Below are 57,671 nucleotides of genomic sequence, written 5' to 3'. Positions count from 1 at the left end.
AGGCTCTTCCATATCTAAAGGAACATCAACAAGAGATAACTGACCGCATTTATCGTGGAAAGTATACTCCGTCTCCAGTAAGACGAGTTGAAATTCCCAAACCAGATGGTGGTGTGCGAAAGCTTGGCATACCAACAGTGATAGACCGTACACTTCAACAGGCAATAACCCAACAGTTAGTGCCAATCTATGAACCGCTGTTTGCAGATGGTAGCTATGGCTATCGTCCGAACAGAAGTGCAAAAGATGCAATACTTAAGGTTAAGGAGTATGCAGAACAAGGCTATACATTCGCTGTAGTCCTTGACTTGTCAAAGTACTTCGATACTCTTAATCACGAAATTCTCATCAATCTTCTACGAAAGAATGTAAAAGATGAACGTGTAGTACAGTTGATAAAGCGCTATCTGAAAAGCGGTGTAATGGAAAACGGAGTGGTCATTGACACAGAGGAAGGCTCACCACAAGGTGGAAATCTATCACCATTGCTGGCAAACATCTACCTCAATGAGTTCGACCAGGAATACCTGAAAAGAGGTGTTCCATGCATAAGATATGCAGATGACATCGTGCTTCTTGCAAAGAGCAAGCGAGCATCAGAGAGACTCTTGGAAAGCAGTACAAAATATCTTGAGGAGAGGCTGAAACTTACAGTCAACCGAGAAAAGAGCCGTACAGTCAGCGTGTTTGCAATCCGAAATTTTAAATTCCTTGGCTTTGCATTGGGAAGGAACGGAAAAGGCATATATGTCCGAGTTCATCCGAAGTCATGGAAGAAGTTTAAGTCCAGACTGAAGGAGTTATCTTCCCGTAAGCGATGTCAGTCAATCAAGCCAAGCCTTGAGAAAATCAAAGTATATGCAAGGGGATGGCTTAACTACTACGGAATTGCAAGTATGAAGAGCAACATAGATGACATCAACGGATGGCTCTATCACAGAATACGCATGTGTATATGGAAACAGTGGAAGAAACCTAGAACGAAATATAAAAATCTAGTCAAACTTGGAATCCCAGAACACTATGCGTCAACAATAGCAAACAGTCGCAGAAAGTATTGGTATATCAGCAATAACAAAGCTGTGATTTGGGCGCTGAATAAAGAAAGACTGATAAACAGTGGCTTTTACGATTTAGCCACAGCCTATCAGTCTGTGCACGTCAACTATTGAAAGCGCCGTATACCGAACGGTACGTACGGTGCTGTGAGAGGACGGCGGTTAGTCACCGCCTCCTACTCGATTCATGGGCATAATTTCTACAGTATCTAAGCCACTTCGCTATTCGTGCCTCGGGAGAGTGCGTGTGCACCCCGGTGCCCGGGGCTTACGCCCTTACGTTGTGGTTCTCTCAATGTACGAATATGAGTACACTTGCGGATTTTGCTTGATTTATTGGGGAGTGCGTATTATATTAAATATAATGACTATTCAGAACCACTGAGAACAAAAAAAGGTGATGCGTCATGCTTGCATGTAAGCAGCAGGTTTTCTTGTTCTCAAGGGGCTCGAATAGAGCCACCCCCACACATATGAGCAAAATTAGCTGCGTAGCAGCGGGAAAGCACGAGCATCGTGCGTTTTTGCGAATGTGCGTGGTTTGGTTCTGAATAGTTACATTATTCCTAGATTTATTTATAAAAACACAACAGGGGAGCTGGTGTTTAGCCGGCTGAGAGTAGACTGGTAGTGTCTTGACCCATAACCTGATTTGGATAATGCCAACGTAGGATAATATCGCACGATTTTTAGGCGGATATACTCATTGGCGGTATATCCGCTTTTTGAATGTGTGGGTGATTATGAATAGTTGTAAAGAGATACAGATGAATAATTTTATAGAAAAGCTTAAGTCACGCAGTCCTTTGATTCACAACATCACAAATATGGTTACTATCAATGATGTGGCCAATATTGAGCTGGCATGTGGGGCCAGGCCTATTATGGCTATGGCACCGCAGGAGATGGATGAGGTCACGGGTATCTGCGATGGGCTGAATCTGAATATAGGCACTCCCTCTGAGGAGCGCTTTGAGGCGATGCGCATTGCTGCGAGGATGGCAGCGAAAAAGAACATTCCTATTGTGCTTGATCTGGTTGGTGTGGGCGTGAGCCGCTTCAGGATGGATTTTGTGATGAGCCTGCTTGACGAGGTGCGTGTGGATGTGATTAAGGGCAATTTGTCTGAGGTCAAGGCTGTTATGGAGCATGGCAGGTGCGATGGCGGCGTGGAAGTGACCGATACGGCAGATGAGTCTGATGCAAAGGCGCTTGCGTGCAGGGCGGCCCTGCGATATGGCAGCATCTGTGTGATTACAGGTGAGACCGATTATGTGGCAGAATTATGTGATGAAGCTGATTGCTATGACAATAATGAAAGAAGTGTGATGTGCATCACAGGCGGCCATCCTATGATGAAGCGGGTGACAGGCACCGGATGTATGCTTTCAGGGCTCATTTGTGCATTTGTTGCGGCTGATTGCGATGATAAATACGGTGCAGTCACGGCAGCACTTAGCTGCATGAAGAGTGCAGGCGGGCTTGCTGCCTCTGATATGGCAGAGCACGGCAGAGAGACTAACAGCTGTTATTTCATTAAGCCCGGAAATGCTGCATACCGGGACAGGCTGATTGATGCAGTATATCATATATGCGATGGTGATTATGAACTGATGTGAATATCGCTGTATGACAGACAATTGGTATGCAGGTCATGAGTCTTATATTTGGAAAACAACAGGATAAGAGGTGAAAGGTATATATGAACGAAACTGATTTAAAGCTCTACGCTATAACAGACAGGCAGTGGCTGCACGGAGCTAGGCTTTCTGAGCATGTGAAGCTTGCGATAGAGGGCGGTGCCACTATGATTCAGATCCGTGACAAGGATATTCTGAGTACGGATTCTGATGCAGGGCTTAAGGATGAGTATAGTGAGGCTCTTGAGATAAAGAGAATCTGTCATGAGCACAAGGTGCCGCTCATCATCAATGATAACGTGCAGTTTGCAATTGATATAGCTGCCGATGGAGTACATCTGGGACAGGATGACATGAATCCGGCGGAGGCCAGGAAGCTTCTTGGAACTGACAAGATAATAGGAGTCACGGCAAAGACCGTGGAGCAGGCAAAGAGGGCAGAAGCTGATGGCGCTGACTATCTGGGAAGCGGAGCTGTGTTTGGCTCTACCACAAAGCTCAATGCAAAGCCTATGACAAAGGAGCTTCTGCGTGAAATCACGGCGGCTGTCGATATACCGGTTGTTGCAATCGGAGGCATAAATGCAGACAATGCGGTCACGCTAAAGGGCACAGGGATTGCAGGAATCGCAGTGGTAGGAGCGATATTTGCAAGCGCAGATATAAAGGCTGCAGCCAAGGAACTCGCAGGAATATGCGACAAAATTCTGTAATCACAGTATGACATACTGCTATAACTACAGTAATTAAACAATATTTTGAAGATACTGAACAGTTACGAGAAATCACAACATTCAGTAGAAAGGAGCGTAAATATGCATACAGCACTTACAATTGCGGGAAGCGATTCAAGCGGTGGCGCAGGCGTGCAGGCCGATTTAAAGACCATGCTTGCAAACGGTGTGTTTGGCGAGAGTGTCATCACGGCACTCACGGCACAAAACACCATGGGAGTTGACGCGGTGATGAATGTACCGGCTGATTTTATCGAGGCACAGATGAAGGCTGTTTTTTCGGATATTTTTCCGGATGCGGTGAAAATCGGTATGACATCATCGGTAGATACGATTGAGGCGATTGCCGCAGGTCTTGTAAAATATAAGGCAAAAAACATAGTTCTGGACCCGGTGATGGTCGCTACAAGCGGAAGCAGGCTGCTTGAGGAAAATGCAGCAAACACTCTGATGGAGAAGCTGTTTCCACTGGCTGACATCATCACGCCAAATATCCCTGAGCTTGAGGTGATATCAGGCAGACAGATTGAAAGCACAGATGACATCATAGAGGCATCAAAGGCTGTTTATGATAAATACGGCTGTCCGGTTTTAAGCAAGGGAGGTCATTTCACAGACACAGCATGTGTGTGTGACTATTTGTGGGATGGAAAGCAAATCATCACATTTGAGACCAAAAGAGTGGATAATCCAAACTCACACGGCACAGGCTGCACGCTTTCATCAGCGATAGCCAGCGGTCTGGCAAAGGGTCAGTCGCTCGAGCAGGCTGTGGATAACGGCAAGAGATATGTCACAGCATGTTTAAAAGCCATGCTTGACCTGGGACACGGCAGCGGTCCTATGAATCATGGAGCGTTGTTCATACAATGAAATAAGCACATGTTAAATAATTAATAGCAGTAATAATAAGAATAGTAATAACTACTAATTAACAGTAATAAAATAAAGAACAGGAGAGTACAATGAGTAATTACACAACACAGATGGATGCCGCAAGAAAGGGCATCGTAACACCTGAAATTGAAAAGGTAGCAAAGAAAGAGAAGATGGATGTAGACAAGCTGATGGAGCTTGTTGCAAGCGGAAAGGTAGCTATTCCTGCTAACAAGCATCACAAGTCACTTGATGCAGAGGGCGTTGGAAGCATGCTTCGCACAAAAATCAATGTAAACCTCGGTGTGTCAAGAGACTGCAAGGACTATGATGTGGAGATGCAGAAGGTCATGAGCGCTGTAAAGCTTGGAGCAGAGGCTATCATGGATCTTTCAAGCCATGGCAACACACAGCCATTCAGACAGAAGCTTACAAGCGAATGTCCTGCAATGATAGGAACAGTGCCTGTTTATGACAGTGTTATCCACTATCAGCGTGATCTTGCAACACTTACAGCACAGGATTTTGTCGATGTAGTCAGACTCCATGCAGAGGATGGAGTGGACTTTGTCACACTTCACTGTGGAATCACAAGAAAAACGATAGACCAGATTAAAAAGCACAAGCGTAAGATGAATATCGTAAGCCGTGGAGGCAGCCTTGTATTTGCATGGATGTGCATGACAGGAGAGGAAAATCCTTTCTACGAGCACTATGATGAGATACTTGAAATCTGTGAGGAGCACGATGTGACAATCTCGCTTGGAGATGCCTGCAGACCGGGATGCCTGGCAGATGCAACAGATGTATGCCAGATAGAGGAGCTTGTAAGACTTGGAGAGCTCACAAAGCGTGCATGGGATCACAACGTACAGGTCATGGTAGAGGGACCGGGACATGTGCCGCTTGATCAGGTAGCAGCAAACATGAAGGTACAGCAGTCAATCTGTATGGGAGCACCATTCTATGTACTTGGACCTCTCGTAACAGATATCGCACCGGGCTATGACCACATCACAGCAGCAATCGGTGGAGCAGTGGCAGCAATGAACGGCGCAGCTTTCCTTTGTTACGTGACACCTGCGGAGCATCTTGCTCTTCCAAATGTGGAGGATACAAAGCAGGGAATTATTGCGTCAAAGATTGCGGCTCATGCAGCTGATATTGCGAAGGGAATACCGGGAGCCAGAGATATAGATGATAAGATGGCAGATGCCAGACGTGTGCTCGACTGGGATGCACAGTTTGCATGTGCACTTGATCCGGAGACAGCTAAGGCTATCAGGGATGACCGTCTGCCTGAGGATGACCACAGCGAGGCATGCAGTATGTGCGGTAAGTTCTGTGCAGTGCGAAGCATGAACAAGGCACTTGCAGGAGAGTATATTGATATACTATAACTATTCAGTACAGAAACGACTCGCAACTGTGAAGGTACTGAACAGTTACGATATACTTTAAGGTGAGGTAATAATGGAAAGTAAAAAGAACACTAAAAAAAGAACTCTTTCAATCAGAAAGATTGCCATGGCAGGAGTGCTTGTGGCAGTTGCCGTAGCAGGAAGCTTAATAAGCTTCCCTGTTGCCGGCAGCAAATGTGCACCTGTACAGCACATGGTAAATATATGCGCAGCAGTATTTTTAGGACCTGCATGGGGTGTCGGTGTGGCATTTTGTGCGAGTATCATCAGAAACCTGACAGGACTGGGAAGTCTCATGGCATTCCCAGGAAGCATGGTAGGTGCTCTGTGCTGTGGACTGATGTACAGATTCAGCAAAAAAATCATACCGACATGTATTGCAGAGGCGCTTGGCACTGGCATACTCGGAGGTCTGGCAGCGTATCCTCTTGCAAAATACGTGATGCTTATTCAGCCTGAAGGCATGTTTATATACATAGTGCCATTCCTTATCTCTACAGTGGCCGGAAGCATAGTGGCAGCAATTGTCATGCTGATTTTAAAGAAAAATGGCGCACTGACAGTATTTAAGGAAAATCTTGAGTAATATCCAGGGCTATGGCTTTATAAGAAGCTTCATAAGCTCATCCTGACAGATAGACCTAGAGTAGTGATAGCCCTGAAACCAGGTGACGTCGAACTGCCTGAGATAGCTCTCAAGGTTATCATTTTCTATGCCTTCAATACATATCTTTAAGTCTGCGGCATTGGCAAAATTAATCATTCCGATTACAAGTGCCTGCTTCTTTTTCTCCTCGAGAATGTCTTTAACAAAGAACATATCTATCTTGATACCCTCTACAGGAAGCTCAAGCATCATCTGAGATGAAGAGCTTCCTGTGCCATAGTCATCCATAGTGATGTGGATTCCGGCTTCCCTGAATGCAGTGACGGTTTTCTTTATCATAGATATAGGCAGATCTCTGCATCGCTCTGTAATCTCTATCCACAGCTGTGAAGGTGGAAAATCATACTCTTTAAGAATTGCCAGAGTATCTTTTACAAAGTTTTCCTTTTCAAGCTGCTCTGAGGATGCATTTACATTGATGAAAAAGCCCGGTTTTATCTTTGCAAATTCACTGGCTGCGCTTATTGCAGTTCTCATGATATAATTTCCTAGCTCATACATAGCCGGGGTATCCTCAAGCCAGTCGATAAACAGTCCGGGTGGCACCGTGCCAAAAGGCTCCTTTTTCCAGCGTACCAGAGCTTCAGCACCCATTATTTCACCATTGCAAGCCTTTACAATGGGCTGAAACTCTACAAAAAACCCATCACAGCTATTGATAACCGACTGATGAATGATTTTCATGATATCTATATGCGAGCTGCCATTGAACCTGACCATATCATTGAAAAATAACAAATCAGAGCTGTGAAGCTCCTTCGCACGGTCTAGAGTATACTCTACCTTGCTGATGACAGTTGAGGTATCACCATCATAATCCTTGAGAATCAGACACGCAGCATATATATCAAACTCAAATTTAAAGCATTTAAAGAAATACATGGACTTTATTGTATCGGCAATTTTCTGATAGAAGGACTCGGCCAAGGCACGGTCTGCTTCCTTTACCACAAATACAAACTTGCAATTATTCATATAGTAGGTAGCGGTGCTGCCATCCATCATGTAGATGAACTTGAGCGCAAGCTCACGCTGGATTGCAGTGTTGAAATTGGAACCATAAAGTATATTGAACTCATCTATATGACCTATCTCCACCTCGATTATGGCTACAGACCTGTTTTCCATGATATAGCCGTTGATGTCTCTTTCAAACTTTGACTGACCATAAAGATATGTATATGGGTCGATATCCGGAAGGGTATTTTCGTTTCTGAGCACGAGGACATGGTAGCGGTGTCCGTCATCACCGGTAAAAATATCAGAATAAAATCCCATCATATATTCTTTGGTATGCTTTCCCATGCGGACATAAAATATATCATCCGGTTTTTCACCATTTAAGCGATAGCGGATTTCCCGCTTATATTCCGGCAGGTCAACGTCGTTGACACAAGAGCTCAGCTGTTCAAAGAAGCATGTATGCTCGCCGGCTTCAAAGCCGAAAAAATCAGCTGTCTTGTCCGGTACGTAAGATAAGTCATTATCCAGGTCGGTGATGATAGGATATATCCCGTCTGATAATTCTGAAATTTTATCAATAAATTCCTTGTATATCGTGTTTTCTATCATAAATTAAAACTCCATATGTGTATAATGCACAAAATTCTTTTATTATTATAGCATATGTATGCATTATATACAATAAGTTAGTTGGACTCTGAAAATGATATTTAGGTATGAAGCATTAATATAAATTAATGATTTTAGTGTGTCATTTATATATTTGAAGGTATACTGATGACTGAAATATACCATCAGCTGCTTCAAATGCAACGTCACCATCATATTTGCCGGCAACAGAGCGGATGGATGACAGACCTATACCATAGTCGTCCCTCTTAGAAGAACGGTATTTTCCGTTTTGGATGGTAACATGTCCGTCAAAGCTGTTGTCCATAGTAATAATAAGTGTCTTATAGTGTACGTGGGCATGCAGTCGGATAAAACGTGATGGTGTTTCGTCTGAAGAATCCAGAGTATCCATGCGTCTGCAGGCTTCTATAGCGTTTTCTATCAGATTTCCAAATACCAGGCACAGGTCATTGTCCAAGGCCGCATCATCGGTTTCCGGAACAATAAGCTTTGTCTCAAGAGCGATATTTTCATTTCTGCATATGGCACTATAGTATGACAGAATGGAATTGACTACCCTGTTTTCGCAATAGCTTGCAGGCGCAGATGGTATGCTGTGGATCAGGGAATCCAGGTATTCATTCAGCTGTTTATTTTCAGTGTTTGCGAGGCCTTTTATTGCAACAAGCTGGTGACGCAGATCGTGGCGCTGCTTCTTAAAAAGCTGTTCGTTTGTTGTGATGAGCGAATTATATTTCTTCTGCTCCAACAGGGAATGCTCAAGGAGATTCATATCGAATATGAGCCTTTCATTCTCACGTTTTATACTGAGCATATCGCTTATATTAAGCCCCATTACAATTCCCATGATTATAATGAAAAGCAGTGTTCCAATCTGGTACAGCAATGACAATGAGGCCACAAATTTTAAATGATAGTTGATTATCTCGGCACATGAAGCAAGTGCCAGTATGAATACCGGAACCATCAGCCGTTTTGCCCTGCTGTTTTGGCTGCGAACAGCCTCAAGGATGATGTATGCAGTCAGGAAGCAAAGTATGAGAGGCAGAATGACATGGAACACGTACATGCTCTGAGATAGTGCCACCGTACCGCTAAGCTGTAAGACACAAGCGACAAGGTCAAGCACGGTGAGGAGCTTCGCGATAACTATAATTGGCTTGTCATTCTTAAAACCAACTGCAAGCCTGCAGAAATACAGCAGCGGAATCATCTGCGAGAAAAGCCCTATAAAAGCACACAGATAAAGCAGTGTAGGGTTTTTGATTATGACACCTGTGTAGTTGCACTCGCCGATAGACCACATGCCGGCCATGAGTGAGAAGAATCCAAAATGAAATATCATCTTGCAAACCTCTTTATCGTAGTATAAAAGCATCAGCGAGATAAATATAAACAAAACACCTGCGGCAAGCTCAAGCAGTGCTATAAAGAATGACCATTTATTCAGCTTTAACAGAGTGAAAAATAAGGATTTGTATGCTCCGTAGATAGGAGAATATACCGTAAGCGAGCTTCTGGTAACAGGAGACAGATACTCTATGCGAAGCTCTGTATCACCCGAATGACCGTCAGTGCCTATCAGGTACCCCTCGGTTGCGGGATCCTTCATATAGGATGGATAGTTTTCGGCCAGGCCAAACTCATATATGAGTTCATCGTCCAGATAGACCTTCGCAGGGGAATAGACAGTTTTTATGTAGATAGGATCATCCTTGTTCAGGTTGATATGTGTTGTGACGGTGACATGTGTGCGCGGCGAAAGGTGCTTAAAGGTATGTGGAAATGTGATTTCTTCTTTATCTGAATCCGAGCCTTCCACCACAGCATAGGCAGAGCTTACGATAGTGGCTTCAGGATAGCTCGCCTGGCTCATAATCATGTTTTTTGAGGAAAGAAGCAGTATGCAAATCAGTGTAAGCAGTATAATTGTCAGATAGGGAATATTTCGTATAGCGCTAATTTTTTTCATAATCCGGGCTCCTTGCAGTGTATTACTTTTGACAGTCTAGCTCATATCAAATCAATAGGAAAGTGCCTTATTTAAGCCCTCTGGTGTGCTCAAAGTAGTATCTCTCCAGAGCTTTTTTGGCTTTGCCGGAGAGCTCTCTCTTGATAGGGATATTTGTGTCATCGGCCATCACGAAGCATTTGAGTGAAGTATCAATGCGTGTGACATACGACAGGTTTACCGCGTAGCTTTTGTGCGGCAGAAAAAACAGCTCAGCGGGCAGCTGATCTGAAAGCTCTGAAAGCTTCTCATAGCAGCTGATTTCCTCATTTTCTTTTAAATGTATGAAAATCTGCCTGGCTCTCTGCTCTATGTACATGATATCAGAAAGGGCAAGCCTCTCCATACTCTTGTTTCTCTTCACATAAAGAGATGGGGCATCGGATTTCTTCAGCATGGCAAGGTGAAGAATGTTACTTAGCTCAGCTGCAGAAACCGGCTTTTCGATATAGCCGATGGCAGACAGCCTGTAGCTTTCCAAGGCATGCTCCGTGCTTGTTGTGATGAAAGCAACCGGGATATCGGCATCTGTCTCGCGGATTATGGAGACTGCCTCGATGCCGGTCATGGAATCTTTCATGTATATATCCATGAGCAGCAGGTCATACTTTCCGTACTCATATGAGGCAAGAAAAGAATCTGCATCAGTAAAGACAGTGTATGTATTTTGGATATCGCTGTGGTTGAGAATATCACAAAGCAGCAAGGTCTCTGCAGCTTCGTCCTCGCATACAGCTATATTAAGTGTTTGTGGCATGTTTATTCCTCTGTAGAATGTGAATGATTATAAATAATCATAATATAATATGGAATAAATATCAAATAAATATTGCTATTAAATATCCGAAATGCTAATATAGTTATCAGCAGTTTATTAATTATTTTAAGGAGGTTTCAGTTATGAAATACTGTACAAATTGTGGCAGGCAGTTAGCTGATGATGAGGTATGCACATGTCGTCAGCAGGCACAGCCACAGACACCAAATCAGACACAGGACAACAATGCACAGGCAGATAATGCAGCACAGCAGGGACAGTTTAACGGACAGCCACAGGGCAGTGCACAGGGACAGTTCAACGGACAGCCACAGGGACAGTTCAATGGACAGCCACAGGGCAGCGCACAGTCGCAGGCGTTTGATAACTTCACACAGCAGGTGGGTGCAGCAGGACAGCAGCTGCAGAATGACAAGAATGTGGCATCTATCATCACATTCTACAAGGGTCTTGTTAAGAAGCCGGCACAGGCTGCAGCAGACTTTGTAAAGAATGCAAATATGGCATCAGGCTTTATATTTATTGGCTTATTTGCCATAGTAGAAGTAGTGCTGTCTGTAGTATATCTGTTATCAAGTGTAATTGGCAGCATAGGCGGCTTTGGATTCTCATTTTACCCGGCGAGCTTCTTTGAGGGAATCTTCTCAGGAATCGTAGGAGAGGCAGTAAAAGTACTCATCCTGGCAGCAGTCATTCTGGTTGTATTAAACGCAGTGCAGAAGGATAAAAAGGTGACATTTGCACAGACACTTTCAGCAGCATGTCTGTATGATGCAGTATACCTTCCGATTATCCTGGTGGCAGCAATCATTGACATAATCCCGTTCCAGTTCTTTGGCAATGTGAGCAGCTGGCTGCATACATTTGCGGGAGTAGTAGGATATGTAAGCATATTCTTTGGAGTAAGGGCAATAGAAGAGGATGACAACAAGCTTCCACTCGTGTGTGGACTGGCATTCCTTGCAACAGCCATTGGTTCAACAATTGTAAATGCTATTTTCTAATTTAATATATCTGAAAAGCCGGATCCTGTGAGATTTTCTTGCAGGATCTTTTTTTATTTCTGGCTTTGAATAGCTATCATATATCTTACGATTTGTCAAGTACGAGTTTTGACACTTTTTGTGTAAATTGTCGTTGTTATTGCCATGCGCGGAATTGATGTATAATGATAATTAGATTAATTTGTTTAGTTAAAAACTAGCTGAATATATGAGTCAATGATAATATGAATTCTATAATAAGCAGGTTTATAAAACTCGGGAAGAGAGGCACCTATGACGCATAAAATCAAGGTACAGATGTTTGGCAATTTCAGAATGGACTATAACGGAGCACCATTTGTGGCGGAAAAAATGCATAAGGAAAGCCAGTTCAATCGCATGATGCAGGCTTTGATACACTATTCTGACTGCGGAATAGCAAAGGATAAGCTCGAGGAAATAGTAATCGGTGAGCGTGATATAGATGCACCTCACACAGCACTAAGAGTTATTGTATACAAGACAAAGCAAAAGCTCGCACAGCTCGGACTGCCGGGAAAGAACCTTATATATTTGGAGGGAGGCATATATTACTGGACTCCGGATATAGAGATAGAAGAGGATGCAGCAGAGTTTGAGAAGCTCTATAATGAGGCCTGTGCACTGGAAAAGCAGATGCCACAGGAGCCGGAGAGTGCAGAGACAGTGTGTGATGAGCGGATAAAGGAAATAGAAGACAATATGCTTGAGCTGTACGTAAAAGCACTATATCTGTACAAGGGTGAATTTCTGGCGGCATATACAGGAGAGACGTGGATAGCACAGGAGGCCAGACGCTATCACACCATGTTTGAGAAAATCATAAATGAAGCCGCGTACATACTGCGAAAGAGAAAACAATTCAAGGGGCTGGAGAAGCTCGGAGTATATGCGGCAAAGGTCGACCCGTTCAATGAGTGGGAGGAGCTTATCATGGAGGCGATGGTAGAGACCAGGCGCTATGAGGAGGCGGAAGAGCTATACACGGATGTCGTGGACTATTATCTCAGGGAGTGCGGTATTTATCCATCTTCAAGACTCTTGGAAATCCTTGAGAAATACAATAATCAGATGAATCATGCACATGAGATACTGGAAAACATCCAGGAGGGCATGAACGAGCAGGAGGAAACGGAAAGAGGCGGATATTTCTGCAGCTATCCGGTATTCAAGGGAATATACCAGGCGTCCATCCGTATTATGAAGCGCACAAGGGTACCTGTATATCTCATGCTCTGTACTCTGGAGGACGAGGAAGGTAGACAGGTACAGGGCGAGACAAAGATGAACAAGTATTCAAGGCAGCTCAAGAAGTGCGTCGGTGAATCAATCCGCTACAGTGACATATATACCTCGTATGGAAAGGTGCAGTTTCTTATCATGCTCATCGGAATCAAGCGTGAGGACTGCGAGATAGTGAAAAAGAGAATCAACCGCCAGTTCGCAAAGAAAAATCCGAGAGCCGCAGAGAAATGTCATGTGAACAGTATAGTTTGTGAGTTGTAAAGGGAATAGTACAAATTAGTTGGAAAAGCTGCAAGGTGCTGTTACATAATTAGAGGAAGATTTAATTTGATTATTTTATATATTATGGAGAAAATGTTATGAATGGTAAAGACAAGATATCAGTAATTATTCCATGCTACAATGTGCAAAAATATATTATGAGATGCTTCGATTCAATTTACAGCCAGACATATGGCTTTGAAAATCTCGAAGTGATACTCATAGATGATTTATCGACAGACAATACATGGTCTATATTAGAATCCTTACAAAGACAATACCCGGAGAATGTTATATCTCTTAAAATACAGAAAAAAGGAAAGTGTGGCGGTGCACGTAATCTGGGAATGGATATCTGCACCGGCAAATATATCACATTTGTGGATGCGGACGATTATGTGCATCCGGATATGCTTAGGGTGTTGCATGATAGAATGACAGAGGATGATTATGATGTGGCACAGTGTGGTGTATCGTGTTTTAAAGCAGATAAGCCAAATGTATTAGAAGTAAATGATTTTGAAATTCAAAGGCTTGATTTGGATAATGTTGATAATAGGAAAAATCTCATTATAGGTCTGACCGGATTTACTAATGTAACAGCATGGGCAAAGCTATACTCGACCAAATTTATAATAGAACATAATCTAAGATTTATAGAAGATGTATATTATGAGGATACATATTTTTCCATGCTTTGTGTGTTACTTGCAAAGAAATATTGTAAGGTGCAATCGACATTATACTATTACTTTGAGAATACAGAGGGCATTATACGTTCTGAAATTAGCAATGCAAAGATCCGGGATGCTAAGATTATTATGGATCATATAAGGCAGGCTATTCAAAGTAGAAAAGCAGAACTGAGAAATGTAATTGAGCAGTGTCACTGTGAGATACAGTCATTTTTGTTATGGCATCAATATCTTGAGTCATACAATAGAATAGAAAATTTCCTAAAAAAAGAATTGGATATTTGCAAAGAAGAGTTCTTAAAGAGTGAACCGGATATATTTAATAATCCATATGTGAGGGCTTTTTCAGATGATGCGGTATTGAAAAGAATGTCAAAGCTGAGGGTAACTGCGAAAAAAATGGATAATGTATGGTTTTTAGATAATGCAATACATATCTGTCTTGGTATACATGATAAGGATGGAAATTACAGTGTCTGGGCTGGAACAACGATGCAATCCATTGTTGAAAATACAAAAGCACCAATAGTTTTTCATATATTACATGATGACACATTGAATGAAATGAATAAAAATAAGCTGAGTCTTATTGCTGATAATAGTGGAAACGGCATAGAATTTCATCACTTTAATCCAGACATTTTTGGCTCATTGGCTGATTCAATGAATAGATTTACAATTGGAACAATGTTCAGAATTATGTTGCCCGATATTATGCCGGATTTAAAAAAAATAATATATTTGGACTCTGATTTATTTGTAAATACAGATATTGAAGAATTATGGAACCTAAATATAGATAATTACTGTCTGGCGGCTGCTCAGGATTGTTCGACAATAAGAAATTGGGGAACTCCATACGCTGTAGCAGCAGGGCAGACAAGCCGAGACAGATATTTTAATGCAGGTGTTCTTTGCATGAATCTTGACAATATCAGGAAAAATGGAAGCCTGTTTCAACAGGTTATGGATTATCTGAGCGATAATCCACGAACATGGCTTCCTGATCAGGATGCTTTAAATGCCATATTCAGCGGAAAAACCTTATTGATAGATGAAAAATGGAATTATTTTATTGATGAGGCAAGAAAAAATAATGAGAAAGCAGAGAAAAAAATATATCATTATGCTGCAACCCTGTTGATGCTGCATACAAATAATGAAATTGACAGAGCATACTATTTTACAATACTGAGAACCCCATGGGGAGAGCAGATGGAGGATGGCTTATTGTGTAATTCTATGGGCAGAATTGTAGATAGAACAGGTATGCTGGAGAAGTTGCTAAAAAAAGCTACTCAAAACAATATACGATTCGTATTCTATGGTGGAGAGAATAGCTCTATAAGGAAGGCAATGAGGCTATTAAACAGAAATTTCGATAGCTGTGAATGGCATGAGCATTTAGAAGAGAATGAGATTATCTGTGATGATAATACGGTCTATATAGTTTCAGCGGATGCGGACGATAGTAATGGACTGGAAATACTTGCAAATGCCGGATTAGAAAATGGTAAGAATTATTTTATAACACAGAGGTTTTTACATTATACAGAGGGTGGGTTTGCCCTATAGTTTTTAATATTGAAAAATGGAGATAATATGATTATATTGGCAAAAGAATATACGGATTTTATAAAAAGAATAAAGAACACCATCAATAATACGGGAAAGAGCTGTTCGGTGTGCACACTTTTGGCAATGACAAATCATAATATCAATGATGTGTTTGGGTTTTATGATTGTTATATTGATGAAAATAGAAAAGGCGAGCAAACAAAAGAATTATATTATGCATTTATCGAATTACCTAAATGGTGGGCTGTTCGAGCAGATGGGGTTGATGGAGCTGTATATGATAATAATATAAAAAAGGCATCCATATATTTTAATGAACCAATTGAAAAGCGTAATGTTAAATTAGTTGAATGGCATGATGAAGAAAATAGAGTTTATAGAAAAGATTATTATAATAAAATGGGTTACAAATATTGTACGGAAAATGTGCGAAACAATAAAATTATATTACGTGAATTTTTTGACAGTGAAGGTAATCTTGTACTTTTAGAACAGGTAATGTCGCAAATATATACTGTTTTTGAAAAAAACGATATAAAAAAAGTGTGTACATCATTTGCGGAACTGTTTACAGATATTATGATCAAAGCTGAAATAAGTGATAAAAATATAGTTGTTTTTGATGTTGAAGAATTGGAAAAAATATATGGGCTGCGTGAAAAATATTCAGTTACATTTTTTTTGAATGATGATAAACAGTATGAAAAATTTCAAAAAGGCGAATTTGTAGATAAATTAAGAATATTATGTAATGATAAAAATAAAAGAGATTGGATCGCCAAGCACACAAATTGTGTGTGTAAAAGCTTTTATTTATATGATAAAAGAAAGAAAAATAAATTTGGAATAAAAAAAGCTTTGATTTTTACCGATTCTGACCAGCTGGAAATGATTGACACGTTGATCACAGAAATACCGGATCTGGACTTTTATGTTGCAGCATGGACACTTATGTCAGATAAGTTACTTCAATTGGAAAAGTATGAAAATGTTTATTTGTATCCAGTGGTTTCGGAAGAAAAAATAAAGGAATTGTTTGATTTATGCGATATATATCTTGATATAAATTATTATAATGAAGTTTATAGTTCGACAAATGTAGCAGTTAATAATAGCATGGTAATATTTGCATTTGAAAATACAGTTCACAGAAGAGATATTTGTTTGAAAAATAATATTTTTGAAATAACGGATTGTGATAGAATGATTGGCAGAATAAAAGAAACAATGTATGAAGAATCAATATATCGAGAGTTGATAGAAGAACAATATAAAAAATTATATACAGCTGTAACGGAAATGTTTGAGGAATAAGTATGAGAATATTCGATTTTACATTAATGAATGGCTACGAGTTTTCCGGGGTAGATGTAGCGCAGGGATTCCGTGCAAAGTTATTTAAAAAAAATAATATTGATATAAAATATTGTTTTATGAATCTGCCGACGCAGAGAGATTTAGATCTATATATTAATCAGGGAATCGATAGAGAACAGATAATCTCGAAAGAAATATATCTTACCGGACGTATGGATATGAGATTAAGCTTAAAAAAAGATATATTGCTCTCGAAAGAAATAATTGATCATGACGATATCATAGAGAAGGATAATATTACATATCTTATTGAAAACAATAAAAAAAAGTGTGAAATAATTTGTGACGATGAAAATAATATTATAAGTGCTTCATATTATAAGGATGAACGTATTATTTTTACTAGTTTTTATTTTGATAGTCTGGCATACACGGAATTATATGGAACATCTGATTGTGAAATTGGAGAAAGCCAGCTTGAGAGGCGTTTGTTCTGGGACACGAACGGAAAGCTTGTATTTGAGCAGGTATTTGATGCTGATAAAATAAAGTATGTGTTTAGTAATGGACAGGTAATGGACAATCAGGAATTATTGATATATTTCATTAAGCAATTAGCACTCAATGAAAATGATATATGCATTTTGGATAGAGGGGGGTATTTAGATTATTTAAGACCATTGTTTGAATTTGGAAATAGAGCGAAATTTATTTGTGTTCTGCATTCTGACCAATATTATGAATTGAATGAGAATATAGGTTCATTATATATGAACTATGAGTATTATTATTGGTTTAAATATTCACAGGCTATAGATACTTTTATTGTAGCGACTGAGGAACAGCGGAAAGCATTAATAAATAAGCTTAAAGAACATGATTGCTATATACCATCAGTCAGTGTAATACCCCCCGGAGCAATTGAAACACAAAAATGTATTATAGAAAACAGAAAAAAATATAGTATTATATCAGCTTCCAGAATCGAAGAAACAAAAGGTATTGATTTATTGATAGCAGCTGTTATTGAGGCGCACAAGTACAATCAATATATAAATTTAGATATCTATGGAGAAGGATCGGATGAGTATATATTGCATTTGAATAATATTGTATCTTCCAATAATGCTAGTGATTATATTCATTTTATGGGGAGGCAGAATGTTAAATTGCTCTATCGGAATTATGAAGTGTACGCATCCTTTTCACAATTTGAATCATTTGGACTTTCATTAATGGAAGCAACGGGTAATGGCTTGGCTATGATAGGACTAGACACAAGGTATGGTAATAGGTTGTTTATTAAAAATGAACAGAATGGATATCTGATAGATGGGAAGTTGATGAATAAAAAAGTTTTAGCTAAGAAAATTGGAATGGCAATTGTAAAAATCTTTGAAAATGAAGATAGGTTAAAGCTTTTTCATGAGAATTCATATAAAATTGCAAGTGGTTTTACAGAGGCAAGTGTAGAAAAAAAGTGGATGAGGTTATTAAGATACAAATGATGGAAACCTCAATGAAACTACGAGCTTGTAGACAGGAGTATTAATGAAAACACACATTACCACACTAAACAATATGGCAGGGACTGCCAGTCTGGCACATAGAAGAGTATTAAAGGTGGCTCAGAGTATTGGCTGTCATGAAATGGGCTTGTCTTTTTATCCTTTAAAGCCAGATTATGCAAAGGAGATAGACAAACGCCTTGATGGGATAATTGCGCCTCTTAACTATGGGGATATTGTGATTTTTCAGTATCCAAGCTGGATTGGGGTGAATTATGATGAGAGTTTTGTAAACAAGATAAAGTCATACCGGGATACAAAGCTGATAATTTTTGTTCAGGATATACAAAAGCTTATGTTTGATTCTGAACAGGCAATTCTCGATATGGAAATTAAAACTCTCAATAAGGCGGATTTACTTATTTTGCCATCAAAGAAGATGCATCGCTATCTGAAAGAAAATGGGCTTGATGAGAAACCTGTTATCTATCAGACTATCTGGGATATGCCATCAGACATTTGCTTTGTAGATCATGCTGTAACAAGATGCTTTCACTTTGCCGGGAATTATAATCGTTTTCCGTTTCTGGCAGAGTATCATGGCAAGACTCCGATTTATCAATATGATGCAAATAAGCCGGACAGAGAAAATGATGACAGCTTTTGCTGGAAAGGGTATTTTGAGCAGGAAAAGCTAATGCATGAGCTTTCCAAAGGAGGCTTTGGGCTTGTTTGGAGTGATGATGAATATTTTGACAGATATTATTCGATGAATCAGCCGTACAAACTCGGTACAAATCTGGCAGCAGGAATACCTGTTATAGTAAAAAGAGGCTGTGTTCATGATAAATTTGTCGAAAGAAACGGTCTGGGATATGCAGTTGATACGTTGGATGAAGCTGATAAACTGGTTCAGAGTATTACGGATGCAGAGTATATAGAGCTTTATCGTAATGTAAAGAATATTCAAAAGCTGATATTAGATGGCGCATATACCAGAAAAATACTTCAGGATGCAATAATTGAGGTATTGGAAAATGCCTGTACACCGGTTGAAAACAGATATCAAGATCATATATAGATTTAGCAGACAAATTAACAGTGACAGGATATAGTATTTGACCATGATCAGGTGTATGAATCACAGATAGTTGCTACAGTGGAATAATAGGGAAGAGATTATGAGCGTACATATTACAAAAACTTATAACATAGGCGGATTGATTGGTCTCCGTCAAAATGCGGTGAAAAACGCTGGTGAAACACTTGGCTTTAAAGAAATGAGTTTATTTAAATTTCCTGATACATATGATAGTGATGATGAGTTGCATGTTAGGATGGATGGCATAATTGCATCACTTTGTCCGGAGGATATAGTGATTTTTCAGCATCCAAGCGGTGAGAGTCCCAGATACGATGGATTTTTATTTGAGCATTTAAGAAGATATCATGGAACGAAAATTGTTGCGTTTATACAGGAAATAGCATCAGATAGAGATGACAGCGAGTATTCTTTGAGTGATGAAATCACGCTGCTTAACCGGGCCGATATGTTTATTTTTGCCTCGGCTGCGCTGCGGGATTACTATATCGCAAATGGATTAAAAGAAAAACCTTATCTGATTCAGAATATACCGGATTATATGACAGACATTTGCGCAAATGAGCATAAAAATAAAAAACTATATATTATGGCGGAAACGAGTCAAAATGAATATCCATTGAACAATTTGAATATAGAGGTGGTGCAATATGATGAGTACCACGTCACTGAATCTATACTTAGATTATCAGACGGAGGCTTTGGCTTAATATGGGATACTGACGAGCAGGCACTCGGACTTTATATGGCTGCCGGAATCCCAGTGATAGTTAAAAAGGGGCTGAGCTGTGAAAAGTATGTGACAGATAATGAAATAGGAGCAGCAGCGACAGATTTTGAAGATGTATACCGGATAGCTGTATCAGAATCGGAAGATAAATTGAGTCAATACTACGCAAATGTAAAAAAACTGCAAGATTTGTTCATAAATGGAATATATACCAGAAAATTATTGCTGGATACCTTGATTTTGTGTAGAGAAAGGCTATAATTTGGCGGTATATAAATGTTTTTATACGATTTTAGATACACCGTGGAGTTTATATTTATAGTGTAAAAGAGGAAAACTATAGTTATGTCCGGATGAAAGAGGATTAGGAAACAGATAATCCAAGTATCCGGATTCGTGTGAATAAGGAGAGACTATATGAATAAGAAGAAGGTTGACAGTATTTTAAAAGGTATAACCGCAGCGGGAATTGCCATGGGTGGAGTCAGCTCTATCCAGGGTGCTGATATGGTTATGGCTGCAATTAATGAATCGGCAGCAGATTCCAATTCGTTAGCTGACGCAGGCTCTTTATCTGAGAGCGAGAGGACAGAGTATAGCGAGAGTACAACACAGAGCATGAGTGAAAGTGCATCAGAGAGTACTAGCGAAAGCGTGAGTGTAAGTGAAAGTACCAGTGATAGTTCAAGCGCCAGCGAAAGTGCTAAGCAGAGTGATGCAGAACAGCAGAGTGGTGATAATGTTGTAGCGGCTGCATATACAGATGATGCAGAACAGGATATGGCTGTTTATGCTCGAATGAGTGGAATGCCGCAGCTTGCAAGTAATGATACATATAGAGATGGTTGTGTATCAAAAAAGGTACATCATGTCACTAAGATTACGGCAAATAATTTTAAAGATTTAGCTGGGAATGATATTGAAGTTAGAAATGGAAAATGGTACCAGTTTTGGGAGGATGAATCATGCCAGTATAGAGTAAAGAATTCATATACAGGTAATTGGGAATATTTTAATGACTTTGATTCAGTGAAATTTAATTGGACAACAGGGTATGCTTGGAATGCGAAAAAATATTCTCAAACAGGCGGATTGTATATATGTGATGGAAATGCGTTTGTATTAAAAGTGTCTGATAATGAATGGGTAGAATTTAGAAGTAGTAGTACAGGTGGAGTACATACGTATAAATACGCATATAAGCATGGGGATTCCATTGATTTATTGGATAATGCAGATCCAAACTATGAGAAGAGTGAATCAGTAAGAATATCAGAGAGTTTGAGTGTTGAAGCAAGTACGAGTGCCTCAACAAGCGCAAGCACATCGGCAAGCACTAGTGCATCGACAAGTGCAAGTACAAGTGCCTCAACTAGTGCAAGCACCTCAGCAAGTATAAGTGCCTCAACAAGCGCAAGCACATCAGCAAGCACAAGTGCCTCAACAAGTGCAAGCACCAGCGCCTCAACGAGTGCAAGTACATCAGCAAGCACCAGCGCCTCAACGAGTGCAAGTACATCAGCAAGCACCAGCGCCTCAACGAGTGCAAGTACATCAGCAAGCACAAGCGCATCAACGAGTGCAAGTACCTCAGCTAGTACCAGTGCATCGACAAGCGCAAGTACAAGTGCCTCAACAAGTGCAAGTACATCAGCAAGCACGAGCGCCTCAACAAGCGCAAGTACAAGTGCAAGTACATCAGCAAGCACGAGCGCTTCAACCAGCGCAAGCACCTCAGCAAGTACAAGTGCATCGACTAGCGCAAGTACATCGGCAAGCACTAGTGCAAGTACGTCAGCAAGTACAAGTGCTTCAACAAGTGCATCAACAAGCGCAAGTATCTCAGCAAGTACAAGTGCATCAACGAGTGCAAGTACATCGGCTAGCACAAGTGCATCGACAAGTGCAAGTACCTCAGCAAGCACCAGTGCATCAACAAGCGCAAGCACCTCAGCAAGTACCAGTGCATCGACTAGTGCAAGCACCTCAGCAAGTACAAGTGCATCGACTAGTGCAAGCACATCAGCAAGCACCAGTGCATCAACTAGTGCAAGTACATCGGCAAGTACCAGTGCATCAACAAGTGCAAGTACATCGGCTAGCACAAGTGCATCGACAAGTGCAAGTACCTCAGCGAGCACCAGTGCATCGACTAGTGCAAGCACATCAGCAAGCACCAGTGCATCAACAAGTGCAAGTACATCGGCAAGTACAAGTGCATCAACAAGTGCAAGTACATCGGCTAGCACAAGTGCATCGACAAGTGCAAGTACCTCAGCGAGCACCAGTGCATCAACAAGTGCAAGTACCTCAGCAAGCACCAGTGCATCGACTAGCGCAAGTACATCGGCAAGTACAAGTGCATCAACAAGTGCAAGCACATCAGCAAGTACGAGTGCATCAACAAGTGCAAGTACAAGTGCATCAACAAGTGCAAGTACCTCAGCAAGCACGAGCGCATCAACAAGCGCAAGTACAAGTGCAAGTACATCAGCAAGCACAAGTGCATCAACAAGTGCAAGTACATCAGCAAGCACAAGTGCATCAACAAGTGCAAGTACATCAGCAAGCACAAGTGCATCAACAAGTGCAAGTACATCAGCAAGCACAAGTGCATCAACAAGTGCAAGTACATCGGCAAGTACAAGTGCATCAACAAGTGCAAGTACATCAGCAAGCACAAGCGCATCAACAAGCGCAAGTACAAGTGCAAGTACATCAGCAAGCACAAGTGCATCAACAAGTGCAAGCACCTCAGCAAGCACAAGTGCATCAACAAGTGCAAGTACATCAGCAAGCACAAGTGCATCAACAAGTGCAAGTACATCGGCAAGCACAAGCGCATCAACAAGCGCAAGCACCTCAGCAAGCACAAGTGCATCAACAAGTGCAAGCACCTCAGCAAGTACGAGTGCATCAACCAGCGCAAGTACCTCAGCAAGTACAAGTGCATCGATTAGTGCAAGTACATCAGCAAGTACATCAGCAAGCACCAGTGCAAGTACAAGTGCTTCAACCAGCGCAAGTACATCGGCAAGTACCAGTGCATCAACTAGCGCAAGTACAAGTGCTTCAACAAGTGCAAGTACCTCAGCAAGCACAAGTGCATCAACAAGTGCAAGTACCTCAGCAAGCACAAGTGCCTCAACCAGCGCAAGCACCTCAGCTAGCATAAGCGCATCAACAAGCGCAAGCACCTCAGCAAGCACCAGCGCATCAACAAGTGCAAGTACCTCGGCAAGTACCAGTGCATCGACTAGTGCAAGTACATCAGCAAGCACCAGTGCATCGACTAGCGCAAGTACCAGTGCTTCAACTAGTGCAAGCACCTCAGCAAGTACAAGTGCATCGACTAGCGCAAGTACATCAGCAAGTACCAGCGCCTCAATCAGCGCAAGCACAAGTGCATCAACCAGCGCAAGCACCTCAGCGAGCACAAGTGCCTCAATAAGTGCAAGTACATCGGCTAGCACAAGCGCATCAACAAGCGCAAGCACCTCAGCAAGTACAAGTGCCTCAACCAGCGCAAGTACATCGGCTAGCACCAGTGCTTCAACAAGTGCAAGTACATCGGCTAGCACAAGTGCATCGACAAGTGCAAGTACCTCAGCCAGCACAAGTGCCTCAACCAGCGCAAGCACCTCAGCAAGTACAAGCGCATCGACAAGTGCAAGTACCTCAGCTAGCACCAGTGCTTCAACAAGTGCAAGTACATCGGCTAGCACAAGTGCTTCAACAAGTGCAAGTACCTCAGCAAGCACCAGTGCTTCAACAAGTGCAAGTACATCAGCAAGCGCAAGTGAATCAGCAAGCGCAAGTGAGTCAGCAAGTGCAAGCGAATCAGCAAGTGCAAGTGAGTCAGCAAGTGCAAGTGAGTCAGCAAGTGCAAGCGAATCAGCAAGCACAAGTGAGTCACTCAGCACAAGCGAGAGCATCAGCACAAGCACGAGTCAGAGTCAGTCAACTGCAAATGTAGTACCGACACCGGCTCCAACTCCTGCACCGGCAGTAGATAATGCACCTGCACCGGCAGCAACTATCACACCGGCTGCTACACCTCTTGCAGCAGCTACACCGGTAGCTCCGGCAGCGCCAGTAGCTCCGGCAACTCCTGTGGCACCGAATACACCAATTCAGGATGCACAGGTTCCTCTTGCAGTAAATGAGGATGAAGATAATCTTCAGAACATCGAGGATGAGGATACACCTCTTGCAGCAGTCGGAACAGCCAAGGACGGTATCAAAACATGGTGGTGGTGGATTGCAGCAGCAGTTGCAGCTATCACAGGAAAGGGTGTTTATGATAACCGCAGAAGAAAACCGGCAAAGAGTGATGACTCTGAGGATAATTCTGATGAGAAATAAATAATCAATAGCAATACTAAGAATATTGTTTTATAATGTTAGTGACCATCTGTTATGGATGGTCACTAATACTATTCAAAGGAAGAGGAAATCATTGAAAGAGAAGAGACAAAAAGAACATGTATTATTGTATAAGATATTGTATTCTCTAATGATAATGCTTGTATATATGATTGGAAGAAATATCCCATTATATGGAATAGATCTGAAAGCATATGAGGATGTGAGTGTTGATGCACAATCTATTTTGCTTCAGGCATTATCAGGAGATATGAAAAACTGTTCATTGTTTATTCTGGGATTGTGGCCATATATGATTGCTTCAATACTTGCAGTGCTACTGGTAGCAATAATATCTTTAGACAGTTCCCGAAAGATATCTCCAAGAAAACTTAATATATGGACACTTTTTTTTATGATGGTAATTGCATTTATCCAGGCATATCAGAAGGTTCAGACATTTGTGTACAAGGATATGGATGCGCAGATGCTGTTGATTACAAAGATAATTGTGTTTATACAGCTTATAGCAGGCATGCTTATAGTAGTGTATATGTGTGATAGAACCACGAAATACGGTATTGGTGGTCGAATGAGTGTATTCATGATAAATATTGTGGATGGAATGATGAATATGTTTGCAGGACAGAAAGCAGACAGACTGATTTTGCCTGTAATTATCGGTGTTGTTGAGATTGCTATTATGGTTATAATAGAAACAACTGAAAAGAGAATAGCAGTACAGAGAGTTTCCATAAACAATATTTATGCAGATAAGAATTACCTGGCATATAAGTTAAATCCTGTGGGTGCAATGCCGCTTATGTTCACCTCAGCGGTATTTATGCTGCCACAGTTTGTCTGTTCGGGCTTATATTATCTGCACCCGGATAATCAAAAGCTTGCATGGCTTGTTGATAATCTTAGGCTCACGGCTGTTTTTGGAATTATAGTATATTTGGCAATTATTGTATTGCTTACTATTTTATTTTCTGTGATAATGCTCACACCGGGCAAGGAAGCCGAGAATCTGTTGAAATCAGGGGATTCTATTCTGGATATATATGCAGGCAAGCCGACTCGCAGATATCTTGTGGGTACGGTAATCAGATTTTCTATATACAGCTCGATAATTATATGTATATGTCAGGGAGTTCCGCTATTTCTTCAATTTGGAGGATATATTGATTCAACACTGGCTATGTTACCATGCTCTATAATGATGTCGACAGGCATTTGGATATCGTTATATAGAGAGGCTGAGGTTTATAGAAATATGGACAGATATCATCCATTTATATAGTATAAGGAGATTTTTAATGTTATATTTTGTACCGGCATGGTATAAGGAAAACTCATGGATTGAAAATGAACAGCAATGGTACATGAGGAGAATGAAATCAGAGTTTGACGAAACAATTAAACAGATTACACTATTTCACAGAAATGTGGATGTGAAGTATCGGATAGTTTTACTTGGTTATTCACCAAATTTCAGGCATTTCTCTCATAGACAGGGCATGTATCGTTCGCCGTACTGGTCTTGTTTTGATGCAATTGCACAGATTAAGAGGACTAAGATGGCTGTGTTGTCATATCATGATATTAAGTGGCCGGAGGGCGTGGAGTTTGTATATTCACCATTCTCAATTGTTGCCTTGTATAATGGACAGAAATATGCTCAGGTTGAGTTTGGCGAGGATGGGAACCCTATAATTATAGATATGTACGAGGAAGGGCAGATTTGCCGAAGGAATTATTACGATGACAGAGGCTTTGTATCTTCAACGATTATATATGAAAACGGACAAATGAAATATCAGGATTACCTGATGGAAAACACTATTTGGAAGCTCAGAGTAAATGCATCAGATGGAAGTGTAATGGTCAATCCTTCTTATCCGATGTATGATACTAAAACAGGAGAAAAGCAATTTTGTAAGCTGTCATATGACTCACTTGATGAGGTGATACAGGAGGTACTATCTGATTTTGTTAATGAAACCGGGGCAAAGGATACTTTTTTCGTGGCAGTTCATAGTTTGCATATGAAGGTTTTAGGTGATGTGCTCCGAGAAAGAAAGGTAGTTTATACTTTTTTTGAAGAAAGATATGATTATTCGAAAATTCATAGCATCAAAGGCTATCTGAAGTCCTCGGAATATATTATTACAGATTCAAAAAATACGACAAAAATTATAAAGGATAATTTGTCAGATTCAAGTCTGCGTATAATGGATATTCCGCCGTATGATACGCGTATGGATTTTGGTATAAGTCAGCAGTTAAAGGTTCAGAATATTTTGATTCCTATAGATGGGTTGGAAAAGGATGCATATAGAGCAATTATCCGTGAGGTGTCAGAGTATTTGTGTATTAACGATCTTGCAAGGGTACACATTTTTACAAGAAATGCACAGTGGGGACATGAAGATAATATTCGTAACGAGCTTGTCGGTATGCTCAGGGAATATGGACATGATATACGATGGGCATGTAAAGCTGACTCTATTGATGAGGACGAAGAAAAGGTTGAACAGAGATTTTTTATCGATGTGTGTGTGGATGAGAGAACCATCAGCAAATGTATCAATGAGCAAAGGATCATATTGGATTTGCGGGGAGTGGTTGATGTTTTCCTTTATATAACGGCAATAAGTAAAGGTGTTCCGCGTATTAGTTTTTCAGAGGATCAGTTCCTGCATGATGGCAAAAACGGTAGAATCATAGATGATTATAATCAGATAGGCAGAAGTCTGGCATTTTATCTGGATAGTCTTGAGAATTGGAATGCAGCTCTTGTTGCGTGTTATGAAGCAGGAAAGGACTATAAAACAGAAGTATTACTTGATAAATGGCGAAAGGTGTTAGGTATAGTTGAATAGTATTCAGATTTTGTATATTGGAAATGAGGATTGGACAACCAAATATAACATTCCCGATTTCGTTGAGTGGGAGAATTATGAAGACACAGGAATTTTTCCACCTAAACAGGTAGATATCGTTATTTTAGACAGAGATATAACCAATAAGGAAAAACAGATACTGGCTAAGATTACAAGAGCGTACAGTCTTTTTGCTACAGAGAATATAAAGATGCAAAACAGTGTTACTCATGATTATTTTGAGGAGCGATCAGGTCTTTATCTCTATTCAGGGGATGTGCAGGTTTTTCTGGATCAGGAGGCAGCAAAGTATTACAGACAGCCATACGGTGAAAAGTTTAAGCCGGAGCATATATCTGTTAGTCAGTTTTTTAGAGGTTCAGTCAGATGTAAGGGAAACTATGACATGCTATTAGAAGGAAATTTTGGAGACACATTTTCTCAGATAGTGTTCTGGAAATCAAATATTCCGGTGTTTGACAGACAAAATATTGATTTATACTTTGAACACAGAAGGACAGGTTCTGTAGAGGTAAAGTTGCATGTATATAAATTCTATAATGGTTCTGTCGGTGATATCCAAAGGGTATGGGAATTCAGCCAGGATGAATTAGATGGGATTGTGACTATTGACAATGACGAGCTTGAAGGACCGCTGTTTGTTTCTGTTTTGGCAAAAGGACAGGGAACACTCGAAGTTATATCGTTGCATGACAGATATTCAAGGCAGAATATAGGTTATTTTCTTCCTGGTGGAGAGAGGATTATTTCATCACAGGGAGAAGAGATATTTACATATCTGGATAAAGGAGATTGTAAACCACCTCTTGCTATTTATTTTTCGGGATATCGTAAGCAGGAAGGATTTGAGGGCTATAATATGATGAGAAAGCTCGGATGTCCTTTTATGCTTATTACTGATCCAAGACTTGAGGGTGGTGCTTTTTATATAGATAATGCTGATTTAGAGGAAAAGCTGTTTAATAATATTGAAAAAACGATTAATGAAATGAGGTTTAAGAAATCGGATGTTATTATTTCCGGAATGTCGATGGGTACTTTTGGTTCCCTTTATTTTGGCTCTAAATTGAGTCCCCATGCACTGATTTTAGCAAAGCCACTTACAGAGCTTGGCGTTGTTGCAGAAAACGAAAGGCTTCTTAGACCGGGAGTTTTTCCGACATCACTTGATTTGTTATTGAAAAATTATGGTTCATTATCGAAAAAGAGTGTAGAAGAATTTGATAAAAGAATGTGGGAAAGATTTGATAAAGCAGACTGGTCTCATACTAAATTTATAGCTTCATATTTGTATGAGGATGATTATGATACAGATGGATATAAAAATATACTGGAACATTTGAAATCAGAAGGTGTAGAAGTATATGGAAAAGGTTCCCATGGACATCATAATGATAATCACGAGAGTGTTGTGGGATGGTTTTTGAGTCAATACAGGCTGATTCTTGAAGAAGATTTTAATCGAAAGTGATGTAGATATATGGTAAATGATACTTGGACAGTATATTGGGAAGAGGTTATGTCTGATTCATATGGGTATGGGTCAGAGGTGGAATTTAATAAAGACAAATCAGTAAGATATTCTAACAGGCTTATGCCACCGGGAACTGTGGTTCACAGATGGTATTCAAAGACGAATTATCAGATGCACAGGCTAGAACCAACATTGCCGCTTATTGATGGCGAGAGCACATATTTTATCGGGCTGAACATTGATTATAACAGTGTGGAAAGCGAGGCTCTGATTCTTCGTATCATATTTTACGACAGGTACGATAACGAGACGAAAAGCACTATTGTGAGAGATAATAAAGCATATTTTTTACCACCAATCACGACATACAGTTATTCAATAGAATTGATTAATGGCGGAAATGCGGATTTCACGTTTAAGTCACTTATAATAAAAGAGGTTTCAAAGGAAGAGTTTGATGAAGACCAGAAGAGAATTGAAAAGCTTAAAAAGATTGCTAGCAAAGGTCAAAAAAAGCGAAGAAAAAATAAAAAATCTAAGTGATAATGAATTAAAACATCTTACAGTTGAGTTTAAGGACAGATACCAGAGTGGTGAATCACTGGATTCGTTATTGCCGGATGCATTTGCAGCTATTGTTGAGGCTGATGAAAGAGTTCTTGGAAAAAGACCATATGATGTTCAGATTCTTGCAGGAGCAGCCTTACACAAGGGATATCTTGCCGAGATGAATACAGGTGAAGGTAAAACTCTGGCAGCTACGATGCCTTTATATCTGAATGCCTTGACAGGTAAAAGCTGTATGCTTGTCACGACAAATGACTATCTTGCTTCACGTGATGGTGAGGAGATGGGTGAAGTATATTCTTTTATGGGACTGACATGCTCATATCCTGATGGTAATGATTCTAATACTAATAAGAGAACGGATGATGAACGTAAAATATTTTATTCAGCGGATATCATATATACCACAAACGGTACATTGGGTTTTGACTATCTGTTTGATAATCTTGTTAAGAATAAGTCAGATAGGTTTTTGTGTGATTTCAATTATGTAATTATTGATGAGGCTGACTCGGTGCTTTTGGATGCCGCTATTATGCCGCTTGTTATATCAGGAGTTCCGCGTGTGCAGTCAAATCTTTATAATCTGTGTGATTTCTTTGTTACGACACTGGTTGAGGATATTGACTATATTGAAGAGGACAAGGCTGTCTGGCTTACTCCAAAGGGAGTTAAATTTGCAGAGAGCTTTTTTGGTATTCCTAACTTTTATGGCAAGGAATATTTTGAAATCAACAGGCATGTTACGCTGGCATTGAGAGCTCATAAATTGCTCGAAAATAAAAAAGATTATGTAATCAGCCCGGATGGAGAGGTGGAACTGTTTGACGGAGCGACAGGACGTCTCATGCATGGTGTAAAGCTGCGTGGCGGTCAGCATCAGGCTATAGAGGCAAAGGAAAAGGTAGAGATATCGCAGGAATACAGAACTGTGGCATCTGTTACCTTTCAAAATCTGTTCATGCTGTTTGACAAGATGGCCGGCATGAGCGGTACACTCATGGATGCAAAGGATGAGCTTTTTGAGGTATATCACAAGAGGGTTGTTAAAATACCGACAAACAAGCCAATGATTAGGAAAGACCATAAAGATAAATATTTTAGAAATGCAAGAGATCAGTTTCACACTGCAGCAAATGATGTTATTGAATTGCATAAAACAGGACAGCCTGTGCTCGTAGTTTTAAACTCTGTTACAGATACCGATTTGTTTTCGAGATTGATGATTCAGTACAATATCCCGCATAACGTACTAAATGCCAGTAATGCTTTTTGGGAAGCGCAGATTATCGCAGGAGCAGGTCAGCTGAATGCGGTCACGGTTGCTACAACTATGGCAGGAAGAGGAACAGATATAAAGCTTGGAGAAGGTGTGAAGGAGCTTGGAGGTCTGGCTGTTATAGGTGTGGGAAGGATGGAAAACAGAAGGTCTGAAAGGCAGGCAAGAGGCCGCGCCGGCAGACAGGGGGACCCGGGCTTCAGCCAGTACTATGTGAGCCTCGAGGATGACATAGTAGGTGCTGAGGATGATGAAAAGCTTGAAAAGTACATTGATGGAAAGCGATGGATAAGCAGGAGCCGGATAAGACGTATTGTAAATCAAAGCCAGCGATTAAATAATGAGATGGCAGAGATGAATCGTAAGAGATCTGTGCAGTACGACCAGGTCCTCCAGCGTCAGCGTGACTTAATCTACGCAACCAGAAAGAACCTGCTCGACGGCGCAAGCGTCGAGGAGGAGAAGATAGTAGAGATTGCGAAGGAGAATATTTCAGATTTCGTTAATCATTTTGACTGCATACAGAGTAATAATAAGCATGGCAGGCGCCGTGGCAGAAAGAAAGATAGCGATAAAAATACCAATACACAGCAATACACATCCATGCTTAACAGATACATTCTTGACAATATCTCCTACAAGCTGGACGCCGGTCTGTCAAAGTCTGACATGCAAAGCGCCGCCACTGTTAGCGATTACCTGATGCTTCGCGTGTATCAGGGGCTTTCAAGACAGCGTGAGCGCATAGGCGATGAGGAGGCTTACGAGCAGTTTGTCCGCGAGGCAACTCTAAAGGCGGTGGATGATGGCTGGGTTGAGCTGATTGACTACCTTGAGCAGCTCAAGTATGCGGTAGCGGGAAGAGCATCCGCTCAGAGAAATGTTATGTTTGAATACCAAAATGAGGCTTTCGAGTCGTTTTTGGATACAGAAAAAGCGGTAAAATGTAATATCATAAGGAATATTTTGCTTAGTGATGTGAAAATCGGCAAGGATGGCAGGCTGCAGGTCATCTACCCTTAAAGGTTATTATAATATAAATAGTTTGACAGATACGAGGAGAATCATATGGTATATAACTTCAATCTCGGAATAGGCTGGGCTTCAAGCGGTGTGGAGTACGCACAGAGCTACAGGGCTAATCTGCTCCGCAGGGCGCACATTCCGGCAAGGTTTGTTTTCACAGATATGTTTCCAACAGAAAATATAGAGCACATGACAAGAAATATCGGCTTTTTGGATGAGGAAGTGATATGGCTATACACATTTTTTACAGATGTGAGGACATCGCCTGTCACCTTTACTCTAAAGCAGCTTGAGGCTTCGATGGCAGAGGAGGATTATACCTTTTCCAGAGAGGGCAAGACGTGCAGGTATCAGTTTAAGGAGAGCGGCAGGTTCTACACCTGCTACATGGTTGATGATACAAGTGATCTAGTGCACAGAGTCGAGATTGTTTCAAACGGATGCCTGATCAGGAAGGATTATTACACTTATTGCAGGACCTTCAGCGAGTACTATGCTCCGCTTGACGGCAAGGCTCATCTGTACGGCAGGACATTTTTCAATGAGGATGGCTCAGTGTGCTACGAGGAGGTCATAGAGGATGACAGCACCTTTTACAGGATTGGAGCGCAGGTGCTTTATACCAAGGCTGACCTGGTCGGCTATATGGTAAAGAGGCTTAACTTAACGGCTGATGATGTGGTGATCATCGACAGGACGACAGGCATAGGCCAGGCAATCCTCGAAAACTGTGGACCGGCGCGCGTAGGAATAGTGGTGCATGCGGACCATTTCAGCGAGGGCGGCACGGATGATGATTACATACTGTGGAACAACTATTATGAGTATTCGTTTTCACAGACTGAGCACATAGATTTCTACATCACAGCGACAGATGCGCAGAATGAGCTTATGAGGCAGCAGTTCAAGAAGTATTGTGGAAAAGAGCCTCAAGTGGTGACTATTCCGGTGGGCAGTCTGGATGAGCTTAAGTATCCGGATGAGCCGAGAAAGAGGCACTCGCTCATCACTGCGTCGCGTCTTGCGACTGAGAAGCACTGTGACTGGTTGGTGGAGGCCGTTGTGAAAGCAAAAGAAAGCGTGCCTGACATTTCGCTTGACATATATGGCAAGGGTGGCGATGAGGCGAAGCTTAAGGGACTTATCGGCAGGCTGGGCTGTGCCGATTATGTGCATTTGATGGGACAACAGAAATTAGATGATGTATACAAGCACTATGATGCGTATGTGGCAGCTTCACAGAGTGAGGGCTTCGGGCTCACACTCATGGAGGCCATAGGCTCAGGGCTTCCTATAGTGGGCTTTGATGTGAGGTATGGCAACCAGACCTTTATCGATGATGGGCAAAACGGCTACAAAATTCCAATCACCGATGAGATGGATCAGAAGGAGAAGATAAAGCTTCTTTCTGAGCGTATAGTGAGGATGTTTACAGAGGATGACATGGATGCATTTTCAGGACATTCATATGAGAAGGCCAAAGAATATCTGACTAAGGAGGTGGTTCACAGATGGATAGAGCTGTTGAAGTAACACACACGGCAGATGGTATCACACTGCTCTTTGATACATTTTCGGGCGAGAGCAAGAATCTCCTTGAGTCATTTAAGAATGCCGGTGCTGCCTTTCATGCAGCAGCCATTGAGGATGACGGTTTCCTGCCGGATGATGTGATGAGCGTGTATGGATTTTTCTTAGGCGATTACCGGGAGGCTGACAGCTTACCGGGTAAGCCGCTGTATTTCAACCAGATACAGATTCCTGATTACTGGCGCATAGAGGGCGATAATTCATCTGCGAAGGTCATGGACCGCACCAGGGAGCGAGCGAGGATATTTTTCACGGAGCCTACGCACAGGCGGCAGGTTAAGATTGTTGACTGGCTTGATGATGCCGGTCAGGTCAGGCTTTCAGAGCATTATAACAGGTATGGCGCGATCTTCTGTCACACGGTTTTTAATAAAAAGGGACAGAAGGCACTCAGGAAGTTTTTTGATGTGACGGGCAGGGAGATGATAGTGGAAAACTTTGTCACAGGTGATATACTCGTCAGATGGCAGGATAAGGACTGGATTTTCAGAAGTAAGACAGACTTTATAGCGTTTTTCATCAGGTGCGCAGGGCTGGAGGATACAGCGGTTTATTTCAACTCGCTGTCATATCCGTTTTTTGCATCACAGGCGCTTGCGCCAAACGGCTTTCGCGACGCACTCTTCTGGCACGAGCCGGTGGGAGATGAGATACCCGGCAATATGCAGATTATACTGCATGATCAGGGAACGAGGGCAAAGCGCGTATTTGTATCGCGCAGGGAGTCCTACGACAGGCTTATAGCACTTGGCGCTCCTTCCGATAAGGTGAAGCAGCTTGGATATATCTACAGCTTTGTCAGGGAAAATAAGCACAGGCCGCACATACTCGTATGTACCAATTCAGAGAATGTAGGTCATCTGACAGAGCTTGCGTCACTCATGCCGCAGATGCATTTTCATGTGGCGGCCATCACAGAGATGTCGTCGAAGCTTATGTCGGCAGGGCAGTATGACAATGTGTCACTCTACCCTAATGTGAAGATGTCCGTACTGGATAGTCTTTTTGAGAAGTGTGATTTCTACCTCGATATCAATCACGAGGGTGAGATAGTGGATGCAGTTCACAGAGCTTTCTTAAACAACATGCTTATAGTGGGCTATGAGGAGACCATGCACAACGCATATTACACCGCAGACACGAATACATTTAAGGAGAGCGAGTACGCTGATATGGCGGAGGCCCTCAACCTGACACTGGCTATGCCGCATCTCATTGATGAGGCGCTTGCCATGCAGAAAAAGGCTGCTGTAGCGGCTGATGCAACAGACTACATGGAAATACTCCATTTGTAGTAATACAGGGTTTATGAACAGAAAGGAGCTTAATATGAGTAAAAACACTAACAACAATCAGACAGTAGACGAGAAAAAGGGTAAAAGGACAGGGCTTACAATACTGGGCTATGTGCTTGTGATCGTGGCACTTCTTACAGTGCTTCCGGTTGTGCTTCCACCGATATTTGGCTATCATACATATCTTTCGGGCACAGACCATACAGGAAATATTTCAAAGAACGGCAGCGTGGTATATTTAAAGACTATTGACGAGGCCTCTTATAAGGATGGCAATATAGTAGCCATCGAATCAGCTGATTCATCAGGCAGAAGGGTAGATTCATACTATGTGGATTCTAATGATTCTTCTGCAAAAGAGATTGCACTTCGTGATGGAAATGGTGTATCATATAAGGTAGTTAAAGGGCAGGTTATCGCAAAGACTCCGTTTATAGGATACTTAAGCCAGCTGTGCTTTTCAGCAGTTGGAATTATTGTCACGGTAGTGATTTTTGCTGCAGGTGTAGCAATCATGATGTATGTAAACAAAATCAGCAAGGAAATCAACACCATGGTTGAACAGCAGACTGCATAGTGTGTCTGAATTCCCATCTGCGACATTAGAAAACCTGACTATTATAAAGCAGACCTTATGTTTGCGGAATAGGATAAGTGATGGATAGATACAGCGTGAGTAGGACAAAGAGGTCATTGTTTTATTTAATGATGGCCTTTTTGATTGTTGGATTTATAATTGCCGAGTGCATATTACCGAGTGAGAGAAGCCAGTCTGTAAGTGATAATAATATCACCTACGAGGGCAGCTTTACATGGGAGAAGTCCGATGGTGAAAGGGAGGCTATTGAAGTACCCGGCAGGTACGATGTTAAGCCGGGGGATACGATGGTCATAACTACTGTTCTGCCTGATGATTTCAATGCAAGTGTCATGGCAATCAGAGCATCACTTCAGACAGTCAGATTTTACGTGGATGGCAGTCTGAGAGCAGAGTATGATACAAAGGACACGAGACCCTTCGGCAAGGATTCCGCGAGCAGATATGTATTTTGCAATATGTCGGAGGATGATGCCGGCAAAGAGCTGCGCATTGAGCTGACAAGCCATGCATCCAACTATTCAGGCGTTGTAAATACAGTATACTGTGGAGAAAAGAGCGATATATGGACAAATATATTTCATAATAGCTCAAGAGAGACGATTATAGCATTTTTCATTTTTTTTGCTGCTGTAGTGTCTGTTATGTTCAGTATAGCACTCAGTATTGTATACAAGACACATTTTGACATGGAGTATGTAGGCTGGTGTATGCTTCTTGGGGCAATATGGATGCTTGGTGAATCGAAGCTGCGTCAGATGCTGGTGCCGAATGCATCTGTTTTGGCGGCTATGTGCTTTGTGGTTATTCTGATTAGTCCTATTGCTGTTTCGATTTATATTGACAGCATACAGGGTGGGCGTTATACAAGAGTGTATACATGCATAGAGGCACTTGCGGCTGTGAATTTCATTGTCTGCACAGCTTTGCAGCTTTTTGGTGTGTGCGATTATATAGAGACTCTGCCGGCAGGACAGGGAATGCTTGCTGTCTGCTGCGCGGTCGTTATCACAACGTTTATCATTGATATAATTAAGCATAGGACATTGGGCTACAGACCTGAGATGGTTGCCATGATTATAGCACTTGTTCTGGTGCTTATAGAGGCTGCTTCTGTGTACTTTGTTGTCACTATGTCAGGCTTCTTTATCGGAACAGGCCTTATTGTGATTTTGTTTGTCAATATAATAGTCACAATAAAAAGAATCAGCGAGATAGAATACAAGCGCCAGAAGGAAGAAAGTGACAGGCTTAGAAATCAGACAGAGAGAGTTTCCCTTCAGATGATGAAGACACTCGCTGCTACAATAGAAGCAAAGGATGATTATATGAGAGGGCACTCATACAGGGTGGCAGAGTACTCTGCTCTCATTGCAAAGCAGCTTGGCTGGAGTGAGCATGAGATGGAGAATCTTAGAAATGCTGCATATCTGCATGATATCGGAAAGATTGGCGTGCCTGATACAATATTAAATAAGCCGACCAGGCTGACCGATGAAGAGTTTGCAGCCATAAAGAGCCATACTGTGATGGGCGCAGATATCTTAAAGGATATCACACTGTTAGACCATCTGGTGGATATTGCAAGGAATCATCATGAGCGCTACGATGGAAAGGGCTATCCTGACGGACTGGTGGGAGAGGAAATACCGCTTTCTGCCCGTATAGTGTGTGTGGCAGACAGCTATGATGCCATGAAATCGCGCAGGATTTACAGGAATGCACTGCCCGATGAAGAAATCCGAAGGGAGCTTTTGGATAACTGCGGCACGCAGTTTGACCCGCAGATATCGCGTATGTTTGTTGATATGCTTGACAATGGCATGGTTGTGATTGATGAGGATAATCCTGCGGCTCAGGGCTACCGTGATAATGCGGCTATCGAGTCAGTGGCAGACAAATTCATATCTGAGGTCATGAAGACCATGAGCAGTCAGGAAAAAGCCGATAGTGTTGATTATCTGACAGGACTTTACATGCGAAGTCGTGGACAGCAGGTAATAGCAGCCCTGATGCAGGATAATGATGGCTGTCTTGCCTTCATAGATATGGATAATCTCAAAAAAGTCAATGATGTGCATGGTCACAAGGCGGGTGACAGGGCACTTAAGCTTATAGGTAATCTCCTTGCTAAAGAGACTGAGAATGAGACCTTTGCAGCCTGCAGGCTTGGAGGTGACGAGTTCCTCATCTTTATGCCATATTCTGACAGGGCAAGCGTGGAGAGTGTTATAAAGCGCATATTTGAGGGCTTCGAGAGCGCCAGGGAAGCAGACTGTGAGATAAAGGAGGCCGCTCTTTCAGCAGGACTGTGCATGACGACAAAGGGAGCCATGTTTGAAAGTGACTACACAAAGGCAGATAAGGCGCTCTACTATGTGAAGCAGAACTGTAAGGGTTCATATTTCTTCTATGAGCAGCTCTTAGCTGACAATAAGGAGAATACAAATCTGAGTGCGGATTTACGAAACGTGGCAAAGCTTTTAAAGGAGAGTGGCAGCTATACAGGTGCGTTGGATTTAAACTACAGAGAGTTTGCAAGAATCTATGAGTTCGTGAACAATGTAGGAGATAGGCACAACCACAACTGCTATCTGGTCATGGTGACTATGAACACTCTGCCGGAGCAGCTTGCAGATATCGAGGAAATTGAGAAGGCACTTGACTGCATGGAACAGTCTATCCGCAGTAAGATCAGAAAGGTGGATGTCTGCACGCGCTACAGCTCAATGCAGTATCTTATCATACTATTTGAGCCACAGGAAAATCAGATTCCAAATGTCATGGAGAGAATCTTTATGCATTACTATGAGCTCTGTGACAGAGAGAATTTCAAGCCGCAGTATGAGTATATCAAAATGACTGAGGTAAAATAGGGATTGTTAAATAATAGTCAATGTGGTATAGTTTTCTTCGAACGGTATTCGAAGGAAACTGTATCATGGAGGATGTGTTGTCACCTTATGACAGAGCATATCCGGCAGACACAAGGAAGCCAAAAGCACATTGCTGTAGCAGATATGAAGCAGACAGCAAAGTGACAGGCGCGCACAGGGTAAATCGACCGCTGCCATACGGCACATGGCGGAGATTATATCAGCTGCGAGATAAGGAATGGTCTGACCGGCTTGGAAAGAAGGTGGTAGCATGAAAATAGGCATAATCGGCGCAGGCAGAGTGGGCTGTTCTATAGGTAAATACCTAAGGACAAAGGACATAGAGCTTGCAGGCTATTATGACGTGGATTCTGCGGCGGCTAAGGAGGCTGCGGAGTTTACAAGGACAGAGAGCTTTGATTCGCTAAAGCAACTGGCGGATCAATCACAGATTATATTTATCACCACACCGGATTCATTTATTATACCGGTTTGGGAACAATTAAAAGAGCTGTCTCTAACGAATCAGATTATATGTCATTGCAGTGGCGCATTATCATCCGATTCATTTTCCGGAAGGGAGAGCATGAGCGTATCATGCTGTTCAATTCATCCAATGTTACCGTTCAGTAACAAATTTTCATCATATGAGCAATTAAATAAAGCATTTTTCACAGTGGAAGGGCAGGATGCTGCGGTTGAAGCAATATCCGGGCTGTTTTGTTCTATTGGAAATGAGGTATGCCGCATTGATGGCGCTAAAAAGGCAAAATACCATGCAGCGGCTAGTATTTTGAGCAATCAGGTGATTGCTGTCCTTGACATGGGCTATTCTCTTTTGGAGGACTGCGGCTTTACAAGGGCTGAGGCTGTAAGAGCTACAGGCCAGCTTGTGATGCGCAATATCGAAAACGTACTCGAAGCAGGCTGTGACGGCGCACTGACCGGGCCAATCGAGAGAAACGATATTGAAACAGTGAAAAAGCACATCGCATGTATGCAAAATGACGATAGCGATGATGTCAGATTGTACAAAATGCTTGGTACAAAACTAGTAAATATTGCTGAAAAAAAGAATCCTGATAAGGATTACACTCAGATGATGGAATTGCTAAGAGGCTGACAATACCGTGAATGGTTCCAAGTAGTTACAAGAAACGGATTGTTGCAGAAAGACAGAGGGATTGGACAATGAAAAATACAGTAGTAACTTTTAAACAGGCAAAGGAAAAGGGCGAGAAGCTCACGATGCTCACAGCATATGATTATTCGACAGCAAAGCTCATAGATGAGGCCGGAATCAATGCAATTTTAGTAGGAGATTCTCTCGGCATGGTGGTGCTTGGCTATGAGGATACACTTTCAGTGACTATGGAGGATATGATTCATCACAGCGCAGCTGTTTCAAGAGGCATAAAGGATACGCTGCTCATCACAGATATGCCTTTTATGTCATATCAGACATCGGTTTATGATGCTGTGGTCAATGCAGGACGACTCGTGAAGGAAGGCCATGCGCAGGCAGTCAAGCTCGAGGGTGGCAAGGAGGTATGTCCACAGATAAAGGCTATCGTGGATGCATCAATTCCGGTATGTGCACATTTAGGGCTTACACCACAGTCAGTAAATGCATTTGGCGGCTTCAAGGTGCAGGGAAAGGGTGAAGAGGCAGCACAGAAGCTTCTTGACGATGCCCGTGCAGTTGAGGCGGCAGGAGCATTTGCAGTAGTGCTCGAGTGCGTGCCAAAGGCACTTGCCAAAAAAATCACAGAGAGCATAAGCATACCTACAATCGGTATCGGAGCGGGAGCAGACTGCGACGGCCAGGTGCTCGTATATCAGGATATGCTTGCCATGTATGCAAACATGAAGCCGAAATTTGTAAAGCAGTTTGCACAGGTCGGAAAAGAAATGAATGAGGCGTTCACAGCCTACAAAAAGGCTGTTGAGGAGGGAAGCTTCCCTGGTGAGGAGCATACCTTTAAGATGGATGAGACAATAATTGACAAGCTGTATTAGTATCGAAAATAGTATTGAAGAATATTTACAAAAAATAGCTACGAAAAATAAAAGAATAAGGAGACATAAAATGTTAATATACGGACAAATCGAACAGGTAAGAGAAGCAGTAAAGGCATGGAAAAAAGAGGGCAAAAGCGTTGGCTTTGTACCTACAATGGGATACCTCCACGAGGGACACAAGAGCTTAATCGATGCGGCAAGACGCGAGAATGACAAGGTTGTAGTGAGTATTTTTGTAAATCCAATGCAGTTTGGCCCTGCAGAGGATTTAGACAGCTATCCACGTGATTTAAACAGGGATGCAAAGCTTTGTGAGGATGCGGGCGTTGACATTATTTTCCATCCTGAGCCTGAGGAGATGTATGCAGACGGCTTCTGCTCATATGTGGATATGAATGGCCTCACAACTGAGCTTTGTGGAAAAACAAGACCTATCCATTTTAGAGGTGTGCAGACAGTTGTCCTGAAGCTGTTTCACATTGTGACACCTGACCGTGCATACTTTGGACAGAAGGATGCACAGCAGCTTGCGGTCATAAAGCGTATGGTAAAGGATTTAAATGTTGACACAGAAATCATCGGCTGCCCAATCATCCGTGAGGAGGATGGACTGGCAAAGAGCTCAAGAAACACATATTTAAGTGAGGATGAAAGACAGGCAGCGCTTGTACTGAGCAGAAGCTTAAAAATCGGAAAGCAGCTCGTAGAGGATGGCGAAAAGAGTGCAAAAGCGATAAAGGATGCAATCACAGCAGAGATAAACAAGGAGCCGCTTGCAAGAATTGATTATGTAGATGTGGTTGATTTTGAAACAATTACACCGGTTGATGAGATTAAGGGAACAACACTCGTGGCAATTGCTGTCTATATCGGAAAGACAAGGCTGATTGACAATTTTATTGCGTAGACGGACAAGAAACGATTATTGAAAAGAGGTACAAACAATGAATTATACAATGCTTAAGGGCAAAATACACAGAGCGGTGGTCAAGCAGGCTGACTTAAACTACGTGGGAAGCATCACTGTAGATACAAAGCTGCTTGAGGCAGCAGGCATCTTGGAGTATGAGATGGTACAGATTGTCGATGTGGAAAACGGAAACAGATTCGAGACCTACACCATCGCCGGAGAGCCGGGCTCAGGCATGATATGCTTAAACGGCGCAGCCGCCAGACAGGTTGCAGTCGGTGACCATGTGATACTCATGTGCTATGCGCAGATGACACCGGAGGAAGCAAAGGAGCATCATCCGAAGGTTGTGTTTGTGGATGATGAAAACAAGATAGCGCGTGTGACAAATTATGAGAAGCATGGAAAGCTGACGGAGGATTTTATTTAACAATAGAAAAATCAAGTCTGCTGTAGTATAATAATTTATCGGGTAAAATATCATGTATTTATGCGGGAGGTAAATATGTACACAGCAGACGAAAAGAGATACGACACAATGAGATATAACAGATGCGGCAGGAGCGGACTTAAGCTTCCTGTTGTATCGCTTGGTCTATGGCACAATTTCGGTGATTTTTCATCGTATGACAACATGAAGCAGATGTGCTTCACAGCCTTTGACCATGGCATCACTCACTTTGACCTGGCAAACAACTATGGTCCTGAATACGGCAGCGCAGAGAAGCACTTCGGGCTTATCCTGAAGGAGCATCTGTCAGCATACCGCGATGAGCTCATCATCAGCTCAAAGGCAGGCTATGATATGTGGAAGGGACCATACGGCAACTGGGGCAGCCGCAAGTATCTGATTGCAAGCCTTGATCAGAGCCTTAAGAGAATGGGACTCGACTATGTGGATATTTTCTATCATCACAGAATGGACCCTGAGACACCGCTTGAGGAAACAATGGGAGCACTCGACCAGATAGTAAAAAGCGGAAAAGCACTCTATGTCGGACTGTCAAATTATGACGGCGAGACCATGAAGAGAGCCTGCGAGATTCTTACTGATTTGAAATGTCCGTTTATCATCAACCAGAATTCATACAATATCTTCAACCGTACAATAGAGCAAAACGGCTTGAAGCAGGCAGCAAGAGAGTGTCAAAAGGGCATCATCTCCTTCAGCCCGCTCGCACAGGGCATGCTCACAGACCGTTACATAAACGGTATTCCGGAGGATAGCCGTATAAAGACAGACGGCCGCTTTTTAAATCAGGAAAAGCTCACTCCACACATCGAGCAGATTAAGAAGCTAAACGATATAGCCGCAAAACGTGGTGAGACACTAGCACAGATGGCTCTTAAGTGGGTGGTAAAGGATGATGACGTGACAAGCGTGCTTGTCGGCGCCTCAAAGCCACAGCAGATTCTTGAAAACTTAAAGGTTATGGAGGGCACAGGCTTCTCTGAGGAAGAGCTTAGGATGATTGATGAGATTGTGGGAGTGTAAAGATGAATCTGGTGATATAAATGGAATATATTGCGCATATAGAAGAAGAAAGAAAGCAAAGGCTTATTGATCATTTGGATGGAACTGCCAAATTAGCCGGAAAATTTGCAGAATCATTTGGAAAATATGAGTGGGGATATTGCATAGGTATGTTACATGATCTAGGTAAGTATTCCAAAGAATTTCAACATAAAATACAGTTTAATACGAATGACAGAGTAGACCATTCTACTGCTGGAATGAGATTATGTAATGAAAAAGGTGGATATTATTCTATATTACAATATGCTATTGCAGGACATCATTCTGGACTAATGGATTACTATAAGCTTGAAGAACGATATAGAAAATCAATATGTGATTATCAGGCATATAGACAGGAGGTAGAAATTCCACAAATAAAAAGTGATCCTTTTGAGAGCTGTAAAACACAAAATCCTCATTTTTCAATGGGGATTTTTATGAGGATGTTATATTCATGTCTTGTTGATGCGGACTTTCTTGAAACAGAAAGTTTTATGAAGAATAACCATGTGGAACGAACATCGGGTGAAGAAATGGCATCTTTATTAGCAAGACTGGAAAGACATATTGGTTCATGGTTAGAAAATGATGATCTTAATTCGATAAACGGTAGAAGAACTGAGATATTAAAAGCCTGTCTGATAGCAGGTGAGAATGATAGGGGATTGTTTCACCTGACTGTTCCAACAGGTGGTGGAAAAACAATTGCCTCATTGGCATTTGCGTTAAAGCATGCAGTCAGGCATCAAATGGAGCATATTATATATGTTATTCCATATACTAGCATTATAGAACAGAATGCTCAGGTGTTTCGTGAAATACTTGGGCAGGATAATGTTCTTGAGAATCATTGTAATGTCGATTATGGGGATTCTGAAGAATTAAAACCGATGCAGCTTGCCAGCGAAAACTGGGATAAACCTGTAATTGTCACGACTAATGTTCAATTTTTTGAATCATTATTCGCAAGCAGGTCATCTAAGTGTAGGAAAATTCATAATATTGCGAATTCTGTGGTTATATTTGATGAGGCACAAATGTTGCCATTGGAATATTTGAAACCATGCATTGCCATGATGGAAAATTTAATGGATTTCTATAGGACAAGTATTGTTTTATGTACGGCAACACAACCGGCCTTAGACAGTATATTTGATCAACACAGACGGTATATTGAATTATGCCCGAATATAAATGAGCAGTTTAAATTTTTTAAAAGAGTTATATACGAAAATCTTGGGATAATCGAATTTGATACTTTAATTGAAAGATTGAAGACTGAAAAAAGAGCACTGTGTATTGTTAATACAAAAAAATGTGCACAGCAGCTTTACGAACAGTTAAGTGGTGATGGTGTGTATCATTTATCAACAAGTATGTATCCTAAGCATCGTAAAAAGATACTTGCACAGATTAAAGAAAGAATGAGTGATAAATCAAAATCATGTGTGCTTATTTCAACAAGTTTGGTAGAGGCGGGAGTAGATCTTGATTTTAATTCAGTATATCGTCAAGTAGCAGGAGTAGATTCGGTAATACAGGCAGCAGGTAGATGCAACCGAGAAGGAATTGAGAAAAAAGAAAACAGTAAAGTTTATATTTTTGATATAAATGGAATGAAAACAGTGCCGGGACAAAGTCTGCAAAGCTCAATCACTAAAGGGTTATTGCAAGATTATCATGATATTTCTAATCTTGAATGCATTACAGAATATTTCAAAAGGCTATATCATTTTAGAGAAAATGATTTGGATAAAAAGAATATTATAGGCGAATTCAAGGATTGGAAATATAATTTTGAGACGGTATCAGAAAAATTTCATTTGATTGAGGAAAATACAAGAATTGTATTTATTCCGATAGAGCAGGAAGCTAAGGATTTATTATTTGAAATAAAAAATCAGGGTTATGGAAAAGCCAGAATGAGAAAGGCATCCCAGTACTGTGTTCAGATATATAATCAGCTTTTTGATACTTTGTATGGTGCTGGTATAATTAAGGAAATAACATCGGATATAGAGAATTTTTATGAATTGGTAGATGAAGAAATGTATACAGATGACAAGGGATTAAATTTGTCTGTGGAATCTGGAATGGATTTATATCTGTAATTTAAATGGCTGTGTGAATTATAAACACAGCCATTTATTTGCATTATTAAAAATATTATTATTTCAATCCACAGGATTAGCCTGACAAATGTAATTGTACAATATGAATTGAATTATTTCAATAAAATTTTAAATAAAAATTGAAAAGTGTTGATTAGTAATGTTTGAAGTAGTATTATTTAAAACATAAGAAGATAATGTACGTGAAATAAATTAGATAAAGGAGTAGGGTGATGATTTTATATCATGGAAGTAAAGAAATAGTAGAATTTCCTGAAATTAGAACAGCTCGTTATAACAAGGATTTTTATTTTGGGTTTTATTGCACACAGATGCCAGAGCAGGCAGTGAGATGGGCAACGAGATATGGAACGCGAGGCTATTTGAATAAATATGAATATACTGAAAATTCAAAGCTTAAGTATCTTGTATTTGAAAAAATGACAGAAGAATGGCTTGATTTTATTGTTGATTGCAGAAGAGGAATAGCGCACTCGTATGATATTGTTGAAGGACCTATGGCTGATGATACAATATATAATTATATACAGAATTATATTGATGGAAAGATAAGCAGAGCAGCTTTTTGGGAACTGGCGAAGTTTAATCATCCGACTCATCAAATAAGTTTTCATACGGTAAGTGCGCTTAGTACTTTGAGATATGTTGGAAATGAGGTTGTTTATGGCGGTTAAAAATAATAATAATCTATTCTATACATGCAGTCTGATTGAATATATTGGCAGGCAGATTAAAAGGAAACGTTATGAGGTGGTTGATTTACTGACAAAAGAACGGATTAAACGTATATATAAATATGCAGATATTCTCCATTGCGAACCAATTGAAAAAGTTGCAGATGAGTTTATTACGGAATGCAGTATGAATAATGGAAATTATGATAATATACATGATTGTAAATATAGGATTCCGGATTACTGGGATATTGGCGAAGTATATGAGAGATTGATAGAGGATTGTTTTAGTGATGATGAGATACTTCATGGTATATGGAAAGTGTATCATTCGTGGATAAGTGACAAGATATCAAATTATAATACCGATTTTTATTATCAGCCACGAGACTACATTGCAGCTTGTTATGAGGAAGGAGATGTCCTGTAAATGGGAGTAGGTGTAAGAGTTAAGGTATGGGGAGATTATGCATTATTCTCACGACCGGAAATGAAGGTTGAGAGATGCTCATATGATGTTATGACTCCATCGGCAGCAAGGGGAATACTTGAGGCGATATATTGGCATCCGGGATTGAGTTGGGTGATTGATAAAATCTATGTGAAAAATCCAATCAGATTTACCAGTGTCAGAAGAAATGAGATAAAAAGTAAAGCTTCCGCAAATAATATATTACAGGTATATAATGGTGCGGATAAGCCTTTGTACATAAGTACAAAGGATGATATTGTACAGAGGGCATCTCTTATTTTGAAGGATGTGTCTTATGTTATAGAGGCACATTTTGAGATGACGGAAAAAGCAAATAATACAGATAATCCCGGGAAATTTAAGGATATTATGATGAGAAGACTTAAGCGTGGGGAATGTCATCATATGCCATATTTTGGCTGTCGTGAGTTTCCGGCAAATTTTTGCCTTTGTGAAGAGAAAGATATACATACATTTTATGATAATATTCCGGAGAAAGATTTGGGATTTATGCTATATGATATGGATTATAGTGATTGTGAAAGAGGCAATATCAGTCCAATGTTTTTTAGAGCAGTGATGAAGCGTGGAGTAATAGATTTAAGGGACTGTGAGGTGATAAGATGATCTTACAGGCATTAGTGAAAGAATATGAGAATCTTGCAGAGAATAATCTGGTGCCGAAGAGAGGCTGGTGTCAGGCCAAGGTTTCTTATGCAATAGATTTAAATCCTAATGGGAAAATCAAAGAAATTTATCCACTAAAAACAGAACAGACTAGTGGAAAAAAGAAGGTTTTTCTTCCGGTTGCGAAGAGTGTTCCTGAAATGGTTACACGTTCATCGGGCGTGGCAGCTAATTTTCTCTGTGATAATGTAAAATACATGCTAGGGATTGATCAAAATGGAACAAATGCAAGGGTGCAGGAGTGTTTTCAGGCAGCGAAGGAAAAACATTTAGCGTTGTTAAAGAATGTTGATGAGCCTATGGCAAATGCAATTTGTAATTTTTTTAATTTATGGGATCCAGAGACGGCTTATGATAATGCATGTGTGAGAGAAAAATCAGATGAATTAAATGAGGGTGGTAATGTCATCTTTTGTATGGGAAATGATTTCGCACAGGATAATGATACAATTAAAAAAATTTGGGACAACTATGTTGTACATCAGACAGAAAATACCAATGATGGTATTTGTCTTGCAACTGGTGAAAAAACGGAGATAGCAAGAATTCATCGTGGAATAAAAGGTGTTCCAGGAGCACAGACAAGTGGAGCTGCTTTGGTTTCGTTTAATGCACCGGCATTTGAATCTTATGGCAAGGAACAGAGCTATAATGCACCTGTAGGAAAAAATGCGGAGTTTGCATATACAACTGCATTGAATTATTTGTTGAGTAATAGGGATAAGATATTTCAATTAGGTGATTCCATGGTGGTTTATTGGGCTGAAAATGGCATGGAAGAATATCAGAAAACATTTAGTTTTGTTATGAATCCTCATGTAGATAATGAGGAACAGCTTCAAAGAATATTTGACAGCTTGAAAAAATCAAGATATGTGGATGTAGATAATGTTAAGATGGACTTTGAGCAGTCATTTTATATTTTATGCCTTGCACCGAATGCTGCGAGGTTATCTGTTCGTTTCTTTTATCAAAACACATTTGGTGATATTTTAAAAAATATAAAAGAACATTATAAACGGTTGGATATTGTGAAACCATTGTGGGTGGAAAAGAAATATCTGAGCGTATATGAATTGTTAAGAGAGACTGTCAATCCTAATTCAAAGGATAAGACTCCAATCCCTAATATGTCTGCAATGGTACTTCAAAGTATTTTATCGGGAAACAGATATCCTGCAAGTCTTTATACAGACACTGTTATCAGAATACGATCTGAGCAGGGAAATGTTACATGGGGACGAGCTTCAATTATCAAGGCTTATTTAATAAAAAATTATTCATGGAAGGAAGGAGAAAACTACATGGGATTAGAAGAAACATGCAATGACACTGCATACGTATTGGGAAGATTATTTTCAGTCTTGGAGTCAATCCAAAAGGAGGCGAATCAGGGAATAAATGCTACAATTAAAGACAGGTATTTTAATTCAGCATGTGCTACGCCTGCATCTGTTTTTCCAATTTTATTTAAATTAGAAAATAGTCATATAAAAAAACTTGAGCGTGAAAAAGGTAGCGGTTCTAAGATTTTTTATGAAAAAATAATAGGAAACCTTATGGAAAAATTAGTATTATTTCCACGGAGTTTGTCTTTAGAAGAACAAGGAAAATTCATGTTGGGATATTATCATCAGACACAAAAGAAGTATGAAAAAAAGGAGAACAAATAAATGGGAGAGGTTATTAAAAACAGATATGAGTTTGTTGTTTTATTTGATGTGGAAAATGGAAATCCTAACGGGGATCCTGATGCTGGCAATATGCCAAGAATTGATCCGGAAAGTGGCTTAGGAATTGTAACTGATGTATGTTTAAAACGTAAGATCCGAAATTACATAGAAACTGTGAAGGAGGACGAAGATGGATATAAAATTTATATCAAGGAGAATGTTCCTCTTAACAGAAGTGACAGGGAGGCATGCAAAAGTCTTGGTATAAATGATGATGAAGATAAAAAGGTTACAGAAGCATTAAAAAAACTAAAAAAGTCAGATAAGGATGCAGATATAAAATTAAGGGATTATATGTGCAGAAATTTTTATGATATTCGTGCATTTGGTGCTGTAATGACAACTTTTGTTAAAGCTTCATTGAATTGTGGGCAGGTAAGAGGTCCTGTACAGCTTGGATTTGCAAGAAGTATTGATCCTGTTATTAGTCAGGAGGTAACTATTACGAGAGTTGCCATTACAACAGAAAAAGATGCTGAGAATAAGAGTAACGAGATGGGAAGAAAGAGTATTGTTCCATATGGCTTGTATCGTGTAGAAGGTTATATTTCAGCAAATCTTGCAAGAAAAGTTACTGGATTTTCTGAGGAGGATCTAGAATTGTTATGGGATGCAGTAATAAATATGTTTGAAAATGACCATTCTGCTGCAAGAGGAAAGATGGCAGTTCGTGAGCTTATTGTTTTTAAACATAGTAAAGAGCTTGGTGACTGTCCTGCTTATAAATTATTTGATGCAGTTAAAGTACAGAAAAATGATGATATACAATATCCAAGAAAATATCAGGATTATACAGTTACTATTAATGATGATGAGATACCGGATACGGTAGAAGTGAAAAGGATGATTTAATGGAATATTCTCAAGATGATTATCTGATGATTTCTGGAATACAGCATTTTAAATTTTGCAGAAGACAATGGGCGCTTATTCATGTTGAGCAGCAGTGGGCTGAAAATGAACATACTGTTATTGGCGAACTTATGCATAAAAAAGCGCATGATCCATATCTGACAGAAAAGAGAAAAGATATTCTGGTTGTCAGAGATCTTCCTGTATCCTCAAGAAGCATGGGTGTGAGTGGGGAGTGTGATATTGTTGAATTTCACAAATGTGAAGATGGAGTGAAGCTCTATGGACATCGTGGAACATATTCATTATATCCAATTGAGTACAAAAAGGGGAAACCCAAAGAGTCAAACGAAGATGAACTTCAGTTAATAGCGCAGGCTATGTGTCTGGAAGAAATGTTTTCAACAAAAATAACGGAGGGTGCTATATTTTATGGTGAGACAAGAAGACGCAAACCGATAGTGTTTACAGATGAACTTCGGGATGAAGTGAAAAAAATATTTGGAGAAATGCATGATTATTATGATCGAAATTATACACCTAAGGTCAAAACGTCGAAAAGGTGTGTATCTTGCTCTTTAAAAGATATTTGTATGCCAAAGATTGATAAAAGTGGTTCGGTGAAATCGTATATCAATAAGATGCTGGGGGAAACGTTATGAAGAAATTATTGAATACATTGTATGTTACATCGGAAAATAGTTATCTGGGGTTGGATGGAGAAAATGTTGTTGTATATGATGATAAAAATGAAATAGGCAGATTACCTTTACACAATCTCGAAGCAATAATTTCATTTGGATATAGAGGAACAAGTCCGGCATTAATGGGAGCTTGTGCGGATAGAAATATTTCTCTTTGTTATCTGACACCACAGGGAAAATTTCTTGCAAGAGTTTCAGGCAAAGTTAAGGGGAATGTCGTGCTAAGGAAACAACAATTCCAAAGCAGTAGTGAAGATATAAAGTGCCTGGAAATCGCAAAAAACTGTATTCTTGGAAAAGTGTATAATTCAAGATGGGTTCTAGAAAGAGCAATTAGAGATCATTCAATGCAGATAGATGTGGATAAGGTAAAAAAAGCATCTATAAAACTGAAAGAATTTCTTGATTATATCCAAAATTCACAGTCTATGAATCAGTTAAGAGGATATGAAGGTGAAGCAGCAAGTATATATTTTGGCGTATTTGATGAGTTGATTTTACAACAAAAGAAAGATTTTTTCTTTCAAGGGAGAAATCGGCGTCCGCCTCTTGATAATGTAAATGCAATGTTGTCGTTTACGTATACATTGCTTACAACTCAAATTACATCAGCGCTAGAGGTTGTAGGGTTAGATCCCTATGTTGGTTACATGCACACGGAACGTCCCGGTAGAGTATCACTTTCATTAGATCTTATAGAAGAATTGCGAGCAGTCATGGCTGATAGATTTGTTTTATCATTGATTAATAAAAAGATTGTAAATGGCAAGAGTTTTACAAAAAAAGAAAACGGTGCTGTATTGATGGATACAGATATTCGTAAAAAATTACTATCAGAATGGCAAAACAAGAAAAAGGAGATTATTACACACCCATATCTTAATGAAAAGGTGGAATGGGGAATGGTTCCATTTGTACAGGCAATGCTGTTGGCAAGATATTTAAGGGGAGATTTGGATGAGTACCCTGTATTTTTATGGAAATGAGGTGATGGCGTGCTTGTATTGATTACATATGATGTGAATACTGAAACTGCTGAAGGAAAAACCAGGTTGAGAAAAGTAGCTAAACAATGTGTAAATTATGGGCGAAGAGTTCAGAATTCTGTGTTTGAATGTATACTAGATAATGCTCAATGTGTGATGCTAAAGGCCATATTAACGGATCTTATTGATAAAGATGTGGATAGTCTCAGATTCTATTATTTAGGAAATCGTTATCAGACGAAGATAGAACATGTTGGTGTTGACCGTGGGATTCCTGCTGATCAGACATTGATATTATAAAATGTGGTGCGAAAGATAAGTAAACATGAATGTACCGGTTGTCTCGCACCTGAAATTACTTGTAAATTTGTACAATAAAATGAATAATAGGTTTTTGGTTTTACTTGTTATTTATCTTATTATATATTTATTGTCGGTATTGTATAAAAATAAACAAATTTTTTGTGCAATATTGCTGTCGCTCCTCTCGTGGGAGCGTGGATTGAAATTTGAATACCTTGATGCCGATTGTTACGGCAAGTACTGTCGCTCCTCTCGTGGGAGCGTGGATTGAAATTTACTGCACCAGGCCGGCTTAAAATACAGCAGTCCGTCGCTCCTCTCGTGGGAGCGTGGATTGAAATACCGAGAAAGTCTTAAACCACTCCGAACAAGGACGGTCGCTCCTCTCGTGGGAGCGTGGATTGAAATCTTATGCTCCGAGACCACAGAATAGATTTATCAGGTCGCTCCTCTCGTGGGAGCGTGGATTGAAATATATCGTGCGGGCGAAAAATTGGAAGACAGGGAAACGTCGCTCCTCTCGTGGGAGCGTGGATTGAAATTCTCGCTCTGTCGAACTTGGAAAAACTCAACAGCGTCGCTCCTCTCGTGGGAGCGTGGATTGAAATGATAAAATTCTTAAGCTATTACGCAGTGAAAAGAGTCGCTCCTCTCGTGGGAGCGTGGATTGAAATGTGTGGATCAGCCGAAAACAAGAGCAGCAATACACGTCGCTCCTCTCGTGGGAGCGTGGATTGAAATATATAACATATGTCTGTCGGATCATGACGGTCTGTCGCTCCTCTCGTGGGAGCGTGGATTGAAATATAGAAATTATAGCCCTTATGTTTTACCCAAAAATGTCGCTCCTCTCGTGGGAGCGTGGATTGAAATTACGCTGATTATTTAACCACACACGACATTTTTGTCGCTCCTCTCGTGGGAGCGTGGATTGAAATATTAGTAACAGCAGTTGGTTTAGTATCAGAACCGTCGCTCCTCTCGTGGGAGCGTGGATTGAAATATATATCAGCTTATCAAACGACATTAGTTAAATGGTCGCTCCTCTCGTGGGAGCGTGGATTGAAATAAAATTGTCTTGTGTTTTGGCTTGTCAAGGCTAAAGTCGCTCCTCTCGTGGGAGCGTGGATTGAAATTCAAATATTCTTCATCATACAGCCATTCATCAGTGTCGCTCCTCTCGTGGGAGCGTGGATTGAAATATAGCCACCATGCCGGTCTCGTCTGATGTCATAGTCGCTCCTCTCGTGGGAGCGTGGATTGAAATAATGTACGACTTAAACTCATCTGGAATATAATTGTCGCTCCTCTCGTGGGAGCGTGGATTGAAATCAATGCTTAACTTATATTCCGTGGCTTTTAACGACGTCGCGCCTCTCGTGGGAGCGTGGATTGAAATTACTTCCTGCACCTCTTGATAGCCATCACCCATTGTCGCTCCTCTCGTGGGAGCGTGTATTGAAATTCTTTAGCTGTTCCCACTGTTCCGGCGTTATGTGTCGCTCCTCTCGTGGGAGCGTGTATTGAAATCAGTGTCACCTCAAAGGTGTAGTCCCCGGTGAAGTCGCTCCTCTCGTGGGAGCGTGGATTGAAATATGGCATAAAAGCCGTCACAAAGTCCGTTGGAAATGGTCGCTCCTCTCGTGGGAGCGTGGATTGAAATTGAAGAACCTGAATACGAACGATTGTGTAATATGGTCGCTCCTCTCGTGGGAACGTGGATTGAAATTCTGCAAGGTTAGTGGCTGTGCCTGTACCTGCCGTCGTTCCTCTCGTGGGAGTGTGAATTGAAATATCAGCATATGAATCTATACACAATCATAATATGCTGCGTTATTGTAGAATTAGTAGTTAAGTCTATTTTTATAGCAATAACGTTGCTTATCAATAATACAATAGATAAATATTGTTGCAAACCAGTAAATAGCAGGTATAATATAGAGTAACATATTAACAGGGAGGCATATTCATTGGGCATTTACGTTAATCCGACAGGAAGATCGTTTGAGCTTGCGATAAATTCAGAGATTTTTGTTGACAAAAGCGGTCTGATTAAAGAAACGAATAAGTGTATAAATACATTACAAAGGTATATGTGTGTAAGCCGTCCAAGGCGATTCGGAAAGTCAATGGCCATGGATATGCTTTCAGCATATTATGGTCGAAAGACTGATGCAGAAAATTTATTTAAAGGCCTTAAAATAAGTCATGATGAGTCGTATGACAGACATATTAACAAGTATGATGTACTCAAAATTAATATGCAGGACTTTTTGAGTGTTACACACAGTGTTGATGATATGCTTAAAATGTTGTGCGAATACATTACGGATGATTTTTCAATAGAGTGTAAGGATATTATTTTTCGGGACAAGTCAAATATTGTGAGAGTAATGCAGGATGTTTTTATGTCTACAGGCAGGCCGTTTGTGATTCTTATTGATGAATGGGATTGTCTGTTTAGAGAATTTACGCAGGATAAAGAAGCGCAGAAGAAATACCTTGATTTTTTGAGAGGCTGGCTTAAGGATAAAGACTATATAGCGCTTGCATACATGACAGGTATACTGCCGATTAAAAAATATGGTTCACATTCTGCTCTTAATATGTTCACGGAATATTCCATGACAGATATGGGAGCTTTGGCAGAGTACTTTGGCTTTACAGATGATGAGGTCAGAGAATTGTGTGACAGATATGATATGGACTTTGAAGAGGCAAGGGCATGGTACAATGGATATAAGCTCGTGTCCCATAGCAAATATGGAGTAAAGAAATATGCGATGTACAGTCCGAAGTCTGTAGTAGAAGCCATGCTAAAGCATAAATTTGGTACTTATTGGAATCAGACTGAAACTTACGAGGCTCTCAAGGTTTATATTCAAATGAATATGGATGGTCTAAAAGATGCCGTGATTAAAATGCTTGCCGGTGAAAGTGAGAAAATAAATACAGGCACATTTGAAAATGACATGACATCATTTGCCACAAAGGATGATGTGCTTACACTTTTAGTACATCTTGGCTACCTGACATATGATAGTGAGACGGAAGAGGTTTCAATTCCAAATCGAGAGGTGTCAAAGGAATATCTTAATGCAATTAGTACAATGGATTGGGATGAAGTATCAAAATCAATAAAAGCATCACAAAAATTGCTTGAGAGTTTGTGGAATATGAATGGTGCTGCGGTTGCTGACGGAATTGATAAGGCACATAATGAGATATCTATTTTACGGTATAATGATGAGAATTCTTTAAGCTGTACAATTAATTTGGCATTTTATTCGGCCAGGGAGTATTACTCAATAGTTCGTGAATTACCAACAGGAAAAGGCTTTGCTGATGTATGCTTTATTCCAAGAGTGAGTCATTTGGATAAGCCGGCAGTTGTTATTGAATTGAAATATGATAAGAATGTTGATGGCGCCATTTCACAGATAAAGTCGAGACAGTATGTGGAAGCCTTGAAGGATTATAAGGGTAATTTGCTTCTTGTTGGAATAAATTACGATAAAAAGACAAAAGAACATCAATGTGTGATTGAAAAATGGAAGCTGTAAAGGTGAAATTAGCAGGGAGTATAGCAACAATTAATGCTATACTCCCTGCTATTATATTTTTGGTTGCAAGAATTTAGTTTATGCTATAAAATATTTATAACTGTATGCAGATATTTAATAATCACAATATCTGTCTGTATAATAAAATACGCATAAAGAGGACGAAAGAATGATCAACAAATTAGTAGACAAAATCAAGAAAACAAACGCACCTATCGTAGTAGGTCTCGACCCGATGCTTTCATATGTGCCTGAGCATATCACAAAGAAGGCATTTGATGAGCTTGGAGAGACACCGGCCGGTGCAGCGGAGGCTATCTGGCAGTACAACAAGGCTATTGTGGATGCCACATATGACCTGATTCCGGCTGTAAAGCCACAGATTGCTATGTATGAGCAGTTTGGAGTGGAGGGCCTTAAGACATTCCAGAAGACAGTGGATTACTGTCATGAGAAGGATCTCGTGGTTATCGGAGATGTAAAGCGTGGAGATATCGGCTCAACATCGGCTGCATACGCCACAGGACATCTCGGAAAGGTACAGATCGGCAGCAAGAGCTATTCTACCTTTGATGAGGATTTTGCCACTGTCAATCCATACCTTGGAACAGACGGTATCAAGCCATTCGTAGATGTATGCAAGGAGGAGAAGAAGGGTATCTTCATTCTTGTAAAGACATCTAATCCATCAAGTGGAGAGTTCCAGGACCGTATGATTGACGGACGCCCATTATATGAGTGGGTAGGTGAGAAGGTTGCAGAGTGGGGAGCTGACTGCATGGGTGATTCATACAGCTATGTAGGTGCGGTTGTCGGTGCAACATACCCTGAGCAGGGTAAGATTCTTCGTAAGGTAATGCCAAAGAGCTTCATCCTCGTACCGGGCTACGGCGCACAGGGAGGAAAGGGCGCAGACCTTGTTCATTTCTTCAATGAGGACGGACTTGGTGCAATTGTCAATTCATCACGTGGAATCATCTGCGCATACAAGCAGGATAAGTACAAGGATATGGGCATCACAGCAGAGAATTTTGCAGATGCATCACGCAAGGCTGTTGAGGATATGATTGAGGATATCTCAGGAGCACTTGCAAATCGTTAATAAGTTATTCAGAAAGCTTAAATATATTAACAAACGAAACCAGGGAGATAAAATGGCAGAGAAATTTGAGGAGATTGCAGTTGTAGTTGACCAGAGCTCACTCGGCAATGGCATCTACGACCTCACACTAAAGACAGACAAAATTGCAAAGGCAGCAAAGGCGGGACAGTTTGTATCGGTTTACTCAAACGACAAGAGTAAGCTGCTTCCGCGTCCGATAAGCCTTTGCGGCATAAACAGAGATGATGACACAATTCGTCTCGTGTACCGTGTGACAGGTGAAGGCACGGGAACAGAGGAATTTTCAAAGCTTGTCAGGGGCGATAAGGTAAGGATTTTAGGACCTCTTGGAAACGGCTTTACAGTGCAGCCGGGAAAGAAGGCATTTCTTATCGGAGGAGGAATCGGAGTGCCGCCTATGCTGCAGCTTGCCAAGGATATAAATGCAGGCATTGTGCAGACATCAGGTGAAGAAAAAAATTCGGAACAGGCAGCAATGGAAGGTGAAGAAATTAAAACAGCAGTATGCGATATGAACATCGTCATGGGCTATCGCGATGAGAATACCTTCCTGCTCGATGAGTTTAAGGAACAGGCAGCTTCCTTTGTAGCTACAGAGGACGGCAGTGTCGGCACAAAGGGCAATGTCATCGATGCAATAAAGGAGAATGCTCTTGAGGCAGACGTGATTTATGCATGTGGACCTATGCCTATGCTTCGTGCACTCAAGGCTTACGCTGCAGAGCATGATATGGACTGCTTTATATCAATGGAGGAGCGCATGGCATGTGGAATCGGTGCATGCCTTGCGTGCGTATGCAAAACAAAGGACAAGGATGCCCACAGCAATGTAAACAACAAGCGTATATGCAAAGAGGGACCTGTTTTTGATGCGAAGGAGGTGGAGCTGTAATGAGTAATATGTCAGTAAATGTGGCCGGTGTTGAGTGGAAAAATCCTGTTACAGTTGCATCCGGCACATTCGGCTCCGGTGCAGAGTACAGCGAGTTTGTTGATTTAAACAGACTTGGTGCAGTCACTACAAAGGGTGTTGCGAATAAGCCGTGGGAGGGGAATCCTACACCGAGAGTAGCAGAGGTGTACGGCGGCATGCTCAATGCAGTCGGACTTCAAAATCCCGGCATCGAGCTTTTCTGCAAGAGGGATATTCCTTTTTTAAAGCAGTTTGATACAAGGATTGTGGTAAATGTCTGCGGTCATTCGCTTGACGAGTATCTTGATGTGGTAAAGCGTCTTGCAGATGAGCCTATTGATATGATGGAAATAAATATCTCATGCCCTAATGTTAAGGAGGGCGGAATTGCCTTCGGAACAGATCCAAAGGGTGTTGAGACAATCACAAGCGAGATTAAAAAATATGCAAAGCAGCCTGTTATCATGAAGCTTTCTCCAAATGTCACAAGTATTGCAGAGATAGCAAGGGCGGCAGAGGCCGGTGGAGCTGATGCGGTTTCGCTCATCAATACAATTACAGGCATGAAGATTGATATAAACAGAAGAAGCTTTGTGTTAGCAAACAAGACAGGCGGCATGAGCGGTCCGGCGGTTCATCCGGTTGCAGTGCGCATGGTTTATGAGACAGCACATGCAGTCAATATTCCGATTATCGGAATGGGCGGTATCACAAATGCTGCCGATGCTATAGAGATGATACTTGCCGGAGCTACGGCTGTTTCAGTCGGCACAGCAAACTTTGTAAATCCAAAGACCACAGAGCAGATAGTGGATGGCATCGCAGAGTATATGGACAGGTATGGAGTAAAGGATATTTCAGAG

General features: G+C 40.9%; 46 protein-coding genes and 1 CRISPR repeat array (2 of these 47 only partly in view). Of the genes, 42 read left to right on the top strand and 4 right to left on the bottom strand.

Annotation, left to right across the window (positions count from 1 at the left end; genetic code table 11):
* The 6 genes from ltrA to thiW all read left to right on the top strand — a co-directional run.
* Positions 1-1,172, top strand: the 3' portion of a protein-coding gene (gene ltrA, locus EUBREC_RS11415; RefSeq protein ID WP_012743033.1) for a group II intron reverse transcriptase/maturase. Its footprint begins 223 nt before the window's first position; 1,172 of the gene's 1,395 nt are visible here — the last part of the coding sequence; its start codon lies beyond the left edge, outside the window; it ends in the stop codon at positions 1,170-1,172.
* Positions 1,173-1,825: 653 nt separating this feature from the next.
* Positions 1,826-2,677, top strand: coding sequence for a hydroxyethylthiazole kinase (gene thiM / locus EUBREC_RS11410; RefSeq protein WP_041254169.1), 852 nt, complete (start codon positions 1,826-1,828; stop codon positions 2,675-2,677).
* Positions 2,678-2,760: 83 nt separating this feature from the next.
* Complete coding sequence (thiE, locus tag EUBREC_RS11405) at positions 2,761-3,411, top strand: thiamine phosphate synthase (RefSeq protein WP_012743353.1); 651 nt, start codon at positions 2,761-2,763, stop codon at positions 3,409-3,411.
* Positions 3,412-3,513: 102 nt separating this feature from the next.
* Positions 3,514-4,305: a bifunctional hydroxymethylpyrimidine kinase/phosphomethylpyrimidine kinase gene (thiD, locus tag EUBREC_RS11400; protein WP_012743352.1), complete on the top strand. Its 792-nt coding sequence runs from the start codon at positions 3,514-3,516 to the stop codon at positions 4,303-4,305.
* Positions 4,306-4,397: 92 nt separating this feature from the next.
* Complete coding sequence (gene thiC, locus EUBREC_RS11395; RefSeq protein WP_012743351.1) at positions 4,398-5,708, top strand: phosphomethylpyrimidine synthase ThiC; 1,311 nt, start codon at positions 4,398-4,400, stop codon at positions 5,706-5,708.
* Between the two features lie 73 nt (positions 5,709-5,781).
* Entirely contained in the window at positions 5,782-6,315 is a 534-nt protein-coding gene (thiW, locus tag EUBREC_RS11390; RefSeq protein ID WP_012743350.1) for an energy coupling factor transporter S component ThiW, read from the top strand.
* A gap of 9 nt (positions 6,316-6,324) precedes the next feature.
* On the opposite strand, the gene EUBREC_RS11385 is transcribed toward thiW, so the two are convergent.
* The 3 genes from EUBREC_RS11385 to EUBREC_RS11375 all read right to left on the bottom strand — a co-directional run bounded on the left by EUBREC_RS11385 (position 6,325) and on the right by EUBREC_RS11375 (position 10,760).
* Positions 6,325-7,968, bottom strand: a complete 1,644-nt coding sequence (locus EUBREC_RS11385; RefSeq protein ID WP_012743349.1) for an EAL domain-containing protein — start codon at positions 7,966-7,968, stop codon at positions 6,325-6,327.
* Positions 7,969-8,110: 142 nt separating this feature from the next.
* Positions 8,111-9,964 (bottom strand): sensor histidine kinase, encoded by a 1,854-nt coding sequence (locus EUBREC_RS11380; RefSeq protein ID WP_012743348.1) that lies wholly within the window; start codon positions 9,962-9,964, stop codon positions 8,111-8,113.
* A gap of 67 nt (positions 9,965-10,031) precedes the next feature.
* Positions 10,032-10,760, bottom strand: a complete 729-nt coding sequence (locus EUBREC_RS11375) for a LytR/AlgR family response regulator transcription factor (RefSeq protein WP_012743347.1) — start codon at positions 10,758-10,760, stop codon at positions 10,032-10,034.
* A gap of 143 nt (positions 10,761-10,903) precedes the next feature.
* Here EUBREC_RS11375 and EUBREC_RS11370 point away from each other — a divergent pair, with 143 nt between their 5' ends.
* The 7 genes from EUBREC_RS11370 to EUBREC_RS11340 all read left to right on the top strand — a co-directional run bounded on the left by EUBREC_RS11370 (position 10,904) and on the right by EUBREC_RS11340 (position 20,500).
* Positions 10,904-11,785, top strand: coding sequence for a Yip1 family protein (locus tag EUBREC_RS11370; protein ID WP_012743346.1), 882 nt, complete (start codon positions 10,904-10,906; stop codon positions 11,783-11,785).
* Between the two features lie 273 nt (positions 11,786-12,058).
* Positions 12,059-13,309, top strand: coding sequence for a bacterial transcriptional activator domain-containing protein (locus EUBREC_RS11365; RefSeq protein ID WP_012743345.1), 1,251 nt, complete (start codon positions 12,059-12,061; stop codon positions 13,307-13,309).
* A gap of 98 nt (positions 13,310-13,407) precedes the next feature.
* The gene (locus EUBREC_RS11360) at positions 13,408-15,579 is read left to right on the top strand and encodes a glycosyltransferase (RefSeq protein WP_012743344.1); all 2,172 of its coding nucleotides are present in this window, start codon (positions 13,408-13,410) and stop codon (positions 15,577-15,579) included.
* 27 nt (positions 15,580-15,606) lie between these two features.
* Entirely contained in the window at positions 15,607-16,896 is a 1,290-nt protein-coding gene (locus tag EUBREC_RS11355; protein WP_012743343.1) for a glycosyltransferase family protein, read from the top strand.
* 2 nt (positions 16,897-16,898) lie between these two features.
* Positions 16,899-18,407 (top strand): glycosyltransferase, encoded by a 1,509-nt coding sequence (locus tag EUBREC_RS11350; RefSeq protein ID WP_012743342.1) that lies wholly within the window; start codon positions 16,899-16,901, stop codon positions 18,405-18,407.
* A 43-nt stretch (positions 18,408-18,450) separates the two neighbouring features.
* On the top strand, positions 18,451-19,488 hold the full coding sequence (locus EUBREC_RS11345; RefSeq protein ID WP_012743341.1) for a sugar transferase: 1,038 nt from the start codon (positions 18,451-18,453) through the stop codon (positions 19,486-19,488).
* 100 nt (positions 19,489-19,588) lie between these two features.
* Positions 19,589-20,500 (top strand): glycosyltransferase, encoded by a 912-nt coding sequence (locus EUBREC_RS11340; protein WP_012743340.1) that lies wholly within the window; start codon positions 19,589-19,591, stop codon positions 20,498-20,500.
* Positions 20,501-21,483: 983 nt separating this feature from the next.
* Here EUBREC_RS11340 and EUBREC_RS18030 read toward each other — a convergent pair.
* Entirely contained in the window at positions 21,484-24,162 is a 2,679-nt protein-coding gene (locus EUBREC_RS18030) for a hypothetical protein (RefSeq protein WP_306718517.1), read from the bottom strand.
* A gap of 190 nt (positions 24,163-24,352) precedes the next feature.
* Here EUBREC_RS18030 and EUBREC_RS17745 point away from each other — a divergent pair, with 190 nt between their 5' ends.
* The 29 genes from EUBREC_RS17745 to EUBREC_RS11190 all read left to right on the top strand — a co-directional run.
* The gene (locus EUBREC_RS17745) at positions 24,353-24,604 is read left to right on the top strand and encodes a hypothetical protein (protein ID WP_012743337.1); all 252 of its coding nucleotides are present in this window, start codon (positions 24,353-24,355) and stop codon (positions 24,602-24,604) included.
* 94 nt (positions 24,605-24,698) lie between these two features.
* Entirely contained in the window at positions 24,699-25,907 is a 1,209-nt protein-coding gene (locus EUBREC_RS11325; RefSeq protein WP_049757238.1) for a hypothetical protein, read from the top strand.
* 16 nt (positions 25,908-25,923) lie between these two features.
* On the top strand, positions 25,924-27,489 hold the full coding sequence (asp1, locus tag EUBREC_RS11320; protein WP_012743335.1) for an accessory Sec system protein Asp1: 1,566 nt from the start codon (positions 25,924-25,926) through the stop codon (positions 27,487-27,489).
* Positions 27,482-28,981 (top strand): accessory Sec system protein Asp2, encoded by a 1,500-nt coding sequence (asp2, locus tag EUBREC_RS11315; RefSeq protein ID WP_012743334.1) that lies wholly within the window; start codon positions 27,482-27,484, stop codon positions 28,979-28,981. The genes asp1 and asp2 overlap by 8 nt, the downstream gene beginning before the upstream one ends.
* Positions 28,982-28,990: 9 nt before the next feature.
* Positions 28,991-29,527: an accessory Sec system protein Asp3 gene (gene asp3 / locus EUBREC_RS11310; RefSeq protein WP_012743333.1), complete on the top strand. Its 537-nt coding sequence runs from the start codon at positions 28,991-28,993 to the stop codon at positions 29,525-29,527.
* Positions 29,442-31,853: an accessory Sec system translocase SecA2 gene (secA2, locus tag EUBREC_RS11305; protein ID WP_041254167.1), complete on the top strand. Its 2,412-nt coding sequence runs from the start codon at positions 29,442-29,444 to the stop codon at positions 31,851-31,853. The genes asp3 and secA2 overlap by 86 nt, the downstream gene beginning before the upstream one ends.
* A gap of 45 nt (positions 31,854-31,898) precedes the next feature.
* Positions 31,899-33,389, top strand: a complete 1,491-nt coding sequence (gtfA, locus tag EUBREC_RS11300; protein ID WP_012743331.1) for an accessory Sec system glycosyltransferase GtfA — start codon at positions 31,899-31,901, stop codon at positions 33,387-33,389.
* Positions 33,368-34,741, top strand: coding sequence for an accessory Sec system glycosylation chaperone GtfB (gtfB, locus tag EUBREC_RS11295; RefSeq protein WP_012743330.1), 1,374 nt, complete (start codon positions 33,368-33,370; stop codon positions 34,739-34,741). The genes gtfA and gtfB overlap by 22 nt, the downstream gene beginning before the upstream one ends.
* A 34-nt stretch (positions 34,742-34,775) precedes the next feature.
* Complete coding sequence (locus EUBREC_RS11290) at positions 34,776-35,318, top strand: hypothetical protein (RefSeq protein ID WP_015517320.1); 543 nt, start codon at positions 34,776-34,778, stop codon at positions 35,316-35,318.
* 80 nt (positions 35,319-35,398) lie between these two features.
* Positions 35,399-38,215, top strand: a complete 2,817-nt coding sequence (locus EUBREC_RS11285; RefSeq protein WP_306718516.1) for an HD domain-containing phosphohydrolase — start codon at positions 35,399-35,401, stop codon at positions 38,213-38,215.
* A gap of 65 nt (positions 38,216-38,280) precedes the next feature.
* Positions 38,281-38,490 carry a hypothetical protein gene (locus EUBREC_RS11280; protein ID WP_015517322.1) on the top strand — a complete coding sequence of 70 codons (210 nt, stop codon included), beginning with the start codon at positions 38,281-38,283 and terminating at the stop codon, positions 38,488-38,490.
* On the top strand, positions 38,487-39,338 hold the full coding sequence (locus tag EUBREC_RS11275; protein WP_012743326.1) for a Rossmann-like and DUF2520 domain-containing protein: 852 nt from the start codon (positions 38,487-38,489) through the stop codon (positions 39,336-39,338). Before EUBREC_RS11280 ends, EUBREC_RS11275 begins: the two co-directional genes overlap by 4 nt.
* Before the next feature lie 68 nt (positions 39,339-39,406).
* A complete protein-coding gene (gene panB, locus EUBREC_RS11270) occupies positions 39,407-40,234 on the top strand; it encodes a 3-methyl-2-oxobutanoate hydroxymethyltransferase (RefSeq protein WP_041254165.1) in 828 nt (275 codons plus the stop codon).
* A gap of 70 nt (positions 40,235-40,304) precedes the next feature.
* A complete protein-coding gene (gene panC / locus EUBREC_RS11265) occupies positions 40,305-41,144 on the top strand; it encodes a pantoate--beta-alanine ligase (RefSeq protein ID WP_015517324.1) in 840 nt (279 codons plus the stop codon).
* A gap of 37 nt (positions 41,145-41,181) precedes the next feature.
* Positions 41,182-41,577, top strand: coding sequence for an aspartate 1-decarboxylase (gene panD / locus EUBREC_RS11260; protein WP_012743323.1), 396 nt, complete (start codon positions 41,182-41,184; stop codon positions 41,575-41,577).
* Positions 41,578-41,652: 75 nt separating this feature from the next.
* Positions 41,653-42,642, top strand: coding sequence for an aldo/keto reductase (locus tag EUBREC_RS11255; protein WP_015568209.1), 990 nt, complete (start codon positions 41,653-41,655; stop codon positions 42,640-42,642).
* A gap of 20 nt (positions 42,643-42,662) precedes the next feature.
* Positions 42,663-44,777: a CRISPR-associated helicase/endonuclease Cas3 gene (locus EUBREC_RS11250; protein WP_012743321.1), complete on the top strand. Its 2,115-nt coding sequence runs from the start codon at positions 42,663-42,665 to the stop codon at positions 44,775-44,777.
* A 233-nt stretch (positions 44,778-45,010) separates the two neighbouring features.
* Positions 45,011-45,472, top strand: coding sequence for a DUF3990 domain-containing protein (locus EUBREC_RS11245; RefSeq protein ID WP_012743320.1), 462 nt, complete (start codon positions 45,011-45,013; stop codon positions 45,470-45,472).
* The gene (locus tag EUBREC_RS11240) at positions 45,462-45,902 is read left to right on the top strand and encodes a hypothetical protein (RefSeq protein WP_012743319.1); all 441 of its coding nucleotides are present in this window, start codon (positions 45,462-45,464) and stop codon (positions 45,900-45,902) included. The genes EUBREC_RS11245 and EUBREC_RS11240 overlap by 11 nt, the downstream gene beginning before the upstream one ends.
* The gene (gene cas5c, locus EUBREC_RS11235; RefSeq protein WP_012743318.1) at positions 45,903-46,571 is read left to right on the top strand and encodes a type I-C CRISPR-associated protein Cas5c; all 669 of its coding nucleotides are present in this window, start codon (positions 45,903-45,905) and stop codon (positions 46,569-46,571) included. It begins immediately after the preceding gene.
* On the top strand, positions 46,568-48,304 hold the full coding sequence (gene cas8c / locus EUBREC_RS11230; protein ID WP_012743317.1) for a type I-C CRISPR-associated protein Cas8c/Csd1: 1,737 nt from the start codon (positions 46,568-46,570) through the stop codon (positions 48,302-48,304). The genes cas5c and cas8c overlap by 4 nt, the downstream gene beginning before the upstream one ends.
* Positions 48,305-49,216: a type I-C CRISPR-associated protein Cas7/Csd2 gene (gene cas7c, locus EUBREC_RS11225; RefSeq protein ID WP_012743316.1), complete on the top strand. Its 912-nt coding sequence runs from the start codon at positions 48,305-48,307 to the stop codon at positions 49,214-49,216.
* A complete protein-coding gene (cas4, locus tag EUBREC_RS11220; RefSeq protein ID WP_012743315.1) occupies positions 49,216-49,878 on the top strand; it encodes a CRISPR-associated protein Cas4 in 663 nt (220 codons plus the stop codon). The genes cas7c and cas4 overlap by 1 nt, the downstream gene beginning before the upstream one ends.
* Positions 49,875-50,906, top strand: a complete 1,032-nt coding sequence (gene cas1c, locus EUBREC_RS11215) for a type I-C CRISPR-associated endonuclease Cas1c (protein ID WP_012743314.1) — start codon at positions 49,875-49,877, stop codon at positions 50,904-50,906. Before cas4 ends, cas1c begins: the two co-directional genes overlap by 4 nt.
* A 9-nt stretch (positions 50,907-50,915) precedes the next feature.
* Entirely contained in the window at positions 50,916-51,206 is a 291-nt protein-coding gene (gene cas2, locus EUBREC_RS11210) for a CRISPR-associated endonuclease Cas2 (protein WP_012743313.1), read from the top strand.
* Positions 51,207-51,383: 177 nt separating this feature from the next.
* A CRISPR array of direct repeats spans positions 51,384-53,003; the repeat unit is 32 nt; unit sequence GTCGCTCCTCTCGTGGGAGCGTGGATTGAAAT.
* A gap of 176 nt (positions 53,004-53,179) precedes the next feature.
* Positions 53,180-54,772: an AAA family ATPase gene (locus EUBREC_RS11205; protein WP_022292446.1), complete on the top strand. Its 1,593-nt coding sequence runs from the start codon at positions 53,180-53,182 to the stop codon at positions 54,770-54,772.
* Positions 54,773-54,941: 169 nt separating this feature from the next.
* Entirely contained in the window at positions 54,942-55,874 is a 933-nt protein-coding gene (gene pyrF, locus EUBREC_RS11200; RefSeq protein ID WP_012743305.1) for an orotidine-5'-phosphate decarboxylase, read from the top strand.
* Positions 55,875-55,926: 52 nt separating this feature from the next.
* Positions 55,927-56,787, top strand: coding sequence for a dihydroorotate dehydrogenase electron transfer subunit (locus EUBREC_RS11195; RefSeq protein ID WP_041254163.1), 861 nt, complete (start codon positions 55,927-55,929; stop codon positions 56,785-56,787).
* Positions 56,787-57,671, top strand: the 5' portion of a protein-coding gene (locus tag EUBREC_RS11190; RefSeq protein WP_012743303.1) for a dihydroorotate dehydrogenase. 24 nt of this gene lie beyond the right edge of the window; only the first 885 of its 909 coding nucleotides appear in the window; it begins with the start codon at positions 56,787-56,789; its stop codon lies beyond the right edge, outside the window. The genes EUBREC_RS11195 and EUBREC_RS11190 overlap by 1 nt, the downstream gene beginning before the upstream one ends.

Source organism: Agathobacter rectalis ATCC 33656 (assembly GCF_000020605.1).
Taxonomy (GTDB): Bacteria; Bacillota; Clostridia; order Lachnospirales; family Lachnospiraceae; genus Roseburia; species Roseburia rectalis.
The sequence above is the reverse complement of the archived record's forward strand: the minus strand, read 5'-3'. Positions and strand labels throughout refer to the sequence as shown.

What these genes read in the sequence shown, in the direction of transcription:
- thiM (WP_041254169.1), top strand. Translation starts at nt 1,826, where the DNA reads ATGAATAATTTTATAGAAAAGCTTAAGTCACGCAGTCCTTTGATTCAC.
- thiE (WP_012743353.1), top strand. Translation starts at nt 2,761, where the DNA reads ATGAACGAAACTGATTTAAAGCTCTACGCTATAACAGACAGGCAGTGG.
- thiD (WP_012743352.1), top strand. Translation starts at nt 3,514, where the DNA reads ATGCATACAGCACTTACAATTGCGGGAAGCGATTCAAGCGGTGGCGCA.
- thiC (WP_012743351.1), top strand. Translation starts at nt 4,398, where the DNA reads ATGAGTAATTACACAACACAGATGGATGCCGCAAGAAAGGGCATCGTA.
- thiW (WP_012743350.1), top strand. Translation starts at nt 5,782, where the DNA reads ATGGAAAGTAAAAAGAACACTAAAAAAAGAACTCTTTCAATCAGAAAG.
- EUBREC_RS11385 (WP_012743349.1), bottom strand. Translation starts at nt 7,968, where the DNA reads ATGATAGAAAACACGATATACAAGGAATTTATTGATAAAATTTCAGAA.
- EUBREC_RS11380 (WP_012743348.1), bottom strand. Translation starts at nt 9,964, where the DNA reads ATGAAAAAAATTAGCGCTATACGAAATATTCCCTATCTGACAATTATA.
- EUBREC_RS11375 (WP_012743347.1), bottom strand. Translation starts at nt 10,760, where the DNA reads ATGCCACAAACACTTAATATAGCTGTATGCGAGGACGAAGCTGCAGAG.
- EUBREC_RS11370 (WP_012743346.1), top strand. Translation starts at nt 10,904, where the DNA reads ATGAAATACTGTACAAATTGTGGCAGGCAGTTAGCTGATGATGAGGTA.
- EUBREC_RS11365 (WP_012743345.1), top strand. Translation starts at nt 12,059, where the DNA reads ATGACGCATAAAATCAAGGTACAGATGTTTGGCAATTTCAGAATGGAC.
- EUBREC_RS11360 (WP_012743344.1), top strand. Translation starts at nt 13,408, where the DNA reads ATGAATGGTAAAGACAAGATATCAGTAATTATTCCATGCTACAATGTG.
- EUBREC_RS11355 (WP_012743343.1), top strand. Translation starts at nt 15,607, where the DNA reads ATGATTATATTGGCAAAAGAATATACGGATTTTATAAAAAGAATAAAG.
- EUBREC_RS11350 (WP_012743342.1), top strand. Translation starts at nt 16,899, where the DNA reads ATGAGAATATTCGATTTTACATTAATGAATGGCTACGAGTTTTCCGGG.
- EUBREC_RS11345 (WP_012743341.1), top strand. Translation starts at nt 18,451, where the DNA reads ATGAAAACACACATTACCACACTAAACAATATGGCAGGGACTGCCAGT.
- EUBREC_RS11340 (WP_012743340.1), top strand. Translation starts at nt 19,589, where the DNA reads ATGAGCGTACATATTACAAAAACTTATAACATAGGCGGATTGATTGGT.
- asp1 (WP_012743335.1), top strand. Translation starts at nt 25,924, where the DNA reads ATGTTATATTTTGTACCGGCATGGTATAAGGAAAACTCATGGATTGAA.
- asp3 (WP_012743333.1), top strand. Translation starts at nt 28,991, where the DNA reads ATGGTAAATGATACTTGGACAGTATATTGGGAAGAGGTTATGTCTGAT.
- secA2 (WP_041254167.1), top strand. Translation starts at nt 29,442, where the DNA reads ATGAAGACCAGAAGAGAATTGAAAAGCTTAAAAAGATTGCTAGCAAAG.
- gtfA (WP_012743331.1), top strand. Translation starts at nt 31,899, where the DNA reads ATGGTATATAACTTCAATCTCGGAATAGGCTGGGCTTCAAGCGGTGTG.
- gtfB (WP_012743330.1), top strand. Translation starts at nt 33,368, where the DNA reads ATGGATAGAGCTGTTGAAGTAACACACACGGCAGATGGTATCACACTG.
- EUBREC_RS11290 (WP_015517320.1), top strand. Translation starts at nt 34,776, where the DNA reads ATGAGTAAAAACACTAACAACAATCAGACAGTAGACGAGAAAAAGGGT.
- EUBREC_RS11285 (WP_306718516.1), top strand. Translation starts at nt 35,399, where the DNA reads ATGGATAGATACAGCGTGAGTAGGACAAAGAGGTCATTGTTTTATTTA.
- EUBREC_RS11280 (WP_015517322.1), top strand. Translation starts at nt 38,281, where the DNA reads ATGGAGGATGTGTTGTCACCTTATGACAGAGCATATCCGGCAGACACA.
- EUBREC_RS11275 (WP_012743326.1), top strand. Translation starts at nt 38,487, where the DNA reads ATGAAAATAGGCATAATCGGCGCAGGCAGAGTGGGCTGTTCTATAGGT.
- panB (WP_041254165.1), top strand. Translation starts at nt 39,407, where the DNA reads ATGAAAAATACAGTAGTAACTTTTAAACAGGCAAAGGAAAAGGGCGAG.
- panC (WP_015517324.1), top strand. Translation starts at nt 40,305, where the DNA reads ATGTTAATATACGGACAAATCGAACAGGTAAGAGAAGCAGTAAAGGCA.
- panD (WP_012743323.1), top strand. Translation starts at nt 41,182, where the DNA reads ATGAATTATACAATGCTTAAGGGCAAAATACACAGAGCGGTGGTCAAG.
- EUBREC_RS11255 (WP_015568209.1), top strand. Translation starts at nt 41,653, where the DNA reads ATGTACACAGCAGACGAAAAGAGATACGACACAATGAGATATAACAGA.
- EUBREC_RS11250 (WP_012743321.1), top strand. Translation starts at nt 42,663, where the DNA reads ATGGAATATATTGCGCATATAGAAGAAGAAAGAAAGCAAAGGCTTATT.
- EUBREC_RS11245 (WP_012743320.1), top strand. Translation starts at nt 45,011, where the DNA reads ATGATTTTATATCATGGAAGTAAAGAAATAGTAGAATTTCCTGAAATT.
- EUBREC_RS11240 (WP_012743319.1), top strand. Translation starts at nt 45,462, where the DNA reads ATGGCGGTTAAAAATAATAATAATCTATTCTATACATGCAGTCTGATT.
- cas5c (WP_012743318.1), top strand. Translation starts at nt 45,903, where the DNA reads ATGGGAGTAGGTGTAAGAGTTAAGGTATGGGGAGATTATGCATTATTC.
- cas8c (WP_012743317.1), top strand. Translation starts at nt 46,568, where the DNA reads ATGATCTTACAGGCATTAGTGAAAGAATATGAGAATCTTGCAGAGAAT.
- cas7c (WP_012743316.1), top strand. Translation starts at nt 48,305, where the DNA reads ATGGGAGAGGTTATTAAAAACAGATATGAGTTTGTTGTTTTATTTGAT.
- cas4 (WP_012743315.1), top strand. Translation starts at nt 49,216, where the DNA reads ATGGAATATTCTCAAGATGATTATCTGATGATTTCTGGAATACAGCAT.
- cas1c (WP_012743314.1), top strand. Translation starts at nt 49,875, where the DNA reads ATGAAGAAATTATTGAATACATTGTATGTTACATCGGAAAATAGTTAT.
- pyrF (WP_012743305.1), top strand. Translation starts at nt 54,942, where the DNA reads ATGATCAACAAATTAGTAGACAAAATCAAGAAAACAAACGCACCTATC.
- EUBREC_RS11195 (WP_041254163.1), top strand. Translation starts at nt 55,927, where the DNA reads ATGGCAGAGAAATTTGAGGAGATTGCAGTTGTAGTTGACCAGAGCTCA.